The following is a 44277-nucleotide window of genomic DNA, read 5'->3' as shown; positions in this document are numbered from 1 at the left end:
CCTATCTTCTTCGTTATAAACAAAAATACCCTACCGAGAGACTTTTTAAAAGTGTCTACTCGATAGGGTACAGTTTATTTTTAGGGCATGGGCTTTTTTAAAATTTGTTGTTATTTGTTTATCAGTCCTATCAGATAACTCTAGAAAAGGAATAGAAATGATTTACAAAAAAATACACAAAGACTATTATATTTCTATAGGTAATTATATCCTTTTTTTCCTAAACAATTGTTCGGACTAAATAACTGGAGGATCAAATGAAAAAGCACGACAAAATCATTTCCTTCATCTTCATACTTGTTATGATGGTGACGGCTATTTACTGGACCATTTCGACTCAGAGCTGGACCATGTTGGGCACCCTCGCTTCTGTGGTCTGTTTCGGGCTTTTTGTGCTATTGGGGCTCCGCACTATACCTGTATTGACGGATTTTGTTTTGACGAATCCAGCACATGAAGTGACTTGGAAGAGTAAGGAGCAGGATAGAAGACAGGCTTGGCTTTATATTATTGGATGGATATTGGCGAGTCGTATCCTGCTTATGCTCATCGGGTATTCATTTTTGATCATACAGAATGGCTATTCAGGTGGTCTGCTTAGCAAAATGGCAGAGACTTGGCATATCTCTGGAATCGATGCTTCTAGTTATCTGGGGATTGCCGAGAACTGGTACGTAACGGAGGGAGATCCAAAGTTCCATATTGTATTTTTTCCCTTTCTCCCAAATCTAATTAAAGTAGTTCAAGTATTCGTAGGCAATTATCTTGTCGCTGGATTCATCGTTTCCAATATCTCATCGATTGTCGCTGCATTGGTTGCTTATGAACTGGCAGCATTAGACATGCATCGAAAGAATGCCATGCGGGTCGTGAAATACATTTTCATATTCCCTGCGGCGTTCTTTTTCTTCATTCCGATGACCGAGGCTCTATTTCTGGCATTATCTTTGATGTGTTTATATTTTGTGAGAAAAAAGGAATGGCTGATCGGGTGCTTATGCGGTGCACTTGCAGCTTATACACGTTCTCCCGGAGTACTTCTGATTGTACCGGTTGCGATTGAATTTGGACGGGATCTGATGGGCAACTATAAGCGATTAAGTAAAAAAGTCTTTATACATAGAATCATCAGCGCTGTATGTTTTCTCGCTATCATATCAACGGGCTTGCTGGCCTATCTGTTTATTAATTATCACGTGACGGGAAATGTGTTTCAGTTCAGTATTTATCAGAGAGAGCATTGGTCTCAGCGGTTTTATCTCTTTTTTGATACGGTAAGATATCAGATGGAATACGCTGTGGGCACCTTTAAGAGTGGAGATAGCCGTTCTTTTCTCGGCTTATGGCTGCCCAATTTAATCGCTATATTCTCAGCACTAATTATCATGTTCATGGGTGCAAAAAAGATCCGACCTTCATATACCGCCTATTTCATCGTGTACTTTGCGTTCGTAGTGGGAGCTACCTGGCTGCTGTCAGCCCCGCGGTATTTGCTTGTTGCATTTCCACTAGCTTTTGCTGCTGTCGCGCTCACTGAAGAGAAATCAAAGGATGCTATCCTTACTGTAGTTTTTGTTGCGGGGAGTCTTTTGTATTTAGCGATGTTTGTGGCAGGATATCCAGTGTATTGATGAATCATGTTAAAATAGGGGGAACGCTTAAACGCGTTCTCCTTTTTTTGCGAATAACCTTATAGAAACGATGGTGGGTATGAAGATTGAGTACGACAATCAGGTGATCGAGTTTAATGTTCAATATGGAAATGGCAAGAAAATCTCCATTCATATAGATTCTTCAGGGCGTATAACACTCAAAGCTCCCAAGAAAACAAGTGAAGAGACGATTAAAAGCGTGGTTGAGCGTAATGGGAAATTAATAGTGGAGAAGCTGCAGAGCATTGAAGCGAACAGAGAAACGCCAAAGCTCAAAGAGTATGAGGACGAGGGTAAATTCTTATATTTAGGCAAATATTATTCGCTCCAAGAGCTAATAGAGACAGGGGATTTAAATGAGGAAGAGCTTAAACTTAAGCTGAAGAAATTCTATTTCGCTAGCTGTAAAAAGATTGTAGGCGAACGGATCAATAAATATCAGACACAGCTTAGAGTAAAGCCTAAGACTATTGACATTGTTGAGTCTAGAACCAAGTGGGGAAGCTGTAGCTCGGATAAAAAGCTAACCTTTAACTATCGCTTAGCGATGGCTCCAGTGGAAGTTATCGATTATGTAATCATCCATGAACTGTGTCATTTACTTCATATGAATCATGACCGCTCTTTTTGGCGAAAGGTTGGAAGCCTCATGCCAGATTATAAAGAGAAGGAAGAGTATTTAGCCAGATATGGGCGTGCTATGACGCTGTGAATAAAAGGAAGATAAGAGGTAAAACTATGTTCACTAAATAGAACTGGAAGTGTGGAGGTAAATGATGACACAGAATAAAGGAAATTCACAACGCCAGATTCGAACTTCAATTCTTTGTTTGATCTGTGCCTGCACCGTCCTATTAAGTGGCTGCTCTAAAGCTGCCAATGAAACCACACAAGTAACTCCAACGCCTATAACAGAAGCCACTGCACCTGCGGCTACGAACAATGCAACAGAACAACCCAATGCATCATCCGGCACAAATACAGAGGGACTTCAGGCGGATGTTAGCGTTCAGAGAGTCATTAAGGAAGTCACTTTAAAGGACGGCTATCATAAAAAGATTGAGCTGCTGACAGACGGAGGCAAGCGGGTTACCATTACGGATCCGAGCCAAAAGATTGTTTTGCAGCAGATTGAATATGATGGGAAGATTACTACGTCTAATGGTAAACAGGTTACCGTTAAAGTCGAAGGTGGGGGAGAGCAGACCCTAACCATCCCCGAACATGTAGTGATCGAAGATGAGGACAAGCTTGGACTGATGCCAGGTGTTGATATCGAGTGGACAGTGAATGCCGAGGGGCAAATCGAAAGTGTTGAACTGGAGGATTAAAGAGATACTGAGGTGGCTGGCTAAATGAAATTTCTAATCGTATTTGGCAGTATAGTGGTTCCCGTCGCCATGCTAATGATACAACGGAAATGGATAAAGTGGCGTATTGTTTTTAATGTAGCTTCTGTGTTGTCTACGCTTATTTTAGGTAATATTTCTGCCCTAGCTATATATGAAATATTAAGAGATAACACGGTATTTATGACCTCGATCCATGCGATTTTTTTGAATCCAATGTTCCTTTTAACGGGAGCTTATCTTGGAGTATATCTGGTCTATCGCTTGATGTTGATGACGTATGAAGAAGTATATGTATGATGTAGTTAAAAAAGGAGTGTCCCCGTGAAGGGACACTCCTTTTTTATATTATACAGCGAAAGCTAAGAAGACTTTCCTACAACGTTTGTTCCACTCTTCGTGATCTTGTACGTAAGGATATCACCATTCCACAAGTGGAATTTCAAGATGACCTCCCCATCTTTAACATCTTTAAAGAAGGCTGGAAGCAGCTTGATTTCTTTCGTGTTATAAGAGGGTGAGAACGTATTGCCGAACTCCTTGAATGGTGTCCAGTCTTGTGGGCCTGCATTGCCACCAGCGGTATAGACAGCCTCCATCGTGGCAAGCTGGTTACCATTAAAGGTAGTTGGAATCGCAAACGATTCAGTCGTACCTTTGGCATCACTTAATTTGGCAGTGTCATTCACGATGATCTTTAGTCTCCACGCAACACCTTTGTTGAATTTCAGCGTTAACACGGCATTTTCACCGTATTTTTGGGAAGCTGTGAGTTTTTTGAGTTGGCTGGCTTTGAGTGTGAGCTCCTCGCCATTCAAGGTGTAATCTTTTCCCTTTGTTAGATACTTCCCATTTGCACTAATCGTGGTTAGCTTATTGCCGTTTAGGTTCAGCTTCACCTTGGTGTCTTTGATCGCTGCACCTTTTTTTAGATAGACCAGATCGCTTTCAGTGCTGGAGGAACGTTCCTTCAGACCAGACATTAATAAATTGTGCAGCTCGGAATCGGACCACTTATACGTTTTGCGGTTGAAATGCTGCCCGTTATCCCAGAGCATGGAGGTCATTTTCTTTTCTTTTAAATAATAGGTAAGGTACTCGAAGAATTTCAGCTTCTCGCCTTGTTCAATCACACCTGTATCTTTATCGAATCCTAGCAGTCCAAACTCACCAACGATAACAGGGATTCCTTTGGCTACGAAAGTGTTGTAAACGTTATCAAAAGTTTGGATGATATCGTTTTTTGTATCTTTTTCAAACGTGGTGTAACCAGCGATATTCACACTGAACGGCCAGAAGCCATAGTAGTGAACGGTCGCAATTATGTTCGGATCGTTAAGAGCTATAATCGTTTTGTAGAGCTGATCCATTCTAGGTTGGGTAGGAGAAGTCTCTAATGAAGGTAGCACTAGCGGACGGACATCATTTTTTCCACCTGAGTTTCGAACGATCTGATGGAAAGAATTGTTGAGCTCTGCAAGCATTTGTTCCATCTTCGCTTCATCCGTACTTCCGCCATCCGTGAAACGAGGTTCATTAATGCTTTCGAACATCAGCTTATCGGATTTATCCTTGAAGCGGTCCGCAATTTGAGTCCATGCTGCATTATAACGCGCCAGCGTCTCATCATGCTTCTCTTCCATATGACTTACCCATAACCAGGAGTCGTGATGGACATTGATCATTACATATAACTTGGCGTCTAGCGCCCAGCCTACAACTTCTTCGACACGGTCGAGGTAAGCTTGATCAATAGTGTAGTTCGGTGCTTCACCTATGTGTGAATCCCAAGTGATAGGAATCCGGATACTTTTGTAGCCTTGTGCGGCGATTTTCTTAATCAGTTCTTGGGTCACACGCGGATTGCCCCAGGAGGTTTCATCCTCACCTGTAGCATCTAGAGTATTGCCAAGGTTCCATCCGGGCTGCATATCGTCTACATAGGATTGGATCTTACTCTTTGGTGCTGCCTTAGCTTGTTGCTCGTCCTTAGTGGCAGCGGCGGCAATGGATGAGAACAAAGAGAGCAGAAGAGCGGTGACAAGGGTCAATGATAAGAAGGATTTCTGGATTCGAGTAGTCATTGAATTCTCCTTTGTAAGATCATTATTGAGGATGCTTAAACCTGACCTTCCTTAGTACTTTGGTGCTTAAATGAATACGTACACCTCCATGAATTCGTTGTAAACGCTTACCAAATACCCTAACATAGAATAATTTCAACGAGTACCTTACTAATTTGTGGTAAATTCATATATGAATTAGTGATTTGCAGTGATTCCAAAGTTATGGAGGGCAATCCAGTGAGCAGATTTCATTACATAGGCTCGGCTACAGAGCTTCCGTTAGGAGAAAGAGGCAGTGTACCGTCAGCAAAGACATATAATGAAGTGAAAAATTCCCCAGAGTATAAGAAACATAGAGAGGCTCTGCGCCTGCAAGGTATAATTCCTTTGGATGACATCGCAGATCTGTCTCATTTAAGAGATGAGGACTGTCTTGTATACGACTCGGAAGAAGATGCAGCGGGTATTTTTATAGAGGAACTTGTGTATTGGAACGATGAGATTCGCAAGCATTTTCGGAGTACATATGTGTATCGGATTTCACCGAATTGGGGCGGCTTCTCTGTATCCCCTAAGCTAAAAGATACTCTACCGGGATCGTATAACGCCTCACTCAAGTGTTGTCGGGAGTTATTTAGGCTTATGACAGATTATGGGGTATCTGGTGCCGAGTTCGAGCTCTATACATGCTGGGCTGAGGAAGAAGGACTCCCACGTAATAAAAAGTATGATCGAATCTTTGATTTGGCCTCTTTGTCACTGGAGGATGGTTTTGAGCTGAGAGAAAAAGAGTATATTGTGGTTAAAATGATTTGATATTCAATAGGATTATCGCTAACTACTCGTTATACAAAAAACAAATATTGCATGACAAAAGCAACTATATTAGATATGATGAAGCATGGAAAAATTAATATTAGCAATAGGTGCCAATTATGAATGTTTCGGAAATACAATCATAGATTGGTTAAATGGAAAGCGGGTGTGAATCCCGCGCGGTCCCGCCGCTGTGAAAGAGGAGTCCTTGCAAGGTACCACTGGGAAACTGGGAAGGTAGCAAGGGTGATGATACTTGAGCCAGAATATCTGCCTATTTCTGATACACCGTTAAACTCTACGAGCGATAGAGAGGTGTTTGATATAGTATATGCCTGCTATTGTTGCGGTTCACTATCTTAAACCTCTTGACGTTATGTTGAGTGGTTTTTTTGTAGTGCTATGAAAGTTTATTCTGTTTTTTAACATAGGAAGAGAAGGGAAGGGTTATGGAAACATGAAGAAAAATAAGTTTTTAGCTTGGTTACTTATTGTAGCAGTATTTATCACGACGTTCTCTACAAGTGTAATCCCGGCTCATGCGAATGAAGCAATTGCCGATAGTACAGTTGTAACAACAGAGGTTGATCAAGCTCTAGTAGAGCAGATTAATGCGCTAGTACAAGAGCCAGATACAGAGAAGCCTACGATTTCAATAGAAGGTATACAAGATAAACAGGTAGTATCCAGTAAAGATGTAAGCTTCAAAGTAGTGGTTACAGACAATGTCTATAAAGACATTATTCCAGTAGTAATGCTGAACCAAGTCGTTCTGTCAGCTACTAATGGTGAGTACAAAGCATCTCTAAACCCAGGTAGTAACGTAATCGCAGTAACAGCTATAGATGGCGCAGGAAACAAAGCAGATAATGTAACCTATCAGGTTACTTATAAAATCACTGCTAAAGAACAGTTAGATAAAAGCTTGGCCTACATCGTTAACACCGTAAAGAATCCGTCATTTGGAACAGGTAGCGGAGAATGGTCGATTCTTTCTCTAGCTCGTGCGAACTACAAAGTACCTAACGGTTATTACAATCTCTATTACAACAATGTAGCTACGCGAATAGCAACGATAATTAAGGATGGAAAACTCGACGCTAGTAAAAGCACAGAGAATTCCAGAGCCATTCTAGGACTTACCTCTATCGGAAAAGATATCACGAATGTTGCAGGTCATGATCTAAGAAATGCACTCGCTGATTATCAATATATTCAGAAGCAAGGGAACAACGGTCCCATATTTGCTCTGATTGCACTAGATAGTCATAACTACGAGATTCCAGTATTATTCCCTGATCCTGATGAGAAGGGAGTTATATATCAAAGCACAAGAGAAAACCTGGTTCAGTACATCTTAGATAGAGAAGTTAAAAAAGGTGCAGCAGATGCCGGGGGCTGGGCTTTAGGTGTAACCAAAGCCGACGTCGATATGACCGGGATGGCGATGCAAGCACTTGCGCCTTATTACGCAAAGGATCCTAATGTAAAAGCTGCCGTGGATCGGGCGATTGCATGGTTATCGAGTGTACAAAATGCTCAAGGCGGATTTACAAGCTGGGGAAGCACAAGCAGTGAGAGCATTGCACAGGTTGTTGTTGCCTTAACTGGCGTAGGCGTAGATCCGCACAGTGACCCTAGGTTTATTAAAGAAGGAAATTCACTTATAGATGCTTTACTTAGCTTCTCTGGGCCGGATGGTGGATTCAAGCATATTCTCACCGGAAAAGTAGACGCTATGGCTACGGATCAAGGTACATATGCACTCGTATCCTATGATCGTCTGATCAATAATAGCAACCGTCTCTATGACATGAATGATGTTCCATTTGAACAACCTACTACCGTTGTAGCCAAACAACAATTAAATAAAAACCTTGCCTATATCCTAAACACTGTAAAAAATCCGTCTTTTGGAACAGGTAGCGGGGAATGGTCCATTCTTTCTCTAGCACGGGCCAACTTCGAGGTTCCAAGTGGCTATTACAATCTTTATTATAATAATGTAGCTGCTGAAGTAGCTAAGCTAATGAAGGATGGAAAACTCGACCCTTCTAAAAGCACAGAGCATTCAAGAGCGATTCTAGGACTTACCTCGATTGGAAAAGATATCACGAATGTTGCAGGGTATGATCTAAGAAATGCACTTGCAGATTTTCAATATGTTCAGAAGCAAGGGCTTAATGGTCCCATATTTGCGCTGATTGCCTTAGATAGTCATAACTATGATATTCCTGTAGTAGAAGGCGTTACAGATCAAACCACAAGAGAAAAACTGGTTCAGTATATTTTAGAAAAAGAAGCACCAACTGGTGGATGGGCGTTATTTGGTACTAAAGCCGATACCGATATCACTGGAATGACGATGCAAGCACTTGCGCCTTACTATGCAAAGGATCCTAATGTAAAAGATGCTGTGGATCGCGCGATTGCATGGTTATCAAGCACACAGAATGATCAAGGTGGATTTACAAGCTGGGGAAGCACAAGCAGTGAGAGCATCGCGCAGGTCATTGTTGCTTTAACTGGCGTAGGCGTAGATCCGCACAGTGACTTAAGGTTTGTTAAAAAGGGAAATTCACTGATTGATGCACTGCTTACCTTTGCTGATCCGGATGGTGGATTTAAGCATATTCTCACCGGAAGAGTAGATGGGATGGCTACGGACCAAGGTACGTATGCACTTGTGTCCTATGATCGTCTGATTAATCACAGTAACCGTCTCTTTGATATGAATGATGTGGTAATTGAACAACCACCTGTACAACCAGAGGGTCCGAAAGAATTTCCGTTACCTTCTGGTGATAAGCCGGAAGTTGTAATCAATGATGATGCTCATGATTATATCGTTCCGATCAGCACAGGAGATAGCAACAAGGAAATAACGGTAGTTATTCCTAAAAGTCAACAATCGAAGGTTAGTGTTAGTTTACCTAATAACAGCGATCTTCCTCAGATTGAGGCTACCAAAGGTGACGTATCTGTAGTCATTCCTAAGGGTGCAAAAGTTACAAGTGGAAATGCCGCAGCGATTGAACTAATGTCACCTTTAACAGGGACAGAATCTGCACTAAAAGATAGTCTGAATCAAATTATTCCTGGGGACAAGAAGCTTGATAGCATCGTACAAGCATTTTCCATGGGAGGCAGCGCAAGAGTAGAATTCAGTCAATTTATTACGTTAACCTTTAAGGACCTTAAAGGAAAAGATGCTGCTTATATTCAAAACGGCACACCTCATGCGATTCAAAAATTTGCAAGTGATGACTTAGGCTTAGCGAGCGGTAAGTCTGAGTATGCCTATGATAGTGGAAATGATTTAATCGTAAAAACCAATCATTTCACTGATTACATTGCGTATTCCTCCACTGCAGTACAAACACCTGGTGGTGACGGTAATGGTAACGGTAACGGCGATGGAGGAACCACTCCATCTAAGCCATACGTAACCCTATCCGTGGATAAGCTTACGATTAAGAAAGGATATGTTATTCCATCTGTACAGGTAGAGCTACTATCTGGTGACACAGTGTGGTCTGTATTCGAAAGAGTACTAGATAGCCGCGGTATCGACTATAGATATTCTTGGAACAGTACATTTGGAAGTGTGTATGTTGAATCCATAGCTGGTGATGGAGAATTTGACCATGGTAGCGGTAGTGGATGGATGTATAATGTAAATGGAAAATATCCTAATTATGGTGCATCTTCATATAATCTAAGTGCTGGGGACAAAATTCAGTGGCGATATACTACGAATTTGGGTGCGGATTTAAATGCACCAATACCAACTACAAGCCCTACTCCAACCCCATCTGCCACTCCTAAACCAAGTGGAATTCCAGGTGCGGGTGGAGGAAGTAATCCAGATGCCAACGTTGATCCAAATCCGAGTCCATCTCCAACAGCGACTCCTAATGACATCAAGCAAGTGTATAAAGACGTCGATAAGATCTCATCCTGGGCATTCTCAGCGATTGAAACAGCTACAGTAAAAGGGTACATCCAAGGTAACAATGGTCAGGTGAATCCGAAAGATCATATTACAAGAGCAGAATTTACTAAGATCCTAGTATCAGCATTGGAACTGGATATCAAGAGTGACAAAGGAATTACCTACAAGGATGTCGCTCTGGGAGATTGGTTCTATCCATATGTGAATGCTGCTCATAAAGCAGGGTTAATTACAGGATTTAATAATGAATTTAAGCCAAATGACAAGATTACTCGCGAACAAATGGCAGCCATTATTGTCAGAGCCTTATCAATCCCGGCTACGAAGCCAGGTACAGCTATTAAAGATATCAATACTGTGTCTGCGTGGGCAAAAGCAGATGTGGAAACCATTGTTGCCACCGGACTTATGTTAGGTGATAATAATCAGTTTAAGCCTAAAGAGCTTGTAACTAGAGAAATGGCAGCTGTTGTAGCTACTAGAACCCATGATTATAAGAGTGGCGACAAAGCAGTTAGTCCATACATTCAGAACACAGCAGCCTTTTTGCAAAAAACAGTAACAAACCCAGTCATCTCCTCGGTTGGCGGGGATTGGACAGTGTTCGGGCTGGCACGTTCTGGTGTGAAGGTTCCAGATAGTTATTACGCTAAGTACTATGCGAATGTAGAAGCAACCCTTAAAGAAAAAGCTGGGAAGCTGCATAGCGTAAAATATACCGAATATGATAGAGTTATTTTGGCATTAACTTCAATCGGCAAAAATATTGATAAAGTGGCGGGTTATAACCTACTGGAACCGCTCGCGGATTTTGATACTGTAATCAAGCAAGGCATTAATGGACCTGTGTTTGCCCTGATCGCTCTGGACAGTAATCATCACGACATTCCAGTGGTTAAGGATGTAAAGACGCAGACAACTAGAGAGATGCTCATTGATTACATTTTAGGCAGAGAGATCAACGGCGGGGGATGGGCACTAGGCAGTAATGCTACTGAGGCCGATCCTGATATTACGGGAATGGTTATTCAAGGCTTGACCCCGTATTACAAAACGAATGCCAAAGTAACGGCTGCTGTGGATCGTGGAATTGCTTGGCTATCCAAAACGCAAACAGCAGACGGTGGCTTTGCAAGCTGGGAATCTACGAACTCCGAGAGCATTGCTCAGGTTATTGTAGCTTTAACTGGACTTGGTATAGATCCGCATAAGGATTCCAGATTTATTAAAAATGGACGTTCAGCGGTAGATGCGTTGCTTGGCTTTGCTGCAGCTGAAGGTGGTTTTTATCACGTGAAGCAGGGTGGAGTAGGCAACGGAGGTGCGAAACCAGGAGAAGTAGATCTTATGGCTACGGATCAAGCGATGTATGCACTGGTTGCTTATGATCGGTTCGTTAAGGGTCAGACGAGTCTTTATGACATGACAGACGTTAAATAGAACTTTATTTAAAGAGATAAGCAAGGGTAGCATGTATACCCTTGCTTATTATTTAAGGTGGGGAACTTAAGAAATGAACAAGAAAAAATGGCTAACAGCGATACTAATTATTGGCGTGCTAGCGATCGCCTTCTTTTGGGGCGGGAATTATCAGAAGAGCCCGAACAAGGTTGCGAGTAACAGTGTTGAGTCTCAAGTTGTAGAATCAGCCAATGCGGCCTCCAATCAGAATGTTGATGTAGAGCCTGCAACCTCAAGTGATGCCGAGACAACGGAGATAGCTCCTACAGCTACACCTGGTGAAACAGCTAAGCCTAAGCCCGTTGAAACGGTAAAACCAACTGAAGAGGTAACGCCAACCGAAACTGCGGTAACAGAGGTTGAAAAGCCGACTGCAACACCTAAATCGGATACACAGGCACAACCGACCGCAACACCGAAAGCGGCTAAAACGTCCGTGCCGGAAACGAAAGCGACGGCAAAACCAGTAGTCAAACCGGATTCAAAAGTAGCGACAACAGAAACAAAGCAGGAACCGAAAAAGGATAAATTCCTTACCGATCCAGTACCGAGCGGGAAACCTAAGCCCGTGGAATGGCAAGATGCAACGGTAGATAAGAAGAAGCAATTAACGGCTACTTTGTCCGTGTCGGCAGCAACGATTTTAGATAATATGGATATTTTCAATAAGGATAAGGTTGAAGTATTGCCGGCAGATGGTAGCATTTATAAAGCGCAGAAGGTAACCTTTTATGAAGGTGAGTCTGTGTTTGATGTTTTGCTAAGAGAGATGAAGAAGAATAAAATCCATATGGAATTCAGTATGACTCCGATCTATAACAGTAATTATATTGAAGGCATAAATAATCTTTATGAATTTGATGCTGGAGAGCTTAGTGGATGGATGTACAAAGTAAATGGCTGGTTCCCTAACTACGGCAGTAGTCGTTATGTTCTTAAGGATGGCGATGTCGTTGAATGGGTATACACTTGTGATTTAGGTCGAGATGTAGGTGGTTATGTAGCCACAGGAGGAGCACAGAAATAATGAAGGATAGCTTTTCTACCTTTCATCCGTTTGTGAATTTTCTTTATTTTGTTGTTGTGTTGTTATTTAGCATGGTGTTCATGCATCCCATATTTCAGGTGATTGCTCTTATTAGTGCAGTGGTCTACTCCTTTATGTTAAAAGGAAAGAAAGCCATTCGATTTAATCTGCTGTACATGATTCCTTTTCTACTGTTTATGGCGGTGATGAACCCTGTTTTTAACCATCAAGGGGTAACCATCCTGTTCTATTTAAATAACGGGAACCCGATTACGAAGGAATCCATTCTTTATGGCGTAGCAGCGGCGTGCATGTTTGTGACGGTAATCATATGGTTCTCCTGTTATAACGTCGTGATGACCTCGGATAAGTTTATTTATATATTCGGAAAAATACTGCCGGCACTGTCGTTGATTTTTTCGATGGTGCTTCGTTTTGTTCCTAGATATTTAGCGCAAATCAAGGTGATTTCGAATGCTCAAAAATGTATAGGCCGGGATGTCACGCAGGGAAATCTTCTCGCGCGAGCGCGGAATGGGATTACGATCCTATCGATAATGACCACCTGGGCACTGGAAAATGCGATTGAAACGGCAGATTCCATGAAGTCAAGAGGATATGGATTGCCTGGACGTACAAGCTTTTCGATCTTCCGTCTAGATGTCCGGGACAAAGTAGCCCTCTTGATCATGACAGGCTTAATTGCGATGGTAGCCATCGGCGCAGCGATGGGTGAGAACACGATGAGATATTATCCGTCGATTAAAGCGAGCGCAATTACACCTTTTAGTATCCTTGTATATATCGCTTATTTTGCGCTATGTATGATCCCTGTGCTCATCAATATGGTGGAGGCAATGAAATGGAAATCTATCGAATCGAAGAACTAAGCTTTGCTTTTCCTGAACAAGAGCAGATGGCTCTTTCGAATATCAATCTTACGATTGCAAGCGGAGACTTTATTACTGTTTGTGGAAAGTCAGGCTGCGGCAAAAGTACCTTACTAAGACAACTGAAAACAATCCTAACCCCACATGGCAAACGCCAAGGGGCGATTTATTATAAGGGTCAACCTGTAGAAGAGATCGATCAACGGACACAAGCAGCGGAAATCGGTTATGTACTCCAAAGTCCGGACAATCAAATTGTGACAGACAAGGTGTGGCATGAGCTGGCCTTTGGCCTTGAAAGCTTAGGTTATGACAATTCTACGATTCGTTTGCGCGTGGCTGAGATGGCGAGCTTTTTCGGAATTCAGACCTGGTTCCATAAAAGTGTGACTGAGCTATCGGGTGGCCAGAAGCAGCTACTCAATTTAGCAGCGATTATGGCTATGCATCCCTCGGTTCTAATCCTTGATGAGCCTACCTCTCAGCTAGATCCCATCGCCGCTTCCGATTTTTTGGAGACGGTCAAAAAGATTAATCGCGAGCTTGGAACAACCGTTATCATGACCGAGCATCGTCTAGAGGATGTTCTTCCGCTTACAGATCGGCTGATTGTGCTGAATGAGGGCATCGTGATTGCTGATGATACCCCGCAAAGGGTGGGAGAAGCTCTAAGCAAGCTGAACCATCCGATGTTTCTGTCCATGCCCTCACCGATGCAAATTTACGCAGGCGTAGAGAATGACTTAGCATGGCCTGTTACAGTGAAGGAAGGACGCCAATGGTTGGATGTTTTTCTAGAGGATAAGACACCTGCAGCGATCGCTGAATCTCAGCCAAGCTCGAAAGTGGACGGCCCTGTAGTCATAAAGTTTAAGGATGTATGGTTTAAATATGATAAACACGGATCGGACATCATTAAAGATTTGTCTTTAGAAGTAAAGCAAGGGCAGTTCTATTGCATTGTTGGTGGGAATGGAACGGGGAAGACATCAACACTCTCCTTGATGAGCGGCATCCTTCAGCCCTATCGAGGGAAGGTTCTAATCGGTGGAAAGAACCCAGCAAAAATGAATGCCAAAGAACTGTTTACTAACAATCTGGGCATCCTTCCGCAAAATCCGCAAACGATATTTGTGAAAAAAACAGTCGAACTAGATTTATACGAAATGTTATCTCAGCTTCCTTTAACGAAGGAAGAAAAGGTGGCTAAAGTTGAGGCCGTGGTTAAGTTCGCAGAACTGGAACATCTTCTCTCGATGCATCCGTATGACCTTAGCGGGGGAGAACAGCAGCGGGCGGCGCTGGCTAAGGTGCTTTTGTTAGAACCAAAGATTCTGCTGCTGGATGAACCGACTAAAGGATTGGATGGACCTTTTAAGGAGAAACTCGCTTTATTCCTACAGAAGCTTAATGCCGATGGTGTTACCATCGTAATGGTCTCGCATGATGTTGAATTCTGTGCCAAATATGCGGAGGTCTGCGCGATGTTCTTTGATGGAAGTATCATCACTACGAATGAAGCCCAGAAGTTTTTTGCGGGAAACAGCTTCTATACGACTGCCGCCAACCGTATGGCGCGTCATGTATGGAGCGAGGGAGTAACGATAGAGGGTGTGATTGATTTATGTCAACGAAGCAGGTAACGGGTCGTCGTTTGAGTCGTCGAACTTTATTAGCAGCACTACTAATCTTTATAGTTATTCCAGCTACAATTTTGCTAGGTATCTTTGTCCTAGATGATCGCAAATATTACTTTATCAGCCTATTGATCGTCCTCTACACGATGATTCCGTTTGCGTTGGTGTTCGAGAATCGGAAGCCGCAGGCGAGGGAACTCATCGTCATAGCGGTGCTAGCAGCCATTGCCGTTGCTGGACGCGCAGCCTTTTTCATGTTGCCGCAGTTTAAGCCGGTTGTTGCCATTGTCATCATCGCAGGGGTGAGTTTGGGAGCTGAGGCAGGATTTCTGGTCGGTGCTGTTGCGGGCTTCGTCTCCAATTTCTTCTTTGGGCAGGGACCTTGGACGCCTTGGCAAATGTTTTGTTTTGGCATCATTGGCTTCCTGGCGGGCATTTTCTTCAAGAAAGGTCTGCTTAAAAAGACTAAGCTGTCTCTCTGTATATTTGGAGGGCTAGCGACGTTCTTGGTATATGGAGGCATTATCAATATAGGCTCGCTGATGATGTTCACTTCAGAGTTCTCATGGTCGGCTTTGATGACGACTTATGTTTCCGCCTTTTGGTTTGATATGGTGCATGCGGTCTCGACGGTGGTGTTCCTCTTTTTCATTGCTAACCCTATGATTGAAAAGTTGGATCGGATAAAAACGAAGTATGGGTTGATTGAGCCTTAGGTTTTGGAATTGGGTGTTTGGCGTTTTAAGTGCTGCGCATTGCGCTGGCGGACGCTCCGAGAACGGACTGTTGTTACAATCGCTGTTGTGTCCAGATTTTTTTGAATTTTTCCCCTAGGGTAAAATCCGTACACAAAGGCGAACGCTCCGCTTTTCCACAATCAGTCCGTTCTCTCCGCTGCTATCAGCGCGAAACCCAAACCCACATCGACGAAAGGCTTAAAGAACCCCCCTTCGGTTTTTAGCCGAAGGGGGGCGGTAGTACCTAGTGGCTGGAGGTTTGGCCACTATAAGATATTACAATCGGTATGGAATTCTAGTAGCGATGCTCCCAGATCTAACCTTAAAAAACAGGCGATGCTCCGGTCTACCGGTATCGCCTGTTTTTTGATTATTCCCTTACGATATCCATAGGCGCTGAGGTATCTTCAAAGGGCTTAAGGCTCTTTCGGCTGGGAGCAGATGGGGAGACTGGCAACCTAACGATAATCGTCGTTCCCTCTCCGATAGCACTGTCTACCTCTATCCTTCCCTGATGCAGAGAGACAATTTTTTTAACGATCGCAAGTCCGAGACCGTTGCCATTGTTGTTTCCGTTCCGCGACTTGTCTATTTTATAAAATCTTTGGAATACGGCATTAAACTCTTCCGGGGACATCCCGATTCCATTATCGATGATGGTGACGGATACTTCTCCTGCACTACTAACTATACTGATGCGAATATTCCCGCCTTCCGGTGTGAATTTGATGCTGTTGCTGAGCAAATTCATCCATACTTGCTTCAGCTGATCTTCATCACCCTTAATTTTGATCGCTTCCGGCAGTTCAAGATCGATAACAATGCCTTTGGCTGACCATTGGGGCTCACAAGTCACAACGATTGTTCTAATCTGCTCGTCAAGATTGAAGGGACTTGCGTTGAAGGGATGATGTTCAGAATCCAGGGAAGCGAGCTTCAGTAAATTATCACTTAGCCTCGACAGACGTTCACTCTCCGCAATGATGATATCAAGATATTCGCTGCGTTCCTCTTCCACGATTAAATCATGGTTCTGCAACGCCTTGGCAAAGCCGGAAATCGACGTAAGCGGTGTCTGGATTTCATGAGAAACGTTGGATACGAAATCCTGCCTCATCTGTTCCAACTGCTTCAGCTCCCCTGCCATCTCCACATAGCTTTGTGTCAATTCCCCGATTTCATCTATTCGGTTCACTTTAAGCTCCACCTCGAAATCACCCTTGGCCAGTCTTTTTGTTGCATTCGTCAGTGCTTTGATCGGCTCCACCAAATATCTGGCGGCAATAAGAATGCATACACTACCCAGCAAAAGCACGAGCAAAAGCACAAAGAGCACCATCCGATTAACGATATTTTCGTTCTCAGCAGAATACTGCAAGAACATCGCGCGCCACTCCCCGTCCAACATAAAAGGCATCCCGATAAAAATATCCTTATCTTCCGCGGAGGAACGGTAGAGCTTTCCTTGTAGTACTTGTTTGACAGCTTCGGGGGGGACAGTGACAGCCGGGCTACCCTTGAGCCCATAAAAGGTATGTTCTCCGGCATGATTGTACAGGTGGATAGGGTGTGCGGAAACCTTAACCATACTATTCAGGAACTCGTCCGTATCTTTAGGTTTGGCGTCATCATAGCGGTGAATGATCTCTTTTCCCACTACGATCATTTCATTCTGTCCCTCGTAACTTATTTGTTTCTGAAAGACATACAAGCCAATGAAAAAGGAACAGACTAAACTAAAGATAATGATGCCCAGAAACGTGAGAATGACGCGTACATACAATGTCTTGATCATGGCATAGGGATCAGCCGATATCCCAGGCCGCGGGCCGTTTCGATTTGAAATTGCTCGCCCTTGCCGCTGAATTTCTCCCTCAACCGACTTATATGCACATCTACAGTCCGGCCGTCTCCTTCATAATTCAATCCCCAGATTTGAAGGATCAACTGTTCTCTTGTGAAGATTTGCCCAGGATGGCTGGCCAGCAGAAACAGCAGCTCAAATTCCTTCAAAGGAATTGTGACCGGTTCTTCACCACGCGTGACCTGAAAAGTGCGCCGGTTGAGCGCCACATTACCCAACTGCACGGACTGGGAAGAAACGACCAGCGAGCGTTTAAGCAAAGCTTTTACTCGCATTACCAATTCAAGCGGATCAAATGGTTTCGTTAGATAGTCATCCGTACCAAGTTGAAAGCCTTTCACTTTGTGTGCAGATTCTGCTTTAGCCGTCACCATGAGGAGGGGGATGTTGGCATCCCAGCGCCTGATTTCTCTGCACAGATCCCAACCATCCAATCCTGGCATCATAATATCTAGAATGACGAGATCGACACGCGAGTTCTGTATAATGGACAGAGCTTTGGTACCATCCCTGGCTTCTTTGAGGTCAAAACCTTCTTTTCGCAAAAATAAAGACATTAGCTTTCGGATGTTATCATCATCATCAGCGATAAGTATAGTAGCCACGATTTTCCTCCTCTATTAAGCTTTCATTATATCTGATTTGTACTTGGCAAGTAATGGTGTTATCCGAACTGCCAACCCAACAGGTTCCAATAGTAGAAGAACAGAGTCATCGCCACAGCCGAAAGCGTCACTAACGTATAATGTACACGCTTGAAAGCTGTCCAGTATTTATTCTTCCAAACCAGTATAGCCGAGATTAGTAAAGCTAAAGTCAGACCAACCAAAATGATTGGCATAACTAAACTGAGAGAAAGCGAAAGACTGATCCCGCTGAACTTCTGCATCATGTCCATGGACATAACCACCATAAATATCGTGACGAAAGATAGCAGCGCCCAACCAGCAGTTCCCGCAGATAGGCGGATGGCCCACTTTTCAGGTGGCGTCATCGCCTTAATCTTGCGTCTGGAGAAGATTAGTCCGAGCAATGCAGTGATGAAAATCAACCCCGAGAACCCTAGTACGATAAGCCAAAATTTATTCTGATCCAAGAGAGGCGTACGCTCCAGCGGCATATCCGGTGCCATCCCTAAGATCATATGTGTAACCTTACCGGACTCATTCGTGCGGAAGGCAATTTGTTCGGTACCTCCCTCGAGTTGGAACATATTCGGACTGACTTCATTATACAATTGTTGTTCACTACCACTTCCCAAGGATAGCTTATTATCCTCAACCGAGACATTCAGCTGAGCGAAAAAGTTGAAAAACTTATCAATATCACTGATGTTTCGGCGTGTAAATTGATAGGCTCCTGCATATTTTTGAATAGATTCATCAGAAGCGATGAATTCAGGCTGACTCGCATCAGGAGCAGTGTAGTAGCGGTTGAAAAAGGCTTGGATGAGGTCTTCTGCGGAATCACCGCCCTCACCGCCGTTGTAGGATACAAAGATGCCTACATGCTTGGCAGGCACAAGATACAATCCCGTATTAAACATGGGGTCAGAACCACCATGAGTGATCAGCGTGAGCCCATTGATTTGTTTCTCTGCGAACCCAAGATCCACTCCCGGCAGACGTTTATCAAATTGAAACGCCGTTGAATGCATTAGTTCTGCCGTCTCGGGTCTCAGAATCTGCTGGTCTCCATATTTCCCGTTCTGCAGATGGGCGATCATGAAATGCGCCATATCTACTGCTGATACTGTACCCGAGCCGGCAGGACGAAACCCGCCCTCGAAGGTAGGTGTGCCTGGAATAAAACTACCGTTCTCGCTGTTGTACCCCACAACTTTGTTGGGTATGAATGACTCCGGCAAAGGTTCTACTACAGTCGAATATTTCATGTCGAGCGGATCAAAAATATATTTCTTTATATAATCATTGTAAGGAACACCGCTAACTTCCTCTACAATTAGACCTGCGAGTGTAGCACCGTAGTTCGAATAAGAACTTATCTGTCCGGGTGGTCTTACCCGTGCCAACATATGCTTATTGAGTGTTTCCGAGATTGACCCAGGCAATTTGGCAGGGTCTGTAGTGATTTGATAACCAACTCCACCTTCTTCGAACCCTGCTGTATGTGTCATCAAATGGCGCATAGTGATAGGCTCAGGATAAGTAGCAGGGATCTTCACTGATTTCAGGTAGGTGTTAATATCCGTATCTAGATCAATTTTGCCTTGCTCGACCAGTTGCATCACCGCTGTCCAGGTGAACAGCTTTGTCGTTGAAGCAATTCGAAACATGCTGGTTGTCGGGTCAACGGGTGCTGCCTTTTCCAGATTGGAGCTGCCATAACCTTTGGCCAAAATAATCTTGTTGTCCTTTACGATCGAGATGACTGCTCCAGGAATTTGCAGCCGATTCATATCTTGTTCCATAATGCCATTAACGAAGGCAGTCAGACTCGCGGTATCATCGAGATTGGCAGGTGCTTCAGTCTGGGTTATAGGTAGCACAGTTTGATCCGTTTTGGTCTCGGCCCATGCCTGGTTCCCGGGCAACATAAGGCTTGCGCCTAATCCGGCACTGATCACAGCCAATAGGGTTAGAACAGCGATCAGTCTTTTTTTTATATAAGTTAACATTATTATCCTCCGCATCATCATTTATTGGGTTTGGATGATCATCCACCTAACGCTTATAGACATTATCAGAGTAGTGTGAATGGAACGTTAACAAGACTATAAAAAAACAGACTGCCATCCGCCGCCTTCAACGACAGAGGGTAGTCTATTGTGAAAAAATTGAAATTCCAGTTTCCTTTTTTGCCTGATAAATTAAAATAAACAGCGGTAGTTTAGGACGTGATTTCCTTGTCCTAAACTACCGCTGTTTCTATTAGAATCAGTGAACTCTTCTACATATCCCCACTTATCGATCAGCGATAACACCTTGTGACGGAACTTCCACAACGGGTCGCCTATGGGTAGCCTCAAGGGTGGAAAGGTCACCATCCAGCGCTTTTAGTCCGGGGAGCAGCAAGGCTGTACTAGCACAGAGCATTGGAAGAAGTCCGGCGATCACGAAAAGTACAGGTACACCATATAGCTGGGCAATCGCGCCGCCGGCAAAAGCACCAAAAGGCTGCAAGCCGCCACCGATCAGAAATCGGATGGAATTTACTCTTCCTTGCAGATTGCTCGGAACTAGACGTCCATGGAGTGAAGAGCTTAAGGAACCGAAGAAGGGACCCAACGTTCCAGAAGCAAATACAGCGGCGAGAGCAAAAGAAAAACTAGGAAATAACCCCCATAATGTAGTCACTAAACCAATGGTCCCCAGACTGCCAAGCATGACAAGCCGCCTTTTTGTAATTTCCCCTATCATGGAAATTACACTTAGCCCAACTAATGTTCCAAGGGCGAAAACTGTACTTAGTGTGCCCATCGTTGCCGCATCGCGGTGGAGCACTTCGCGTACAAAAGGGACCATCATCGTCCAGACGGCAATTGAGCTTAAATTACTGATGGAGGCCATGATCATAATCGTAAGCATTGCAGGGAATTGTTTATAGAAGGTAAAGCCCTCGGCTATCTCACGAATGTAAACGGAGATGGAGAAACGGCCTGGGGCTGGAGAAGGTTTCGGCAGCTTTTTCAAGCACAGCAGGGTAGTTATGGCGGCTAAGTAACATAACATGTTGATGCCAAGGGCTGGCAGCGCTCCATTGGCAGCGGTCAATGCACCAGCTAAGGCAGGTCCCAGCAGGGCAGCTGCGCTTTTGCTGCCATCAATGATAGCAAAAGCCCGCACTAGCTTCCGGCTGTCGGCAACGCCGGGAATAACAGCCATCGCCGTCGGCATAAACAGCGCGGCGCAGGCACCGCTGAGGCCTGCGGCGACAAACAGATGCCACAGCTGCAGCTGGCCAGTCAGGCCCATGACGAGTGGCAATGCTATGGCCAGTAAGCGAATGGCTGCCAAGCAAGCCATAAAGCGCACTCGGTGCAGCCGGTCGGACAACGGTGAACCGAGCAAGCGCAGCAGCAGCTCAGGGATGCCTGAGCTGAGCGCGAGTGCTCCCATCGCTAGCTTGGAACCCGTCAGCTCATAGACGAGCCACTCCATAGCCAGCAGGCCAAAAGCATCACCAAAAGCGCTTAAAGTAATGGTCGAGAGAAGACCATAATAGCTGCGTTTTATCATAGCTTGGTAGCTCCTTTTTTAAAATATAAGAAAGGTTAAGTTTTACACGGTATCCTCTTATATTTCTCGCATATACGCTTACCGTCCTTATAAGCTCGCCTAAGGCGTTTATGCTTAACTCTCCAGATATGTCCCAATCTGCTGGGGCAGCTCATTTAATGCTTCTAATCGCAGGCTGTACGATGTGTTTCTAACATTGGTATGGACAATGACCAGCCCAGCTGCACGCAGTGCGATAAGATGGTAGTGGATTGTGCTTTTAGAAAGGCCTACCTCACGCACGATTTCTGTGAAATTGAGCTGCTTGCCTGTGAGCAAACGAAGGATATACAGCCGGGTCTCATCTGACAACGCACGGGTAAGGCGGAGTAATGAAGGCGCAGGCCGTCCAGCTTCCGGAGGGAGAACATCACAAGAGTAGCTGGTGAATACGAATTCATCATACATAGCGGTCGTAACCAATGGACGAGCATGATATTGCGGAATGATAATGACCTGCTTCAGATGTTCGGTTGGATAAAGGCGCATTCCAGCAGTAGCTGCTTCAAAGACTTCCATATCATTGTTCCCGCTTAGCATCGCGCGTCTTGATTCGGCTTCCTGCTCAAGCCCTTTGATGATATTAGGATCGATTCCACTGAAGTATCCCGCGTTCCATTCGCGGAGGATGTCAGCGGCAGTGTCCCTGAGCTCCGCAAGATTGGAAGGGACCGATTGGCCGAAACGTCCGGATATTTCATACAGTTCGCCCGAAGATAAACCATCGAACCACTCCAAAAACCCCTCTACCGAACGCTCTCCCGGACAGCACCAAATATAGGGAGCCAAACTGAAATCATCAAGTTTCTTAACGACTTCCTGCATTTTACGTAGCAGCATTGGCGCGAATCTGGCTTGAACATCGCGTACCCAGAGCTTACCGGAATCCATGGCAGTATGGTTCTGCTTACTTAGAAAAGCAGTCATACTATAAACACATTCATACATGGGTGCAAAATCGACCTCAACTTTATAATCCAAGAGCTGCTCCATTCTTTCAGTCAAATACTGAACTTGTTATTTGTTCTATAAATATAGAACTAATTGTTGGTTTTATTCTAAACGAACTAAATGCGCTTTTCAATACCCTTTTGATTGAGAAAATAAGAAATTAAAAATATTGTTCAAATATAATCAATTGATTATATAAGTGCGTGGTTATATAATGAATCTGAAAATTAGATGAAGAAGGTGTAATTAGACTTGAAGGACACAAACGATTTGACTCAGGGTCCTATAATGCCTACCTTAATGAAATTAACGCTTCCGATTATTGCGACGAATTTCATCTCTACTACTTATGGTCTAGTCGATATGATTTGGGTTGGAAGATTAGGAAGTGGTCCGGTTGCCGCGATTGGTACAGCGAGTTTTTTTATTAATCTAGCGATTGCTTTATCGACTATGGTTACGATCGGCACAGGGATTAAGGTGGCGCATTGTATGGGGTCTGGTCAGTTAGAGAAGGCTAAATCTTATATAAAGAACGGATTTATGATGTCTATTTTATTAGGACTTCTCTATATGAGTTTAGTGCTATTAACCAAGAATCAGTTGATTGGTTTTTTTGATCTTGGGAGTGATGAAGTAGAGCGGATGGCTAGACAATTTCTAGTGATTTCGATATTTGGATCGGTATTTTCCATCGTGAATACGTTATTCGTAACTCTCTTAAACGCTATGGGAAATAGTAAACAACCGTTTCAGATCTTCTCCATTGGTCTTATGGTTAATATTGTCCTTGATCCATTTTTGATTTTTGGCTGGGGCAGTTTTGAAGGATGGGGAGTAGCGGGGGCAGCTATTGCAACATTAACGGCGAACATTTTGGTTACGGCTCTTTTTATCCTGAAGACAAGAAAGTCAGAACTCATTTCAAACCGATCTGCGTGGGACAGTCGTCAAATGAAAGAAGTCATCCGCATGGGGCTACCAATAACGATCCAACGGGTCACCTTTACGATCATATCGATCATCATTGCCAAGATCATTGTACGATTTGGAGCGGATGCTATTGCGGTTCAAAAAGTGGGAATCCAAATTGAATCCATTTCCTATATGACCATTGGCGGACTACAGGGAGCTATTGCTGCCTTTTTTGGTCAAAATTATGGAGCACGTCGCTTCGATCGTATTGGGCAGGGGTATCGTCAGGCCTTAATTTTAACCTCCATTTTTGGCGTGATCGTGTCACTTATATTTATTGCGTTCCCGCAGCAGCTATTTTCATTGTTTTTATCAGACCAGACAAGTTTGGAATTGGGCGCAGATTATATGCGGATCATCGGTTACTCACAATTATTCATGTGTATGGAATTGATGACAGTAGGTGCTTTTAACGGCATGGGTCAAACCCACATCCCACCGATCTTTAGTATTTCATTTACTGCACTCCGAATTCCACTAGCCTTACTCTTATCCGAACCTTTTGGCTTGAATGGGGTGTGGATGTCAATTGCGCTAAGCAGTGTGTTCAAGGGTGTTATTCTTGTGTTCTGGTTTAGAAGATCTTTGTTCAGAATGAATAAACAGCAGGCAAACTACTAAGCAAAGGATGAGCGTAGGAATGGCTTTATTAAATCGTAAACTCATACAGCTTTTAAAGGATAACCATTTGAATAAGGAGATTTTTCACGGAGAATTTGGACTGGAAAAAGAAAATGTCAGAGTGGATCCAGAGGGAAGACTTGCGCTGACACCACATCCAAAAGCCTTTGGAAACAAGCTGGAGAACCCCTATATTCAAACGGATTTCTCAGAGAGTCAGGTTGAAATGGTGACACCCTCTTTTGATTCTATTGAAGAGACTTATAACTTTCTGGAGGCGCTGCAGGATATTGTGTCGCTAGAGCTTAATGAAGAATATCTGTGGCCGAGTAGTAATCCTCCCATGCTGCCGAATGATAAGGACATTCCCATTGCCAAAATGGGTAATCCGGTAGAGGACGAGTATAGACATCAGCTAGCCGATAAGTATGGTCGTAAAAGACAATTGCTGAGTGGGATCCATTATAATTTCTCTTTTGATGAACAATTTCTAAAAAAGCTTCATGATATCGCTGATCCACAAGAGAGTTTTAAAGATTTCAAAGATGCGACCTATTTAAAAATAGCCCGCAACCTATTGCGATACCGCTGGCTTCTAATCTATTTAACAGGTGCTAGTCCTGTTTTTGATAAGACTTATATGGAGCAATGTGTGGCACGTGGTGAATCAGATGATGAAAAAAGCTTCTATTATCTGAATATGAACTCACTGCGAAATAGCGAATGCGGGTATCGGAATGAAAAACCTCTCTATGTGTCTTTTGACTCGCTTACGGAATATGTACATGATTTACAAGCGTTGATTGAATCGGAAGAATTATTAAGTGTAAAAGAGTTCTATAGCCCGGTTAGAGTGAAGACGGCAAGAGGTAAACATCCGTTAGAGGAGCTGCTGCAGGATGGGATTGCCTATTTGGAGCTTCGTTTTATTGATCTCAATCCACTCTATAAAATAGGAATTAGCAAAGAATCAATGACTTTCATTCATCTGTTTATCCTGTATATGCTATTGAAAGAGGATGAACCGTTCGGAGTAGAGGATCAGAAGATGGCGAATCTTAATCATGATCAATTGATCATGGAGGGGATCAAAGGCTGTTTGCATGATTACGGAGATTCTTGCGGGACAATGGAACAGAAGGCTTTAATTTGTATGCAAGAAATGCAGGATATGATTCAGCTATTGAACCCAGAGGATAAACAGCTCTCGAACGTTCTGAACGGAGCTAAGGATAAGATTTTAAATCCAGATCAGAGCTTTGCAGGGATTGTGAAGTCGGAAGTTCAACAATCCTCTTTTATTAAATATCATCTGAATAAAGCCAAACAATATGCTAAGGAAAGTCTTGCGAATGGATACCGATTTGTAGGATATGAGGATTTGGAGCTATCTACACAGCTTCTACTGAAGGCAGCAGTTAAACGTGGGATTAAGTTCCAATTGCTTGATCGGGAAGAGAACTTCGTTGTACTTACGAAAGGCGATCATAAAGAATACGTTAAGCAGGCTACGAAGACATCCCTGGATTCTTACAGCACGGTACTAATTATGGAGAATAAAATTGTTACGAAGGAAGTTCTCAAACAACAAGGCATTCGTGTTCCTTCAGGTGAGGCATTTGGAGATCTGGAAGCGGCAATGAATGCATATGGCACTTATCGTAATAAGCGAATAGTGATCAAACCCAAATCAACCAACTTTGGACTCGGCATTACTATTTTTACAGATGATTTCTCCAAAGAAGATTATCAAAAAGCCTTCCAAATCGCCTTCGAGCATGATCGAACAGTGCTGCTTGAGGAATTTATGACGGGGAAAGAATATCGTTTTCTAGTCATGGGTGATGAAGTAGTCGGAGTATTGCACCGGGTTCCGGCGAATGTGGTCGGTGATGGTGTACATACGATTGAAGAGCTGGTCCACGAAAAGAATAAGGATCCGCTAAGAGGTCGTGGCTACAAAACTCCGCTTGAGAAGATTCGGATTGGCGAAGCAGAAGAGATGTTTTTGAAGAATCACACTATGACTTGGAACGATATCCCTCCATTAAATGAGATCATCTACCTGCGGGAGAATTCGAATATTAGTACCGGTGGAGATAGCTTAGACTTTACTGATGAGATTCCGGACAGCTATAAAGATATAGCCATTCAATCAGCTAAAGCTGCAGGGGCCACTATTTGTGGAGTAGACATGATGATTGATGATATTAGGGAAGAGGCTACCGATACCAATTACAGCATTATTGAGATCAATTTTAATCCAGCGATTCATATCCACTGTTATCCTTTTAAAGGCAAGAACCGCCAAGCGGATGAACGAATTTTGAATCTATTGTTTGGAGAATGAACAGAAGCTCAACCAGTACTTTTGGTTGAGCTTCTGCTTTTAAACGAGACAATTCGCTCATCCACCCGCTGCATATTAATGCTAGGAGTTACCCGCTGCTGCAACGCCACTAAAGTTTCTGGCTTGGACGTTATTAAATGGATCTGTTGCTGCTGCATTTGTGAAGATCTCTGCTGTGTACTGAATCTGACCTGCTGCGACAGCCAACGCTGGTGGAACATCTACTGCTGTGAAACCAAAAGCCTCATTTTCTCTGCTGATTGCAACACCAAATGTTGTGGTGAAAATGATCGTTCCGTTTCTGCGAACATTAACGGTATTGGTGTTGAAAAGAGGATTGTTCTCTACTTTTAGAAATCCCGTCAAAAGTACGCGGACATTGCCTTGATTGTCAGGCGTCACCCCTACAGTCTGAATACCAATATCCCCAAAAACAAGGGGAGTCGCTGCAAGTGGAATAACTGCTGGCGTAGCATCCGAAGCAGCTTGATTGGAAAGTCGTAAATCTACAAACTGGATTGTCATATTATACTCACCTCCTAGAAATAGAATATGAGAGAAGGAGTGACAACTCTTGGATTCGTACGAAATTCCTCAGTTACCTACTTGTACGGCTTGATTTCAACCCCTTGTGACACTCTTGTAACAGAGATTCGCTACGATAGGCTACGAGGTGAGAAAATGAAGAATTCTAAAGCTTTTATCGTGTTGACCTTATTGTTGGTTGTCGGATGCAGTTCGGTACCACCGCAAGCCAATCCAGAACTGAAGAAAGAAGAGAAGAAGGAAGAAATGAAAGAAAGGAATGAGAAGTTAGCCTTCTGGGATGGCCAGAGAAAAGGAACCAATTTCATGAATTCAAAATCTTTACCGGAAAACTATGATGCTGCCAAAGAGCAGAATATTGAATTCATTCGTTTGGCACCAGATAAATGGGCAAAAGACAGTGACTATTTATTTAATGACAAACCGGATGCGAACCCGGATAAAGATTTTCTAATAGGGAATGCAGATAAGTATGAAGGGATTGTTGAGGAGGATTTTGCCGAGTTAAAAGCGGACTTAGATGCAGCCGAGGCTCGGGGCTCCAAAGTGGTGCTGACCGTCCTCAGTCTCCCCGGAGATCGCTGGAGGCAGTTCAATAATTACAAAAATGATGATCGGATATGGAAAGATTTCAGTTATCATGAACAAGCGGCAGTGTTTTGGAGAGATCTAGCAAGCCGGTTGAAAGATCATCCTGCAGTAATCGGTTATAACGTGATTAATGAGCCACATCCTGAGACCGCGACTGGATTTCACGATTTCTGGACACAGGACTACAGCGAATGGTATAGCTCAGTGGAGAACACCCCAGCGGATCTGAATCTTTTATATGAGACGATAGTGACCGCTATTCGTACCGTAGATTCCAAGACACCAATTATCGTAAATTCTGGCCTGTATGCTACACCTTGGGCCTTTAAATATTTGAAACCGATCGATGATGAGAATGTGTTGTATGCTTTTCATATGTACGAGCCTTACGAGTTAACCAGTCAAAATAAGAAAAAAGGGTTTACCTATGAGTATCCTGGAACGGTAAAGGTCGGGGATAATAAAACGGAAAAAGCTTTTAACAAGGAAGCCTTAAAGGAATTTCTGGAACCTGTTGCGCAGTGGGCAAAGGAACATAACATCCCCGCAAATCGGATTGTTGCAGAAGAGTTTGGAACGAATCGACTAGTAAAAGGTGCAGATCAATACATGGCTGATTTAATTTCGATTTTTGATGATTTCGGCTGGCACTGGGCGTTTTATGCTTTCCGCGAGGATACTTGGGACGGTATGGATTATGAATTGGGAAGTAAGCCCCCAACCTGGGAATATTGGCAAGCGATAGAGAAAGGCGAACAGCCTCCTCGAAAAGTAGTCGATAGCCCGATATGGGAAGTATTGAAGAAAGGACTTGAAGGAAAGGAGTAAATGATGCTACTTGAACATTCTAATTGCTGATGATGAGAAACACATGACCACTATATTGAAGACTTATTTCGAAAAAGAGGGCTATAACGTTTGGGTAGCTATGGATGGGGAGGAGGCGCTGGAGCTCTTTTTTTCGAATAAGATCGACCTTGTGGTACTGGATTGGATGATGCCTAAGCGAAGCGGGATTGAGGTGTGCAATGAAATCAAGCAGGTTAGTTTAGCTAAGGTGGTCATGTTGACCGCTCGATCTTCCCATGACGATGAATTTAGCGCATTAGATATCGGTGCAGATGAATATATAAGAAAACCATTCGATCCACGGATCTTAATGCTGAGAATCAAAAAAATGCTGGGTACCGAAAAAGTAGCTGCTATACGGGACTTAGAAATTGATTTTGAGCGAAAAAAAGTGTTCAAGAATGGGGAGGAGCTGTCCCTATATAAAAAAGAGTTTGAACTGCTAACCTTCCTATATGAGAATAAAGGCCGGATTTTGTCCAGAGATTCTTTGTTATCTTCCGTTTGGGGGATGGATTATCTTGGTGAAGAGAGAACCGTGGATACACATATCAAAAGATTACGCGATAAGATTGGGGCTGACCACGTAATCACACATAGGGGAATGGGGTACAGCTTCCATGATAAAAATCAATAAAATAAGCACGAAGTTATTGATTATGGTAAGTATTATTCTGCTGATTGTATTTGGGACGTCCTATTCATTACACAATTTTTTCTCGTCCGATTATTACCTTTACAAAATGAAAACCAAAATTAACGACATTTATGACGAAGTAAAGGATCTCAGTCTGGATCAGCTCATGGAGAAAGAAACAGCGATCGAGAACAATAACAATGTAACGATAGTTAGGGTTGAGAACCACGGAAACGCAACAATAATCAACGAGAACATTCAATTTGCATTGTATAAAGATAAAGTGGCACTTAATAAATTCTGGATTACGGAAAAAGTATTGGAAAAGGTAAACGAAGGAAAAACGGTGAATCTATTATTTAATCAGGGGAAATTGAAGTCCAGTCTATTAACGAAAATATACGAGCAGGATGGCAGTCTAATCCTCATCGGCACTGTGGTTGTGCACAATACAGATGCTTTAAACATCGTAAATCAATTCAGCTTCTATTCTATTCTTTTGGGGATTATTATCAGCTTGCTGTTAGTGGCTTATTTTTCGAGGAAAATCATTACTCCGTTAGAGCAATTGCAGGATGTAGCGAAGGATATCTCCAATCTTGATTTTAAACAAGTGACGATTAAGTCGGGGGATGAAATCGAAGAATTATCAAAGAGCATTAACCAGATGAGTCAGCGTTTGAAAAGCGCCCATGCAGAGCTGGAAAAGAAAAATCAAAGCTTAAACACACTGATCTCAAGCATCTCACACGAGGTAAAAACACCGTTATCCTTAATCCAAGCGTATACGATTGGCATTCAAGACGATTTGGATGATGGTACGTATACGGATATCATTTTGGAACAGGTGAAGTATACGTCTGATATGGTGGATTACTTAATTAAACTGTCCAAGATTCAAAAGACCGAAGTGTATAAAGAAAAATTCGATCTTAAAGAGCTTCTGCTCAAAGTGATCTCACAATATAACATTACGTTCAAAAATAAAAACCTGATCTTACAGACCGACTTCCATTCGGTTGAACGATCCATCGTTGAAGAGGATATTAGCCAGATAGAAATTGTATTCAACAACTTAATTAGTAATGCCATTAAATATGGGGAAGAGAATGTCTTTGGAATCTCATTAGCGAATGATACCCAAGGCACTTTGAAATTCACCATTACTAATAAAACCACGCGCCTAAAAGAGAAGCATCTAGCGTATATCTGGGACCCGTTCTATGTCATCGAGGAGTCTCGGAATAAAGAAATCTCCGGAACTGGACTTGGCCTGTCTATCGTCGCGGAGATTCTAGCTAAGAATGATCTCAAATATGAAGCCACATTAGAGGATTCGTATATTAGTTTTAGTGTTTGGTTTGATGTTGAAGATTGAGTTTAATACAAAGAACGGGACAGTAAATTAAGGGAGTTTTTTAAGGGTGAGGGCAATAAGATAATGAGTTCAAAGAGTCAGGAGTGGTTAGATAATGAGACTAGTAACATCGATGATGACCACAGAAGAAATGATAGAGGGCGATATTTCAAAAGCTACTGAAATTATTCTGAGTAATTTTAAAAATGAATTTGAAATATACAAATACTCTTACAACGATAGGAAATATCACGAAGTAGATATCGATTTATTTAACGTGGTCTTTTCGAAAGAAAAGATATACGACGATATAGATAAGTTGATTTCTACTTATGAGGAGATAATGAAAACACTAACACTTCAAATTGATTTTATTGCAGGTAATGATGACACTGATTCGGCAATAATAATATATGAGCAGGATAATGAAGACATAAAAAATTTCGGGTTATTTGTGACGAACCGAACCATACCTAATATTCAGCCATATTACTCCTCTCAAATCTGCAATGCCTATGTTAATCTAACCCATGTAAGTTTTGGGGTATATTGATAGACAAACCCAAAGCACCCTTTCTGAATTAAACCACCTATTGACCTTGATAGGGCTTCGTGCCATTCAAGGTCTATTTTTGCTGTTAATCCTTGTGATTGGATAATGTATTTACTGGTGCTTTTGATCTTGATATTTAACCCATAAATATGGTGGAAAGTAACGGAGGGAATTTTGGAACTGTAGGAGCGGAGCGTTCGCCTTTGTCTCCGGATGTTATCCGCTGATAGCGGTAAAATCAAAAACATCTGGAGACAACAGCGACCGTAAGTCCAAACATTCCCGCAGTTACGCCCCATCACCATATTCATCACACAATCACCATATTCTTCACCAGCCATCACCATATTCATCGCCCTACCATCAATTCAGCTTCAAGATCGAAGCATTATCAACAAAAGTAGCTATATTAAACAGCATCAATACATCCTTGATATCATTCTGAGCCATGTACTCACTGATACTCCCGTTATAATAACGAATGTCGATCACGTGGATTTCCGGTACATGCTGAGTCAAAAAAGGGATGACACTATGCGCATAGGAGTCCTTGATGACGAGCAACTTCTCCTGTTTGACCACTTTAGGATCAAGCTGGCTTGTGATTTTCATGAGAGCATGAACGCCCCCTAGGAAATAAGAGTACTTATCTTTTTTCTCCAAATAGCTTGAATCGTACATACTTGTTAAAGTCTCACCCGTATCTACAATATGCATCTTGGTGGATACATCATGAACTGGCTTATACATTTGAATGGAATCTGGCGCCACTCCGTTAAATTGACTCCGCGTATGGTAGCTTCCAAGGAACGAATCGCTTACCGTCTCAATCTCGAATTCGCTCTGGGACAGAGGTTGCCATCCCATACTTTTAGCATAAGCTACGTAAGCCAAATAAGCGCCGAAGGTTGTCCAGTGATGATCGGTCCGATAATAAATGTCCTCTGCGGCATGAGGAGCAAGAACATTAAATCCATTTATAAAAGTAAGGCTATTCCCTACATCCTCAGCAATCGTTTGATTCACCTCGGCTTGCGAATATACGGGTGCTAACCAGGGCAGACGCTCGTTGTACAAGGCTACCGATGTCGGCGCAAGCAGAAAGGTCGTTTTGGCTTCAGCATTTTTATCGGTAAAACGCTTCACAGCCGCTGTATATTGCTGAACCTTATTGTGATCAGGTGCCTCAAATTTTTCGAATAAGTAGCCATCTTTCCCCTTATATATTCCGTTATTCTCTTGCTGCAACCTCATTTGCTCCACCGCCGATTTCACCCATACCCATTTGGCGCGAAAAGGGAAGTGATCGGTTACGAAGCTTTCCGCCTCTTCCGCGTAGGTATGGGATAATAAATTGTCCCATGTCAGTTGGGGAGCGCTTTGCAAATATCGGTTTTCTAGCTCAGAGAAACGTTGAACTGGCAATAAGAAAAAGGTTATACCCACCAGAAACAGCGTCGCGACAAATCCCACCACTAGTATTCGATCCGTTCTCTGCTTCATAAACAATCACCCCCTAGAATCGGAAATATAAGAATGGGTTAAAGGTAGCATCCACTAAGTAAGCGACAGATAGGAAGAACAGCAAGCCATACCAAACAAGAGAAGGAATCGTTCTAGCATCCATACGCTTGGAAGCTTTTAAAGGTGCGGAGGCTAAAGTTAGTACGACGAGTAGAATCGCGTTTGTGTAAGTGAAGTATAAAGTAGTGGTATCCCACAATGGCTGACCGTTAAAGCCGAGCATCGCTTGCAAGTAACTAAGCACCAATGGAAGTTCTTCAAAGGCGAACAAGACCCATCCGATGAGAATAAGTACAATGGCATAGAGATGCCTAACCCAGCGTGGTAGGCGGCTCAGTAGCTTTAATCCCCACCATTTTTCAAAGATAAGAATAACCCCAAAGTATAATCCCCAGAGTAGAAAATTCCAGCTTGCTCCGTGCCAGATTCCCGTCAACAGCCAGACGATGAGGATATTACGCACCTGAATGCCTAAACCCCGGCGGTTGCCTCCAAGCGGGATATATACGTAGTCACGAAACCAACTGCTAAGGGAAATATGCCATCTCCGCCAGAAGTCCGTAATGCTCTGTGAAATATAAGGTTTGTTGAAGTTCTCGTTAAAGCGGAAGCCGAACATAAGTCCGAGGCCAATCGCCATATCCGAATATCCACTGAAATCAAAATAGATCTGAAAAGCAAATGCAATAATGCCAATCCAAGCGGTTAGAGCAGGCATGGAATCTAGATTGGAGCTGGAGATGGTGTGCCAGAGCAAACCGATGTTATTGGCAAGCAGCACTTTTTTGGCTAGTCCGATAATGAATCTCCGTACACCCTCTGCGAACATGGGGATATCCACTGAACGCGCTCGTAATTGCTCTGCAATGGTGTTGTATTGAACGATAGGACCGGCTACTAATTGCGGGAACAAGGCTACAAACGTACCGAAATCAATCCAATTTCGCTGTGCTTTAGCAGTTCCTCTGTATACGTCAATGATGTACGACATGGATTGAAAGGTATAGAACGAAATCCCAATAGGTAGTGGTAAATCAGTTAATGGGATATGAGTACCGAGGAGTTCATTTACATTTTGGATGAGAAAATCTGCATATTTGAAATACGACAATAAGCCCAGGTTAATAACCATAGAGCTAACCACAATCCACTTGCGCTGTACCTTAGTTAGCTTCGGTCTACTAAGAAGTAGACCAAAGCCGTAATCCGTAATGGTGGACAGCAACATAATTACAATGTAGACGGGTTCGCCCCAAGCATAAAACACCAGACTGCTTAAGAACAATATGAGGTTTTTGATTCGCCAAGGCGAAACATAGTAGAGTGCAAGGACAGCCGGCAGGAACAGGAATAGGAACAGTAGGCTGCTGAATACCATCGCTAATTATTTTTTAGTAAACAAGGTATCAAATTCAGTCACCAGCTGATCAGCACTCTCCGAAATCACGAATAAGATGTAATTGCCTTTTGTGACCAGCTTATAATTTTGGGCGTTCTCATACTGATCCGGAAGGTATTGTTCGAATTGCTTTTGAATATCAGTCGCACGCTCTTTGACGGCGGTTTCGACAGTAGAGATATCTTTTGCATCTTTAACTTTTAAAATGGCAATTTCGTTACTTTTCACATTCATCATTGGCATTCTAATGCTATAATCTTCAAGTAATGATGGAGCTAGATGGTACAGCTGAGCCACCATATCTTCTTCAACTTCCATTAATGAAGGCTGTTCCACTTTTGCGAGCATCTCGTCGATCATTTCTTTCGGCGTCAGATTGGTTTCGACAACGGCTTCATTGTTACTACTGGAACAGGCGCTAAGCATTACACTTAATACAATAGTTAACGCTAGAATGAAGGTATGTTTTTTCAATTAGGTCACTCTCCTTGGTGTGTTTGATCTACGTTTCTCTAGTTAACTAACGTAAAGAGTCTATAGAATGTTGCGGGACACTTTCTTTCGAATACTTTACCCCAATTTTGTGGAAATATGTTTGAAGGAAAAGGTCATGCAAAGATCTTCCTCTCTTAGCTTGCGCAATGGTTGGTTATACTGTTAATGTTAGATAGATAGTTTTGAATAGAAGGGGATTGAACGGAATGATCGAAGAACTGAACAATAATGGACTACCGGAGAATTACGAGGAATTAAAGAAAGCTGCCAACCGCTCTGCGGATTGGAGAGCCCGTCTAGAAGCTGTTGAAGAACTGGGACAGACTAACCACAAACAAATTATCGATATCCTGACGCGTTTAATGGAGAGCGATCCTGTATATACAGTTCAAGAAGCGGCTTACCTTAAACTGAAGGCATTCGGCGAAGATGTTAAAGCACCGTCCAAGAATAAACCGGAGCTAGTAAAAGGCGTATCCAAAATACTCCTGAGAATCAAGAAGAGCTTGCCAAGAGATCATTCGTACGAAGATTTCAAAGAGAAACTGAAGAAGATGAGAATCGACGTGTACGATATTTACGAAGGCGAAAAGGGCGCTGACTTTGATGCTTGGCTGATGAAGATGTGGAATTCCTCGAACAAGTAAAGGATGACAACATGCAAACTAACAAATTGACAGAACAATTTCAAGAATATCTTAAGCTTTCCGCTGACTTACGTCCTGACTATATTGCCAGCTTAGGTAAGGGTGATAATGAAGCGAAGATTACGGCGATTTTTCCGGAAGCCCCTGAACTGCTGAAGGCCATTTATAACACAGTTTCGGGTACAAGCAGTGAGGAAGAAGAACCAAGTCTGATTGAATTTATTCCAGGATATCGTCTAATTCATATTAATGAATATGAAGCAGAGATGAAGATTTTAGCTGGAATATTGGAGGAAAAAGGCCATCAAGTGGATGGAGTTATCTTGCCGATCTTAACGAACTACGGTAGCGACTTCATTTGTTACTATAAATCTGCAGATGGTGTGGAACGTGTATGTGACCTGCTGCATGATTTTGGGGATCTGATTGTCATGTATGAATCACCTGAAAAGTTCCTGGAGACTTTATGTGAGTTCTACAAGCAGGAGGTTTATTTCCTGGATGAAGAGGGTTACCTCGATTGCGATTTAGTAAAAGAGGGCGAAGTAGGCGCGGCTCTAAACCCGGATGCGAAATATTGGTCCGAGTAACAAGCTGATACCCTATAAAGAAGAGCAGCAGTCCTATTACGGACTAGCTGCTCTTTGTTTATTAAATATCTACTGTTATGTTACTCCTGTGCAGCACGTTTCTCCTGCTCGCGAAGCTCTACTCTCCGTATTTTTCCGGAGGTCGTCTTCGGAAGATCTTGAATGAACTCGATTTTGCGTGGATATTTATAAGGAGCGGTCCACTCTTTAACATGGGATTGCAGCTCCTTCACAAGCTCTGGAGAAGCGGCGGTCTCATCTTTTAGTACAACAAAAGCTTTAACGATGTGTCCGCGGATTTCATCCGGACTTGCTACGACCGCGCATTCCTTAACCGAAGCATGTTTCATAAGGGCTTCTTCTACTTCGAAAGGACCTATGGTGTAGCCCGAACTAATGATAATGTCATCTCCACGGCCCTCGAACCAGAAATAACCCTCTTCATCTTTCCGTGCCCGGTCACCAGTTATGAAGAACTCGCCGTGAGTAGAGCTTTCTTTTCTGCCAGGGTCTTTGTAATAGGTATGGAATAACGCTGGCATGCTTAGGTGCACTGCGATATCTCCAACAACTCCAGCAGGTAACGGAATGCCGTCCTCATCTACCACTTCAATTAGACCCGGAGCAATAGACTTACCCATAGAACCTATTCGGATAGGTGTATCTTTGAGAGTACCGATAATAAGCGTACTTTCTGTTTGACCGTAACCATCACGAATCGTGATATTGAATTCACGCTGGAAGGTGTTGATAACCTCTTGATTCAAAGGCTCTCCAGCGGAAACCGCGCAGCGAAGGTGGGACAAGTCATACTGATTGAGATTTTCTAATTTGGCCATCAAGCGATATTCGGTTGGCGTACAGCATAATACCTCGATGTTGTGATCTTGTAACAGCTGCAAATATTTTTTGGGATGAAAAGATCCACTATATACAAAGCCGGTCGCCCCGTTGCCAAGGACGGTTAGGAAGGGGCTCCAGATCCACTTCTGCCAGCCCGGTGCTGCTGTTGCCCAAACGGTGTCGGTTTCTTTGATATCGAGCCATTGAGGCGATGTGATACGTAAGTGAGCATAACCCCACCCATGACTGTGAACGACTGCTTTAGGGTTGCCAGTTGTTCCAGAGGTATATGCCAAGATCGCCATATCGTCGCGGTGGCTTTCGACTGCTGTGAATTTATCTGGCTGATCAATCATTAGGCCTTCCAGATCTAGCCATCCATGACCGAGCTCGTCAGGGTCGCCGGATACTGAAAGACGGTAATCCAGAGCAGGCAGATCGTCCGAGATTTTATTAACTTCATCAGTGACCTCGGACCAGGCAATAACAGCTCTGGCTTCGGAATGCCGCAGACGATAAGATAAATCCTTTGCGCGAAGCATTTCTGATGAAGGGATAATGGCAAGTCCTAGCTTCAGACATGCTAAATAGATGACATAAGCGATGATTCGACGGGGAACCATTACAAGAACACGATCCCCTTGCTGAAGGCCGAGTGCTGCGAGCCCTCCGGCAAGCTGGTTAGCTTGCTTGCGAAGATCTCCGTAAGTGATCTCCTCGTAGTCTCCTTGTTCATTCAACCACTTAAGCGCAATCTTTTCCGGAGCATGACGTTCCATTTCCGAAGTGAGATTGTAGTACTCAGGTGCGATCCACTGCTGATTATCCAATATGAACCTCTCCTATATAAAACAAGATGTGTATAACTGTTATGCTTAGTATAGCACGTTATCCTAGTACCAGGTACTAGTACCTTGATGCTTAAATTTGATATCATAGGGTTCAGAAGGTTAAGATAACTTGTGTAAATATAAATCCAGAAAGTGAGAACTATGTTATGAATCACACAACTTTTGATGAAATATTCGCTATTATGGAAGCCTCTTTTCCTACCTCCGAGATCAGAACCTATGAGGGGCAACAGGAGTTATTGGATGTTCCACATTATCGATTGATTACCGAAGTGAATACTGAGGGGAAAATCATTGCTTTTATAGCTTGCTGGGAGTTTCCAGGATTTCGATTTGTAGAACATATTGCCGTGGACCCAAGTATAAGAGGTGGGGGCATTGGTAAAAAGCTGATGGAAGAATATATCCGTCAGTCGGGCAAGCCTGTGCTTCTTGAAGTAGAGCCGCCACTGGGTGAAATGGAACAACGGAGAATTGGCTTTTATGAGCGACTGGGCTTCCATTTGAATCCTTATGCGTATGTGCAGCCCCCTCTGCGTGAGGGAAATGCGGATTTACCGCTTCAAATTATGACTTACCCTAACCCTGTCGATGTAGAAGAATTCAATCTTTATAGAGAAATTTTATATACAGAAGTGTATAAGGTTACAACGCCGTATCAAAGTTAATCTAACAGCAATCCGTACGATCCTTTTTAGGACAAGCGGGTTGCTGTTTTTATTTTTTTTGAATTAATGATATTTTGATTTTTTTAATTACAAAATGGGTACAAGTAAGAAACAACTTAGAGACATAATCTTATTTTGTTTGAGCTAAAGTAAGAACAAAGATTGAACTTTCGAGGAGGGCTTACTTATGAAAAACAAAAAAATAATTATAGCAACAATGGTGTTTGGGATGGTAGTCACAGGATCAGCCGGTGTGTACGCAGGAACTAAACTTCAGAAAATTACGGCATATCTCAATCACAGCATTGGATTTAAGGTGAATGGCACGGCTTATACGCCAGTTGATAATAAAGGAAATGCACTGGCACCAATTACGTATAACAATACAACCTACCTTCCTGTACGTGCGATTGCTGATGTGATGAAGGTGCCTGTGACCTTTGATGCGGTGAACAATCAGGTTATTCTTGGCACAGGAGGCTCGGTGACTGACACTATTTCTCTGGCTCCTGTACAATACAGCAACAGTCAGAAAGAAGAGATTGTTAAAGCCTTCGCCAATTTCCAAGGTTTCGAAACAGCCTATGCACCTACTCAAATGGTGAGTGGAGACGCATTTCAAAAAGTAGTGGGTTCAGATGATGGTGTGAACTTTCTGTTTAAGCAGATGAAGGTGAACATTTCTCCTCGTGATTACGCTTACGAATATAAAGGTGAGACCGTAAAGCTCTCTAACGGAACCGAAGCTAAATGGTATAGTCCATCCACCGATTCGTTGTTCTTGGCCTATAAACTGGATGATCGTTTTGTTACTATTAGTTCCCCGAATAAAACACTGAGTAAGACGCAATTAGAAAAAGTAGCAGTGAATGTAGTGAAATGGACGAAATAAGCCCTCATTAGCACTTATCTTTGTGCCTTAAAAAGTAAAGCAGCAAGTCTCCCGTAGTTGGAGAGGCTTGCTGCTTTTTTTGTCGTGTTTGGGAGCCAATGATTTAAACGCTTTTACTTACTGTGCTGTTTATTTGGCAGCTTTTGACTTGGTGTACTTTTACCGTGATTTTCTTTATTCTTTTCAGCTTTCTTTTGGGTATCGTGTACTTTTTCTACAAAAGCATGAGTATCGTCCATGTTTATCCTCCTTGATTGGCAACCTTGCCGTTACTGTAACCACTTTTGTAAGAATACATACACGATGTACTTTACAAACTTCTATGTTTATAAAGACATTGCGAAAATATTTAATAGTTACTATAAATGGATGCAAGCATTTCATAGAACAGTAAGGGAGACTGATTATGAACAGGTTATTTAAACAAGCTGTATCCATGACCTTAGCTTTCGTTATGGTACTGGGAATTACATTCACAGGAATACCAGCTTATGCTGAAGACAGCAATGGGGATGCTGGACTACTGCAATTACAATCGTTAGAGCCTGTTACATTATTGGCAGGGAATTCTACGTGGAAGTATCTAGATCACGGAACAGATCAAGGGACGGTATGGCGGTCCGTGTACGATGATTCAACATGGGCGTCTGGCCAAGCGCCGCTTGGTTATAAAGATAGTGGATCCGGAGTCAGCAGCAAGCAATTTGGTGCTCTGAACACAAATATAAGCTACGGTTCTAATAAGAGTATGAAATATCGTACTTCTTACTTCCGTACAAACGTAACGGTGAATAAGGAAGAGATTGCGAAATCCGATAAAATCTTGGGTAACTTCGCATTTGATGACGGAGCTGTACTATATTTGAACGGTAAAGAAATTTACCGTGAGGCTATGCCAGCGGGCGAAATTAATTTTCAAACAAAAAGTTCAACTAACTTAAGTGATCCAAACGAATATACCAAGGTAGACCTTACCGAAGTAGTAAAGGCTAACTTGAAGGACGGAAGTAATGAGCTTTCAGCTGAGGTGCATCAGTCAAGTGATGGTAGCTCTGACCTCTATTGGGATATGAACCTGATTGCTTATCCGGTAGTAGAGCCTGTAGAACCTGGAGTTGGTAAGCCTGAGTCCATCGCACTGACTTTTAACGGAAACCCTCAGACTAGTATGGGATTCAACTGGTATGCACCTGAGAGTGTGACGGGTACCAAGCTTGAAGTAGTAGAAGCTTCTAAATTAGTGGACGGTCAGTTCCCGGTAGGTGCTCAAACTTACGAAGGAACATCGGTTACAACAAGCGTGTATATGACCAAAGCGGATAAGTCAGCTAAAAAACCAGTTGTACTGACTAGCCATAAGGTCATTGCTGATCATCTGCAGCCGGGAACGGAGTATGCTTACCGTGCTGGGGATGGACAAGCTGACAATTGGAGTGACATCGGAACGTTTACAACAGAAAGCTCCAGTAATCAGGCATTTAAGTTCTTATATACAACGGACTCTCAAGGAACAACTGAAGGTGATTTTGATATTTGGAATCATACCCTTCAAGAGGGATTGGCTAAATTCCCGACAAGTGAATTCATTCTGAATTCCGGTGATTTGGTAGACAACGGTGATATTGAGGAGCAATGGGGATGGTTCTTCAATAAACCAAAGGATATTCTAGCAAATATTCCATTGGTTCCACTGGTAGGTAATCATGAAAGTAAGAGTTATAGCAATTACACAACTCATTTTAATTTACCTAATGTCTCGAATACGGGGGCAAAACCAGATGGCTCTGTATATTCTTTTGACTACGGTTCAGCACACTTTATGGTTATTAATACAGAATATTATGGTGCTAGCTCGAGTCTTGAGAATAACGAAATTTACAAAAAACAAGTAGAGTGGCTGCGCAGTGAAGCCGCGAAAAGCGATCAGAAGTGGAAGGTTGTGCTTTTGCATAAATCACCTTATTCAGTTGCCAGTCACACAAATGATACAGATGTACTCTATTACAGAGCTAATTTGACAAAGGTATTTGATGAGCTTGGTATTGACATGGTTATCGGAGGACATGACCACACCTATACTAGAAGCTATCAAATGTACAACAATCAGCCGTTGACGGATATTAAGCCGGACAAAAACGGAGTGGTAACTGATCCTAAGGGTACGTTATACCTGATTACAAATGCAGCGGGTAATAAAAAATATAATGTTGGCGCAGGTCCGTTTCCTTTTGCAGCTAAATACGAGCAGCCTGGTAAGGAAATGTTCACAGGAATGACTGTAACGAATAATGAATTTTCATACGAAGCCTACACCACGACAACTGGTGGATCTACTGACTTGTATGATAAATACAGCATTCATAAGTCTGACGTAGCTGTTAAACCTGTGCAAAATGCAAAAGCTACTGTAGCAGATGGCGGTAAAATCACGTTAACTTGGGATGCGCCTGCATCCGGTGCACCGGTATCAGGATATCGCATTTATGAGCAAAATGATCTGATATCTGCAAACTGGACTCTCAGTGTTCCTAATACGGAAGGTCAAACTTCTTATAGTTACACTGTAGAAAATACTAATCCGAACCAAACCTATCAATTTGTTATCAAAGCGGTAAGTGACAGAACCAATTCAGAAGCTAAAATTGCTTCTACCGATTCTATCAAAAAAGTTACAGTTACCTTTAACGGCGACCCAGTGAGTGCAAAAGGATTCACTTGGTACACAGCGTTGAAATCTTCAGGAAGCGACCTGCAGGTTGTAGAGAACACGGGCGTTACTCCAGACTTTACAAAAGCTGCTGAGTTTACAGGACGTTCAGCTGTTTCCAGAAATTCAAAGGATGAATTAGTTCATAAAGCTGAAGCTTCTGGCCTTAAGGCTGATACGAAATACTACTTCCGTGTAGGTGATAAAGCACTGGGATTGTGGAGTGCAGTGGGAACTTTCGAAACAGCTGCTAAGACAGGTGCATTTACTTTCATCGATCTGGCGGACACACAAGCTAAGACGGAAGATGAGGCTATTCTTTCTGGAGAAACGATGGCAAAAGCACTTACGACATTCCCGAATGCTGAGTTTGTGGCGATTAACGGAGATATCGTAGATACTGGAACCAACGAATCACAATGGAATTGGTTGCTTGGCCATTCGCAGGAAACCTTGCTCAATACGACTATTGTTCCAGTTGCGGGGAACCATGAGGATAAAGCGAATGCCTTCTATGAGCACTACAATATTAAGGAAGCCGCAGGCTCACCAACAGAAACAGGAGCATACTATTCCTATGATTACAGCAATGCGCACTTTGTAGTCTTGAACACGAATGAGAATTCGGATGAATATGCTAACTTCAGCAAAGCACAGTTGGATTGGATGAAGGCCGATGTAAAAGCAGCGAAGGCTGCTGGAGCGAAGTGGATTATCGTCGCTATGCATAAAGGACCATATACAACCTCTAACCACGCTACTGACAAAGATATTATGGGCGCTAATGGAGAAAGAGCGAAAGTCGCTCCAATGATGGCTGAACTGGGCATTGACTTGGTTCTTCAAGGCCACGACCATATTTATGCACGGACGAAGCCAATCAAGGCTGACGGAACTGCAGCAGACACAGTGAAGATCAAGGAAAGCTTCAATGGTCAAACTGTGGAGTACACAGTAAACCCAGATGGAACAATCTATCTGATTCCAGCTACGGCAGGAGCGAAGGTTTACTATAAGAACATGAAGAAAGAATTGGGAGATGCGTACTATAATCTCTTTGAAGTAGCCAATGAGAATACAGCAGCTAAATACGGAGCGGACCCAAGTGATGCTACGCGTCCAATGCGCGGTCAAGTTCAGACCTTTGTTGGTATCACTGTAGATGCAGGGAAGCTGACAGCTGTATCTTATGAGATTGATCAGAATGTTAATGAGGCTAAACCATATGTTCTTGAAGAGTTCGGTATTGTTAAGGGCGATGAGAATGGTGGAGTTACACCAACACCAACAACAGCACCAACAACAGCACCAACAACAGCGCCAACAACAGCGCCAACAACAGCACCAACAACAGCGCCAACAACAGCACCAACAACAGCGCCAACAACAAAACCGACAGCAACACCAACACCAACAGTAGCGCCAACAGCTACACCAGCACCGACAACGGCGCCTTCACCAACTGCGACGCCAGTTAGTAAGCCATCTTTAACGGATACTAGCAATCACTGGGCGGCTGCTGTTATCGAGAAAGCAGTAGCAGCTGGCTTCGTTAGTGGTTATCCGGATGATACTTTCCGTCCGAATCAGAAAGTAAATCGGGTTGAATTTATCACAATGCTGGCACGTGCATTGCAATTGCCGGAGAATGGTGACACTTCAAGCTTTAAGGATTCTGCGAAGATTCCAGCATGGGCTAAGTCTTTTGTGGCACAGGCTGTATCTCTGCAAATTATCAGTGGCTATGATGATGGAACATTCCGTCCTACACAGGAGCTAACACGTACAGAATTAGCAGTTATGGTTGTTCGCGCTCTTGGTATTACGGTAGATCCTAAAGCGACATTAACCTTCAATGATGCTAAGGATGTACCAGCATGGGCAGTGCCGTATATTGCAGCGGCAGCGAAATCAGGCCTTGTGAATGGTGTAGGGCAGAATAAATTTGCACCTAACCAGAAGGCAACAAGAGCAGAGGCAGTTACCATAATCCTTGCATTATTAGAAAAAGGGCAGAAGTAAACTATTATCTGCGTGAAATGAACTCAAGCTTAGTTTGTATCGAACAAAGGGGGTCTCAGCTTATCTGCTGGGGCTCTTTTGTGTTTATTGCTTTTTTTATAAGAGGCCATCACTTTGCCGGAAAACATCACTAAGGAAGTGGACTATTATGATGAAGAAGTAACAGAATACAAAATAATATGAATTTTAAAATAATGCTTGCAATGAATCTCTATACATGATATATTCTATTTCTGGCCGAGAAACACACATGCCGAGCTCGAAAAAGAAGTTAAAAAAAGAGCTTGACATTAAACGGCTGAACATGATATAGTATTAGAGTTGCTGCTGAGACATTAAACGGCGCCAACGAGAACTTGATCTTTGAAAACTGAACAACGAGTGAGTAGGAAATCACGAAAGTGAAATCCAAAATTAGAGAATTAATTTTCTCGTCAGATGTTTCAAAATGAGCATATCGCTCTTTTCAATACTAATTGGAGAGTTTGATCCTGGCTCAGGACGAACGCTGGCGGCG

Annotated in this window: 33 protein-coding genes and 1 riboswitch; of the genes, 21 read left to right on the top strand and 12 right to left on the bottom strand. The window is 43.0% G+C overall.

Annotated features, from left to right (window positions below; genetic code table 11):
* Positions 1 to 257: 257 nt before the first annotated feature.
* The 4 genes from PAENI_RS31690 (at position 258) to PAENI_RS31675 (ending at position 3301) form a co-directional block, all read left to right on the top strand.
* Positions 258 to 1631: a hypothetical protein gene (locus tag PAENI_RS31690; protein WP_149647990.1), complete on the top strand. Its 1374-nt coding sequence runs from the start codon at positions 258 to 260 to the stop codon at positions 1629 to 1631.
* A gap of 79 nt (positions 1632 to 1710) precedes the next feature.
* Positions 1711 to 2364, top strand: a complete 654-nt coding sequence (locus PAENI_RS31685) for a M48 family metallopeptidase (protein WP_149647989.1) — start codon at positions 1711 to 1713, stop codon at positions 2362 to 2364.
* A 64-nt stretch (positions 2365 to 2428) separates the two neighbouring features.
* Entirely contained in the window at positions 2429 to 2983 is a 555-nt protein-coding gene (locus PAENI_RS31680) for a hypothetical protein (protein WP_188114769.1), read from the top strand.
* 24 nt (positions 2984 to 3007) lie between these two features.
* Positions 3008 to 3301 carry a hypothetical protein gene (locus tag PAENI_RS31675; RefSeq protein WP_042184951.1) on the top strand — a complete coding sequence of 98 codons (294 nt, stop codon included), beginning with the start codon at positions 3008 to 3010 and terminating at the stop codon, positions 3299 to 3301.
* A gap of 62 nt (positions 3302 to 3363) precedes the next feature.
* On the opposite strand, the gene PAENI_RS31670 is transcribed toward PAENI_RS31675, so the two are convergent.
* Positions 3364 to 5085: a cellulase family glycosylhydrolase gene (locus tag PAENI_RS31670; protein WP_149647986.1), complete on the bottom strand. Its 1722-nt coding sequence runs from the start codon at positions 5083 to 5085 to the stop codon at positions 3364 to 3366.
* A 219-nt stretch (positions 5086 to 5304) separates the two neighbouring features.
* On the opposite strand from PAENI_RS31670, the gene PAENI_RS31665 reads away from it, so the two are divergent.
* The 6 genes from PAENI_RS31665 (at position 5305) to PAENI_RS31640 (ending at position 15569) form a co-directional block, all read left to right on the top strand.
* On the top strand, positions 5305 to 5883 hold the full coding sequence (locus PAENI_RS31665) for a hypothetical protein (protein WP_149647985.1): 579 nt from the start codon (positions 5305 to 5307) through the stop codon (positions 5881 to 5883).
* A 91-nt stretch (positions 5884 to 5974) separates the two neighbouring features.
* A riboswitch (cobalamin riboswitch) is annotated at positions 5975 to 6175 on the top strand.
* A gap of 165 nt (positions 6176 to 6340) precedes the next feature.
* Positions 6341 to 11278, top strand: a complete 4938-nt coding sequence (locus PAENI_RS31660) for an S-layer homology domain-containing protein (RefSeq protein WP_262495811.1) — start codon at positions 6341 to 6343, stop codon at positions 11276 to 11278.
* 73 nt (positions 11279 to 11351) lie between these two features.
* The gene (locus tag PAENI_RS31655) at positions 11352 to 12326 is read left to right on the top strand and encodes a DUF4430 domain-containing protein (protein WP_149647983.1); all 975 of its coding nucleotides are present in this window, start codon (positions 11352 to 11354) and stop codon (positions 12324 to 12326) included.
* Positions 12326 to 13216 carry an energy-coupling factor transporter transmembrane component T gene (locus PAENI_RS31650; RefSeq protein WP_149647982.1) on the top strand — a complete coding sequence of 297 codons (891 nt, stop codon included), beginning with the start codon at positions 12326 to 12328 and terminating at the stop codon, positions 13214 to 13216. Before PAENI_RS31655 ends, PAENI_RS31650 begins: the two co-directional genes overlap by 1 nt.
* Positions 13189 to 14859: an ABC transporter ATP-binding protein gene (locus PAENI_RS31645; RefSeq protein WP_149647981.1), complete on the top strand. Its 1671-nt coding sequence runs from the start codon at positions 13189 to 13191 to the stop codon at positions 14857 to 14859. The genes PAENI_RS31650 and PAENI_RS31645 overlap by 28 nt, the downstream gene beginning before the upstream one ends.
* Positions 14841 to 15569: an ECF transporter S component gene (locus tag PAENI_RS31640; protein WP_149647980.1), complete on the top strand. Its 729-nt coding sequence runs from the start codon at positions 14841 to 14843 to the stop codon at positions 15567 to 15569. Before PAENI_RS31645 ends, PAENI_RS31640 begins: the two co-directional genes overlap by 19 nt.
* Positions 15570 to 15960: 391 nt before the next feature.
* Here the strand turns inward: PAENI_RS31640 and PAENI_RS31635 are convergent, their stop codons facing one another.
* The 5 genes from PAENI_RS31635 to PAENI_RS31615 all read right to left on the bottom strand — a co-directional run bounded on the left by PAENI_RS31635 (position 15961) and on the right by PAENI_RS31615 (position 22685).
* Complete coding sequence (locus PAENI_RS31635) at positions 15961 to 17385, bottom strand: HAMP domain-containing sensor histidine kinase (RefSeq protein ID WP_149647979.1); 1425 nt, start codon at positions 17383 to 17385, stop codon at positions 15961 to 15963.
* Complete coding sequence (locus PAENI_RS31630; protein ID WP_149647978.1) at positions 17382 to 18059, bottom strand: response regulator transcription factor; 678 nt, start codon at positions 18057 to 18059, stop codon at positions 17382 to 17384. The genes PAENI_RS31635 and PAENI_RS31630 overlap by 4 nt, the downstream gene beginning before the upstream one ends.
* 59 nt (positions 18060 to 18118) lie before the next feature.
* Positions 18119 to 20092, bottom strand: a complete 1974-nt coding sequence (locus tag PAENI_RS31625; protein ID WP_262495810.1) for a serine hydrolase domain-containing protein — start codon at positions 20090 to 20092, stop codon at positions 18119 to 18121.
* Between the two features lie 286 nt (positions 20093 to 20378).
* Positions 20379 to 21653 carry an MFS transporter gene (locus PAENI_RS31620; RefSeq protein WP_149647977.1) on the bottom strand — a complete coding sequence of 425 codons (1275 nt, stop codon included), beginning with the start codon at positions 21651 to 21653 and terminating at the stop codon, positions 20379 to 20381.
* A 114-nt stretch (positions 21654 to 21767) separates the two neighbouring features.
* Positions 21768 to 22685, bottom strand: coding sequence for an ArsR/SmtB family transcription factor (locus tag PAENI_RS31615; RefSeq protein WP_223179048.1), 918 nt, complete (start codon positions 22683 to 22685; stop codon positions 21768 to 21770).
* Positions 22686 to 22895: 210 nt separating this feature from the next.
* Between PAENI_RS31615 and PAENI_RS31610 the strand changes: the two genes are divergently transcribed.
* Together PAENI_RS31610 and gshAB are read left to right on the top strand one after the other, a co-directional pair.
* A complete protein-coding gene (locus PAENI_RS31610) occupies positions 22896 to 24239 on the top strand; it encodes an MATE family efflux transporter (RefSeq protein ID WP_149647975.1) in 1344 nt (447 codons plus the stop codon).
* A gap of 19 nt (positions 24240 to 24258) precedes the next feature.
* On the top strand, positions 24259 to 26589 hold the full coding sequence (gshAB, locus tag PAENI_RS31605; RefSeq protein WP_149647974.1) for a bifunctional glutamate--cysteine ligase GshA/glutathione synthetase GshB: 2331 nt from the start codon (positions 24259 to 24261) through the stop codon (positions 26587 to 26589).
* 81 nt (positions 26590 to 26670) lie between these two features.
* Here gshAB and PAENI_RS31600 read toward each other — a convergent pair whose 3' ends face one another.
* Complete coding sequence (locus PAENI_RS31600; protein WP_149647973.1) at positions 26671 to 27114, bottom strand: hypothetical protein; 444 nt, start codon at positions 27112 to 27114, stop codon at positions 26671 to 26673.
* 156 nt (positions 27115 to 27270) lie between these two features.
* On the opposite strand from PAENI_RS31600, the gene PAENI_RS31595 reads away from it, so the two are divergent.
* The 4 genes from PAENI_RS31595 to PAENI_RS31580 all read left to right on the top strand — a co-directional run bounded on the left by PAENI_RS31595 (position 27271) and on the right by PAENI_RS31580 (position 31122).
* Complete coding sequence (locus tag PAENI_RS31595) at positions 27271 to 28554, top strand: glycoside hydrolase family 5 protein (RefSeq protein ID WP_149647972.1); 1284 nt, start codon at positions 27271 to 27273, stop codon at positions 28552 to 28554.
* 10 nt (positions 28555 to 28564) lie between these two features.
* Positions 28565 to 29212 (top strand): response regulator transcription factor, encoded by a 648-nt coding sequence (locus tag PAENI_RS31590; RefSeq protein WP_076300313.1) that lies wholly within the window; start codon positions 28565 to 28567, stop codon positions 29210 to 29212.
* The gene (locus PAENI_RS31585) at positions 29196 to 30590 is read left to right on the top strand and encodes a HAMP domain-containing sensor histidine kinase (RefSeq protein ID WP_149647971.1); all 1395 of its coding nucleotides are present in this window, start codon (positions 29196 to 29198) and stop codon (positions 30588 to 30590) included. Before PAENI_RS31590 ends, PAENI_RS31585 begins: the two co-directional genes overlap by 17 nt.
* Positions 30591 to 30684: 94 nt before the next feature.
* Entirely contained in the window at positions 30685 to 31122 is a 438-nt protein-coding gene (locus PAENI_RS31580; RefSeq protein WP_149647970.1) for a hypothetical protein, read from the top strand.
* Positions 31123 to 31485: 363 nt separating this feature from the next.
* Here the strand turns inward: PAENI_RS31580 and PAENI_RS31575 are convergent, their stop codons facing one another.
* The 3 genes from PAENI_RS31575 to PAENI_RS31565 are packed head-to-tail and all read right to left on the bottom strand — an operon-like array spanning position 31486 to position 34519.
* Complete coding sequence (locus PAENI_RS31575; protein ID WP_149647969.1) at positions 31486 to 32625, bottom strand: DHHW family protein; 1140 nt, start codon at positions 32623 to 32625, stop codon at positions 31486 to 31488.
* Positions 32626 to 32638: 13 nt separating this feature from the next.
* On the bottom strand, positions 32639 to 34024 hold the full coding sequence (locus tag PAENI_RS31570) for an MBOAT family O-acyltransferase (RefSeq protein WP_149647968.1): 1386 nt from the start codon (positions 34022 to 34024) through the stop codon (positions 32639 to 32641).
* Between the two features lie 6 nt (positions 34025 to 34030).
* Entirely contained in the window at positions 34031 to 34519 is a 489-nt protein-coding gene (locus PAENI_RS31565; RefSeq protein ID WP_042184975.1) for a DUF4358 domain-containing protein, read from the bottom strand.
* 227 nt (positions 34520 to 34746) lie between these two features.
* Here PAENI_RS31565 and PAENI_RS31560 point away from each other — a divergent pair, with 227 nt between their 5' ends.
* Positions 34747 to 35187, top strand: coding sequence for a HEAT repeat domain-containing protein (locus PAENI_RS31560; RefSeq protein WP_042184977.1), 441 nt, complete (start codon positions 34747 to 34749; stop codon positions 35185 to 35187).
* A gap of 11 nt (positions 35188 to 35198) precedes the next feature.
* Positions 35199 to 35777 carry an SMI1/KNR4 family protein gene (locus PAENI_RS31555; RefSeq protein WP_149647967.1) on the top strand — a complete coding sequence of 193 codons (579 nt, stop codon included), beginning with the start codon at positions 35199 to 35201 and terminating at the stop codon, positions 35775 to 35777.
* Between the two features lie 80 nt (positions 35778 to 35857).
* Here PAENI_RS31555 and mbcS read toward each other — a convergent pair whose 3' ends face one another.
* Positions 35858 to 37453: an acyl-CoA synthetase MbcS gene (gene mbcS / locus PAENI_RS31550; RefSeq protein WP_149647966.1), complete on the bottom strand. Its 1596-nt coding sequence runs from the start codon at positions 37451 to 37453 to the stop codon at positions 35858 to 35860.
* A 164-nt stretch (positions 37454 to 37617) separates the two neighbouring features.
* Here mbcS and PAENI_RS31545 point away from each other — a divergent pair, with 164 nt between their 5' ends.
* A complete protein-coding gene (locus tag PAENI_RS31545) occupies positions 37618 to 38139 on the top strand; it encodes a GNAT family N-acetyltransferase (RefSeq protein ID WP_149647965.1) in 522 nt (173 codons plus the stop codon).
* Between the two features lie 187 nt (positions 38140 to 38326).
* Entirely contained in the window at positions 38327 to 39031 is a 705-nt protein-coding gene (locus PAENI_RS31540) for a hypothetical protein (RefSeq protein ID WP_149647964.1), read from the top strand.
* A 113-nt stretch (positions 39032 to 39144) separates the two neighbouring features.
* Here the strand turns inward: PAENI_RS31540 and PAENI_RS31535 are convergent, their stop codons facing one another.
* Entirely contained in the window at positions 39145 to 39270 is a 126-nt protein-coding gene (locus PAENI_RS31535; RefSeq protein ID WP_052404154.1) for a DUF4023 domain-containing protein, read from the bottom strand.
* Between the two features lie 167 nt (positions 39271 to 39437).
* Between PAENI_RS31535 and PAENI_RS32905 the strand changes: the two genes are divergently transcribed.
* On the top strand, positions 39438 to 43760 hold the full coding sequence (locus PAENI_RS32905; RefSeq protein WP_262495809.1) for an S-layer homology domain-containing protein: 4323 nt from the start codon (positions 39438 to 39440) through the stop codon (positions 43758 to 43760).
* Positions 43761 to 44277 lie beyond the last annotated feature (517 nt).

It is taken from the genome of Paenibacillus sp. B2(2019) (assembly GCF_008370385.1).
Lineage (GTDB): Bacteria > Bacillota > Bacilli > Paenibacillales > Paenibacillaceae > Paenibacillus_AQ.
The sequence above is the reverse complement of the archived record's forward strand: the minus strand, read 5'-3'. Positions and strand labels throughout refer to the sequence as shown.

Bases quoted from the DNA above. Each gene is read 5' to 3' on its own strand.
- PAENI_RS31690 (WP_149647990.1), top strand. From the start codon at position 258: ATGAAAAAGCACGACAAAATCATTTCCTTCATCTTCATACTTGTTATG.
- PAENI_RS31685 (WP_149647989.1), top strand. From the start codon at position 1,711: ATGAAGATTGAGTACGACAATCAGGTGATCGAGTTTAATGTTCAATAT.
- PAENI_RS31680 (WP_188114769.1), top strand. From the start codon at position 2,429: ATGACACAGAATAAAGGAAATTCACAACGCCAGATTCGAACTTCAATT.
- PAENI_RS31675 (WP_042184951.1), top strand. From the start codon at position 3,008: ATGAAATTTCTAATCGTATTTGGCAGTATAGTGGTTCCCGTCGCCATG.
- PAENI_RS31670 (WP_149647986.1), bottom strand. From the start codon at position 5,085: ATGACTACTCGAATCCAGAAATCCTTCTTATCATTGACCCTTGTCACC.
- PAENI_RS31660 (WP_262495811.1), top strand. From the start codon at position 6,341: ATGAAGAAAAATAAGTTTTTAGCTTGGTTACTTATTGTAGCAGTATTT.
- PAENI_RS31655 (WP_149647983.1), top strand. From the start codon at position 11,352: ATGAACAAGAAAAAATGGCTAACAGCGATACTAATTATTGGCGTGCTA.
- PAENI_RS31650 (WP_149647982.1), top strand. From the start codon at position 12,326: ATGAAGGATAGCTTTTCTACCTTTCATCCGTTTGTGAATTTTCTTTAT.
- PAENI_RS31645 (WP_149647981.1), top strand. From the start codon at position 13,189: ATGGAAATCTATCGAATCGAAGAACTAAGCTTTGCTTTTCCTGAACAA.
- PAENI_RS31640 (WP_149647980.1), top strand. From the start codon at position 14,841: ATGTCAACGAAGCAGGTAACGGGTCGTCGTTTGAGTCGTCGAACTTTA.
- PAENI_RS31635 (WP_149647979.1), bottom strand. From the start codon at position 17,385: ATGATCAAGACATTGTATGTACGCGTCATTCTCACGTTTCTGGGCATC.
- PAENI_RS31625 (WP_262495810.1), bottom strand. From the start codon at position 20,092: ATGTTAACTTATATAAAAAAAAGACTGATCGCTGTTCTAACCCTATTG.
- PAENI_RS31620 (WP_149647977.1), bottom strand. From the start codon at position 21,653: ATGATAAAACGCAGCTATTATGGTCTTCTCTCGACCATTACTTTAAGC.
- PAENI_RS31615 (WP_223179048.1), bottom strand. From the start codon at position 22,685: ATGGAGCAGCTCTTGGATTATAAAGTTGAGGTCGATTTTGCACCCATG.
- gshAB (WP_149647974.1), top strand. From the start codon at position 24,259: ATGGCTTTATTAAATCGTAAACTCATACAGCTTTTAAAGGATAACCAT.
- PAENI_RS31600 (WP_149647973.1), bottom strand. From the start codon at position 27,114: ATGACAATCCAGTTTGTAGATTTACGACTTTCCAATCAAGCTGCTTCG.
- PAENI_RS31595 (WP_149647972.1), top strand. From the start codon at position 27,271: ATGAAGAATTCTAAAGCTTTTATCGTGTTGACCTTATTGTTGGTTGTC.
- PAENI_RS31585 (WP_149647971.1), top strand. From the start codon at position 29,196: ATGATAAAAATCAATAAAATAAGCACGAAGTTATTGATTATGGTAAGT.
- PAENI_RS31580 (WP_149647970.1), top strand. From the start codon at position 30,685: ATGAGACTAGTAACATCGATGATGACCACAGAAGAAATGATAGAGGGC.
- PAENI_RS31575 (WP_149647969.1), bottom strand. From the start codon at position 32,625: ATGAAGCAGAGAACGGATCGAATACTAGTGGTGGGATTTGTCGCGACG.
- PAENI_RS31570 (WP_149647968.1), bottom strand. From the start codon at position 34,024: ATGGTATTCAGCAGCCTACTGTTCCTATTCCTGTTCCTGCCGGCTGTC.
- PAENI_RS31560 (WP_042184977.1), top strand. From the start codon at position 34,747: ATGATCGAAGAACTGAACAATAATGGACTACCGGAGAATTACGAGGAA.
- PAENI_RS31555 (WP_149647967.1), top strand. From the start codon at position 35,199: ATGCAAACTAACAAATTGACAGAACAATTTCAAGAATATCTTAAGCTT.
- PAENI_RS31545 (WP_149647965.1), top strand. From the start codon at position 37,618: ATGAATCACACAACTTTTGATGAAATATTCGCTATTATGGAAGCCTCT.
- PAENI_RS31540 (WP_149647964.1), top strand. From the start codon at position 38,327: ATGAAAAACAAAAAAATAATTATAGCAACAATGGTGTTTGGGATGGTA.
- PAENI_RS31535 (WP_052404154.1), bottom strand. From the start codon at position 39,270: ATGGACGATACTCATGCTTTTGTAGAAAAAGTACACGATACCCAAAAG.
- PAENI_RS32905 (WP_262495809.1), top strand. From the start codon at position 39,438: ATGAACAGGTTATTTAAACAAGCTGTATCCATGACCTTAGCTTTCGTT.